50 protein-coding genes and 1 riboswitch (2 of these 51 cut by a window edge) are annotated in these 55,867 nt (G+C 71.2%); of the genes, 17 read left to right on the top strand and 33 right to left on the bottom strand.

Annotation, left to right across the window (positions count from 1 at the left end; all coding sequences use genetic code 11):
• Positions 1–559, bottom strand: the beginning of a protein-coding gene (locus KFLA_RS14930; protein ID WP_012920635.1) for a M50 family metallopeptidase. 752 nt of this gene lie to the left of the window's left edge; the window shows 559 of its 1,311 coding nt (coding positions 1–559); it begins with the start codon at positions 557–559; the stop codon falls past the left edge of the window.
• Positions 556–1,782, bottom strand: a complete 1,227-nt coding sequence (dxr, locus tag KFLA_RS14925) for a 1-deoxy-D-xylulose-5-phosphate reductoisomerase (RefSeq protein ID WP_012920634.1) — start codon at positions 1,780–1,782, stop codon at positions 556–558. The genes KFLA_RS14930 and dxr overlap by 4 nt, the downstream gene beginning before the upstream one ends.
• 124 nt (positions 1,783–1,906) lie before the next feature.
• Here dxr and KFLA_RS14920 point away from each other — a divergent pair, with 124 nt between their 5' ends.
• The 5 genes from KFLA_RS14920 (at position 1,907) to KFLA_RS14900 (ending at position 5,379) form a co-directional block, all read left to right on the top strand.
• Positions 1,907–2,677 (top strand): type 1 glutamine amidotransferase, encoded by a 771-nt coding sequence (locus KFLA_RS14920; protein WP_012920633.1) that lies wholly within the window; start codon positions 1,907–1,909, stop codon positions 2,675–2,677.
• Positions 2,674–3,249, top strand: a complete 576-nt coding sequence (locus tag KFLA_RS14915) for a DUF1707 SHOCT-like domain-containing protein (protein WP_012920632.1) — start codon at positions 2,674–2,676, stop codon at positions 3,247–3,249. The genes KFLA_RS14920 and KFLA_RS14915 overlap by 4 nt, the downstream gene beginning before the upstream one ends.
• 54 nt (positions 3,250–3,303) lie before the next feature.
• Positions 3,304–4,467, top strand: coding sequence for an acyl-CoA dehydrogenase family protein (locus KFLA_RS14910; RefSeq protein WP_012920631.1), 1,164 nt, complete (start codon positions 3,304–3,306; stop codon positions 4,465–4,467).
• Positions 4,468–4,624: 157 nt separating this feature from the next.
• On the top strand, positions 4,625–4,909 hold the full coding sequence (locus KFLA_RS14905; RefSeq protein WP_012920630.1) for a DUF6458 family protein: 285 nt from the start codon (positions 4,625–4,627) through the stop codon (positions 4,907–4,909).
• A 95-nt stretch (positions 4,910–5,004) separates the two neighbouring features.
• On the top strand, positions 5,005–5,379 hold the full coding sequence (locus KFLA_RS14900; RefSeq protein ID WP_012920629.1) for a nuclear transport factor 2 family protein: 375 nt from the start codon (positions 5,005–5,007) through the stop codon (positions 5,377–5,379).
• A gap of 160 nt (positions 5,380–5,539) precedes the next feature.
• On the opposite strand, the gene rny is transcribed toward KFLA_RS14900, so the two are convergent.
• The 5 genes from rny to recA form a co-directional block, all read right to left on the bottom strand.
• Complete coding sequence (rny, locus tag KFLA_RS14895; RefSeq protein WP_012920628.1) at positions 5,540–7,312, bottom strand: ribonuclease Y; 1,773 nt, start codon at positions 7,310–7,312, stop codon at positions 5,540–5,542.
• A 740-nt stretch (positions 7,313–8,052) separates the two neighbouring features.
• The gene (locus tag KFLA_RS38335; RefSeq protein ID WP_012920627.1) at positions 8,053–8,703 is read right to left on the bottom strand and encodes an antitoxin; all 651 of its coding nucleotides are present in this window, start codon (positions 8,701–8,703) and stop codon (positions 8,053–8,055) included.
• Between the two features lie 157 nt (positions 8,704–8,860).
• Complete coding sequence (locus KFLA_RS14885; protein WP_012920626.1) at positions 8,861–9,355, bottom strand: NUDIX domain-containing protein; 495 nt, start codon at positions 9,353–9,355, stop codon at positions 8,861–8,863.
• A gap of 558 nt (positions 9,356–9,913) precedes the next feature.
• Complete coding sequence (locus KFLA_RS38840; RefSeq protein WP_237706810.1) at positions 9,914–10,963, bottom strand: regulatory protein RecX; 1,050 nt, start codon at positions 10,961–10,963, stop codon at positions 9,914–9,916.
• A gap of 1,294 nt (positions 10,964–12,257) precedes the next feature.
• Positions 12,258–13,325 carry a recombinase RecA gene (gene recA / locus KFLA_RS14875; protein ID WP_012920624.1) on the bottom strand — a complete coding sequence of 356 codons (1,068 nt, stop codon included), beginning with the start codon at positions 13,323–13,325 and terminating at the stop codon, positions 12,258–12,260.
• A 251-nt stretch (positions 13,326–13,576) separates the two neighbouring features.
• Here recA and KFLA_RS14870 point away from each other — a divergent pair, with 251 nt between their 5' ends.
• Both KFLA_RS14870 and KFLA_RS14865 read left to right on the top strand, forming a co-directional pair.
• Positions 13,577–14,368 carry a hypothetical protein gene (locus KFLA_RS14870; RefSeq protein ID WP_012920623.1) on the top strand — a complete coding sequence of 264 codons (792 nt, stop codon included), beginning with the start codon at positions 13,577–13,579 and terminating at the stop codon, positions 14,366–14,368.
• A gap of 110 nt (positions 14,369–14,478) precedes the next feature.
• Positions 14,479–15,045: a GrpB family protein gene (locus KFLA_RS14865; protein WP_012920622.1), complete on the top strand. Its 567-nt coding sequence runs from the start codon at positions 14,479–14,481 to the stop codon at positions 15,043–15,045.
• Positions 15,046–15,084: 39 nt separating this feature from the next.
• Here the strand turns inward: KFLA_RS14865 and KFLA_RS14860 are convergent, their stop codons facing one another.
• Both KFLA_RS14860 and KFLA_RS14855 read right to left on the bottom strand, forming a co-directional pair.
• Positions 15,085–15,279, bottom strand: coding sequence for a DUF3046 domain-containing protein (locus KFLA_RS14860; RefSeq protein WP_012920621.1), 195 nt, complete (start codon positions 15,277–15,279; stop codon positions 15,085–15,087).
• Positions 15,276–16,385: an LppM family (lipo)protein gene (locus tag KFLA_RS14855; protein ID WP_012920620.1), complete on the bottom strand. Its 1,110-nt coding sequence runs from the start codon at positions 16,383–16,385 to the stop codon at positions 15,276–15,278. The genes KFLA_RS14860 and KFLA_RS14855 overlap by 4 nt, the downstream gene beginning before the upstream one ends.
• Positions 16,386–16,474: 89 nt before the next feature.
• On the opposite strand from KFLA_RS14855, the gene KFLA_RS14850 reads away from it, so the two are divergent.
• Both KFLA_RS14850 and KFLA_RS14845 read left to right on the top strand, forming a co-directional pair.
• On the top strand, positions 16,475–21,052 hold the full coding sequence (locus tag KFLA_RS14850) for an ATP-dependent helicase (RefSeq protein WP_012920619.1): 4,578 nt from the start codon (positions 16,475–16,477) through the stop codon (positions 21,050–21,052).
• A gap of 9 nt (positions 21,053–21,061) precedes the next feature.
• On the top strand, positions 21,062–21,847 hold the full coding sequence (locus KFLA_RS14845) for an Fpg/Nei family DNA glycosylase (protein ID WP_012920618.1): 786 nt from the start codon (positions 21,062–21,064) through the stop codon (positions 21,845–21,847).
• 396 nt (positions 21,848–22,243) lie between these two features.
• On the opposite strand, the gene KFLA_RS14840 is transcribed toward KFLA_RS14845, so the two are convergent.
• The 7 genes from KFLA_RS14840 to KFLA_RS14810 form a co-directional block, all read right to left on the bottom strand.
• Positions 22,244–22,528: a helix-turn-helix domain-containing protein gene (locus KFLA_RS14840; RefSeq protein ID WP_012920617.1), complete on the bottom strand. Its 285-nt coding sequence runs from the start codon at positions 22,526–22,528 to the stop codon at positions 22,244–22,246.
• Positions 22,529–22,679: 151 nt separating this feature from the next.
• Positions 22,680–23,198: a CinA family protein gene (locus KFLA_RS14835; protein ID WP_012920616.1), complete on the bottom strand. Its 519-nt coding sequence runs from the start codon at positions 23,196–23,198 to the stop codon at positions 22,680–22,682.
• On the bottom strand, positions 23,195–23,818 hold the full coding sequence (gene pgsA, locus KFLA_RS14830) for a CDP-diacylglycerol--glycerol-3-phosphate 3-phosphatidyltransferase (RefSeq protein ID WP_012920615.1): 624 nt from the start codon (positions 23,816–23,818) through the stop codon (positions 23,195–23,197). The genes KFLA_RS14835 and pgsA overlap by 4 nt, the downstream gene beginning before the upstream one ends.
• Positions 23,815–25,413: a 30S ribosomal protein S12 methylthiotransferase RimO gene (gene rimO, locus KFLA_RS14825; RefSeq protein ID WP_041290120.1), complete on the bottom strand. Its 1,599-nt coding sequence runs from the start codon at positions 25,411–25,413 to the stop codon at positions 23,815–23,817. The genes pgsA and rimO overlap by 4 nt, the downstream gene beginning before the upstream one ends.
• A gap of 84 nt (positions 25,414–25,497) precedes the next feature.
• Positions 25,498–26,253, bottom strand: a complete 756-nt coding sequence (locus KFLA_RS14820) for a helix-turn-helix domain-containing protein (RefSeq protein WP_012920613.1) — start codon at positions 26,251–26,253, stop codon at positions 25,498–25,500.
• Between the two features lie 90 nt (positions 26,254–26,343).
• The gene (locus KFLA_RS14815; RefSeq protein WP_012920612.1) at positions 26,344–27,024 is read right to left on the bottom strand and encodes a hypothetical protein; all 681 of its coding nucleotides are present in this window, start codon (positions 27,022–27,024) and stop codon (positions 26,344–26,346) included.
• 3 nt (positions 27,025–27,027) lie between these two features.
• Positions 27,028–29,652 carry an FtsK/SpoIIIE family DNA translocase gene (locus KFLA_RS14810; RefSeq protein WP_202797126.1) on the bottom strand — a complete coding sequence of 875 codons (2,625 nt, stop codon included), beginning with the start codon at positions 29,650–29,652 and terminating at the stop codon, positions 27,028–27,030.
• A 515-nt stretch (positions 29,653–30,167) separates the two neighbouring features.
• On the opposite strand from KFLA_RS14810, the gene KFLA_RS14805 reads away from it, so the two are divergent.
• On the top strand, positions 30,168–30,902 hold the full coding sequence (locus tag KFLA_RS14805; protein ID WP_012920610.1) for a hypothetical protein: 735 nt from the start codon (positions 30,168–30,170) through the stop codon (positions 30,900–30,902).
• Positions 30,902–31,069, top strand: a complete 168-nt coding sequence (locus KFLA_RS37945) for a hypothetical protein (RefSeq protein WP_012920609.1) — start codon at positions 30,902–30,904, stop codon at positions 31,067–31,069. The genes KFLA_RS14805 and KFLA_RS37945 overlap by 1 nt, the downstream gene beginning before the upstream one ends.
• Here the strand turns inward: KFLA_RS37945 and KFLA_RS14800 are convergent, their stop codons facing one another.
• Both KFLA_RS14800 and KFLA_RS14795 read right to left on the bottom strand, forming a co-directional pair.
• Entirely contained in the window at positions 31,070–31,870 is an 801-nt protein-coding gene (locus KFLA_RS14800; RefSeq protein ID WP_012920608.1) for a DUF4184 family protein, read from the bottom strand.
• A gap of 54 nt (positions 31,871–31,924) precedes the next feature.
• Positions 31,925–32,443, bottom strand: coding sequence for a DinB family protein (locus KFLA_RS14795; RefSeq protein ID WP_012920607.1), 519 nt, complete (start codon positions 32,441–32,443; stop codon positions 31,925–31,927).
• Positions 32,444–32,583: 140 nt separating this feature from the next.
• Positions 32,584–32,697, top strand: a riboswitch (SAM riboswitch).
• 16 nt (positions 32,698–32,713) lie between these two features.
• On the opposite strand from KFLA_RS14795, the gene KFLA_RS14790 reads away from it, so the two are divergent.
• Positions 32,714–34,078 carry an aminotransferase class V-fold PLP-dependent enzyme gene (locus KFLA_RS14790; RefSeq protein ID WP_012920606.1) on the top strand — a complete coding sequence of 455 codons (1,365 nt, stop codon included), beginning with the start codon at positions 32,714–32,716 and terminating at the stop codon, positions 34,076–34,078.
• 85 nt (positions 34,079–34,163) lie between these two features.
• On the opposite strand, the gene KFLA_RS14785 is transcribed toward KFLA_RS14790, so the two are convergent.
• Both KFLA_RS14785 and KFLA_RS14780 read right to left on the bottom strand, forming a co-directional pair.
• Positions 34,164–36,224 (bottom strand): prolyl oligopeptidase family serine peptidase, encoded by a 2,061-nt coding sequence (locus KFLA_RS14785; RefSeq protein ID WP_012920605.1) that lies wholly within the window; start codon positions 36,222–36,224, stop codon positions 34,164–34,166.
• Positions 36,225–36,474: 250 nt separating this feature from the next.
• Positions 36,475–37,995, bottom strand: coding sequence for an alkaline phosphatase D family protein (locus KFLA_RS14780; protein ID WP_012920604.1), 1,521 nt, complete (start codon positions 37,993–37,995; stop codon positions 36,475–36,477).
• 283 nt (positions 37,996–38,278) lie between these two features.
• On the opposite strand from KFLA_RS14780, the gene KFLA_RS14775 reads away from it, so the two are divergent.
• Positions 38,279–39,358, top strand: coding sequence for a fatty acid desaturase family protein (locus KFLA_RS14775; RefSeq protein ID WP_012920603.1), 1,080 nt, complete (start codon positions 38,279–38,281; stop codon positions 39,356–39,358).
• Positions 39,359–39,380: 22 nt separating this feature from the next.
• Here KFLA_RS14775 and KFLA_RS14770 read toward each other — a convergent pair whose 3' ends face one another.
• From KFLA_RS14770 to dapA, 3 genes are read right to left on the bottom strand one after another with little or no spacing between them, the layout of a single operon-like run.
• A complete protein-coding gene (locus tag KFLA_RS14770) occupies positions 39,381–40,409 on the bottom strand; it encodes a LacI family DNA-binding transcriptional regulator (protein ID WP_012920602.1) in 1,029 nt (342 codons plus the stop codon).
• A 22-nt stretch (positions 40,410–40,431) separates the two neighbouring features.
• The gene (locus tag KFLA_RS14765) at positions 40,432–42,126 is read right to left on the bottom strand and encodes a ribonuclease J (RefSeq protein WP_012920601.1); all 1,695 of its coding nucleotides are present in this window, start codon (positions 42,124–42,126) and stop codon (positions 40,432–40,434) included.
• Positions 42,123–43,037, bottom strand: coding sequence for a 4-hydroxy-tetrahydrodipicolinate synthase (dapA, locus tag KFLA_RS14760; RefSeq protein ID WP_012920600.1), 915 nt, complete (start codon positions 43,035–43,037; stop codon positions 42,123–42,125). The genes KFLA_RS14765 and dapA overlap by 4 nt, the downstream gene beginning before the upstream one ends.
• A gap of 238 nt (positions 43,038–43,275) precedes the next feature.
• On the opposite strand from dapA, the gene KFLA_RS14755 reads away from it, so the two are divergent.
• Positions 43,276–43,788 carry a hypothetical protein gene (locus KFLA_RS14755; protein WP_148256640.1) on the top strand — a complete coding sequence of 171 codons (513 nt, stop codon included), beginning with the start codon at positions 43,276–43,278 and terminating at the stop codon, positions 43,786–43,788.
• 12 nt (positions 43,789–43,800) lie between these two features.
• Here KFLA_RS14755 and KFLA_RS14750 read toward each other — a convergent pair whose 3' ends face one another.
• The 8 genes from KFLA_RS14750 to paaA all read right to left on the bottom strand — a co-directional run bounded on the left by KFLA_RS14750 (position 43,801) and on the right by paaA (position 50,751).
• Entirely contained in the window at positions 43,801–44,535 is a 735-nt protein-coding gene (locus KFLA_RS14750) for a leucine-rich repeat domain-containing protein (RefSeq protein ID WP_012920598.1), read from the bottom strand.
• Positions 44,532–45,338: a metal-dependent hydrolase gene (locus KFLA_RS14745; protein ID WP_012920597.1), complete on the bottom strand. Its 807-nt coding sequence runs from the start codon at positions 45,336–45,338 to the stop codon at positions 44,532–44,534. The genes KFLA_RS14750 and KFLA_RS14745 overlap by 4 nt, the downstream gene beginning before the upstream one ends.
• A gap of 106 nt (positions 45,339–45,444) precedes the next feature.
• Positions 45,445–47,070: an alpha/beta hydrolase gene (locus tag KFLA_RS14740; protein ID WP_012920596.1), complete on the bottom strand. Its 1,626-nt coding sequence runs from the start codon at positions 47,068–47,070 to the stop codon at positions 45,445–45,447.
• 105 nt (positions 47,071–47,175) lie between these two features.
• Positions 47,176–48,264: a 1,2-phenylacetyl-CoA epoxidase subunit PaaE gene (paaE, locus tag KFLA_RS14735; RefSeq protein ID WP_012920595.1), complete on the bottom strand. Its 1,089-nt coding sequence runs from the start codon at positions 48,262–48,264 to the stop codon at positions 47,176–47,178.
• 9 nt (positions 48,265–48,273) lie between these two features.
• Positions 48,274–48,786: a 1,2-phenylacetyl-CoA epoxidase subunit PaaD gene (paaD, locus tag KFLA_RS14730; RefSeq protein ID WP_041290115.1), complete on the bottom strand. Its 513-nt coding sequence runs from the start codon at positions 48,784–48,786 to the stop codon at positions 48,274–48,276.
• A gap of 11 nt (positions 48,787–48,797) precedes the next feature.
• Positions 48,798–49,541: a 1,2-phenylacetyl-CoA epoxidase subunit PaaC gene (gene paaC, locus KFLA_RS14725; protein WP_012920593.1), complete on the bottom strand. Its 744-nt coding sequence runs from the start codon at positions 49,539–49,541 to the stop codon at positions 48,798–48,800.
• Positions 49,538–49,816 (bottom strand): 1,2-phenylacetyl-CoA epoxidase subunit PaaB, encoded by a 279-nt coding sequence (gene paaB, locus KFLA_RS14720; RefSeq protein WP_012920592.1) that lies wholly within the window; start codon positions 49,814–49,816, stop codon positions 49,538–49,540. Before paaB ends, paaC begins: the two co-directional genes overlap by 4 nt.
• Entirely contained in the window at positions 49,813–50,751 is a 939-nt protein-coding gene (gene paaA, locus KFLA_RS14715) for a 1,2-phenylacetyl-CoA epoxidase subunit PaaA (RefSeq protein ID WP_237706809.1), read from the bottom strand. Before paaA ends, paaB begins: the two co-directional genes overlap by 4 nt.
• A gap of 136 nt (positions 50,752–50,887) precedes the next feature.
• Here paaA and KFLA_RS14710 point away from each other — a divergent pair, with 136 nt between their 5' ends.
• Positions 50,888–51,493, top strand: coding sequence for a GNAT family N-acetyltransferase (locus KFLA_RS14710; protein WP_012920590.1), 606 nt, complete (start codon positions 50,888–50,890; stop codon positions 51,491–51,493).
• 29 nt (positions 51,494–51,522) lie between these two features.
• On the opposite strand, the gene KFLA_RS14705 is transcribed toward KFLA_RS14710, so the two are convergent.
• Positions 51,523–52,554, bottom strand: coding sequence for a GlxA family transcriptional regulator (locus KFLA_RS14705; protein ID WP_012920589.1), 1,032 nt, complete (start codon positions 52,552–52,554; stop codon positions 51,523–51,525).
• A 71-nt stretch (positions 52,555–52,625) separates the two neighbouring features.
• On the opposite strand from KFLA_RS14705, the gene KFLA_RS14700 reads away from it, so the two are divergent.
• Entirely contained in the window at positions 52,626–53,585 is a 960-nt protein-coding gene (locus tag KFLA_RS14700) for an NADP-dependent oxidoreductase (RefSeq protein ID WP_012920588.1), read from the top strand.
• A 7-nt stretch (positions 53,586–53,592) separates the two neighbouring features.
• On the opposite strand, the gene KFLA_RS14695 is transcribed toward KFLA_RS14700, so the two are convergent.
• A complete protein-coding gene (locus tag KFLA_RS14695; protein ID WP_012920587.1) occupies positions 53,593–54,135 on the bottom strand; it encodes a DinB family protein in 543 nt (180 codons plus the stop codon).
• Positions 54,136–54,366: 231 nt separating this feature from the next.
• On the opposite strand from KFLA_RS14695, the gene KFLA_RS14690 reads away from it, so the two are divergent.
• A protein-coding gene (locus KFLA_RS14690) for an alpha/beta hydrolase (RefSeq protein WP_012920586.1) crosses the window boundary here: on the top strand, positions 54,367–55,867 show its 5' portion. Its footprint extends 206 nt past the window's final position; the window shows 1,501 of its 1,707 coding nt (coding positions 1–1,501); it begins with the start codon at positions 54,367–54,369; the stop codon falls past the right edge of the window.

Here is a 55,867-nt window from a genome sequence, read left to right as displayed (position 1 = left end):
GGTCGCCGGCCTGGCACTTGCGGTCGGCGGAGGCCTGGGAGGCGGGGATCACGCAGTCGGTGACGGTGGCGACCGTGGTCTGCGCCACGTTCGCGCCGTACAGCATGAACAGGCCGCCGAACAGCACGAACGCGATGGCGATGTTGACCAGCGGGCCGGACGCCATCACGATCAGCTTCTTCCACCACACCTTCTGGTAGAACAACCGGCCGTGGTCGGCGGCGTCGATCGTCTCGTACTCCGCGGAGCGGGCGTTTTCCACCATCGACTGGATCGGCCCGGTGTTGGCCTTGCGGACCTTGGTCGGGTCCTGGCCCTTGGCGGGCGGGATCATGCCGATGATGCGCACGAAGCCGCCGGCCGGGATCAGCTTGATCCCGTACTCGGTCTCACCGCGCTTGGTGGACCAGACCGTCCGGCCGAAACCGACGAAGAACTGGGTCACCTTCATCCCGAACGCCTTGGCGGGCAGCATGTGACCCAGCTCATGCAGGCCGACCGAGACGAGAATGCCCAGAACGAACAGGACCACGCCGATGAGAGTCAGAAGTGCGGTCATGCCTGTGTGGTCTCCTGGCCGTTGTCGTTGCCGCCGGCGGTGAGCTCACGGGCCCGGGACCGTGCCCAGGCGTCCGCGGCGAGCACGTCGTCGATGGACAGTTCCTCGTACGAGGGTACGTCGTGATCGGTCACCACCCGGGCGACGGTGTCGACGATCGCCAGGAACGGCAGCCGGCCGTCCCGGAACGCCTGCACGCAGACCTCGTTCGCCGCGTTGAACACCGCCGGGGCGGTGCCGCCGCGGGCGCCGGCCTCGCGGGCCAGCTGGACCGAGGGAAAGGCCTCGTCGTCGAGCGGCAGGAACTGCCAGGTGCTCGCCTCGGCCCAGTTCCACGGCGGCGAGGCGTCCGGTATCCGGTCGGGCCAGCCCAGGCCGAGCGCGATCGGCACCGTCATCGTCGGCAGGCCGACCTGGGCCAGCGTGGACCCGTCGTAGAACTCGACCATCGAGTGCACCGCCTGCTGCGGGTGCACCACGACGTCGATCCGGTCCATCGGGAGGCCGAACAGCAGGTGCGCCTCGATCAGCTCGAGCCCCTTGTTCACCAGGGTGGCGGAGTTGATCGTGACGACCGGGCCCATCGCGAAGTTGGGGTGCTCCAGCGCCTGCTCGACGGTCACCTCGGCCAGCTCGCTGCGGGCGCGGCCGAGGAACGGGCCGCCGCTGGCGGTCAGCAGCAGTTTGCGGACCTCGTCGCCGCTGCCGCCGCGCAGGCACTGGGCGATCGCGCTGTGCTCGGAGTCGACCGGCACGATCTGCCCCGGCTTGACCCGGCGGGTGACCAGCGGCCCGCCGATGACGAGGGACTCCTTGTTGGCCAGCGCGAGGGTGTTGCCGGCGTCCAGGGCGGCCAGCGTCGGGCGCAGGCCGAGCGACCCGGTGATGCCGTTGAGCACCACGTCGCACGGCATCGCCGCGAGCTCGCTGGAGGCGTCCGGGCCGGTCAGGATCTTCGGGATCCGGAACTCGCCCTGCGCGTAGCCGCGGCGCTGCGCCTCGGCGTAGAACGCGAGCTGCAGGTCCTGGGCGACGGTGGCCCTGGCGACCGCGACCACCTCGACCTCGAACTCCAGCGCCTGCCGGGCCAGCAGGCCGACGTTGTCGCCGCCCGCCGAGATCGCGTGGACCCGGAACCGGTCGCGGTTGCGGGCGATCAGCTCCAGCGCCTGGGTGCCGACGGAGCCGGTCGAGCCGAGGATGACGACGGTACGCGGATTCACCGAGTCATTGTCCCAGGTGGACGGCCGAGACGACGATCCGGTCGGCCCCGCACGGAACGGCGTACGGTCGGCCGCGGTACGGCGTACCGCGGCGGCGGCCGGCGCGTGCCCTAACTTGGTGGCCATGACGACGACCGTGCTGATCATCGAGAACGATCCCGGCAGCGGACCGGGCCGCCTGCTCGACTGGATCGCGCAGCGCGATCTCGCCCCGGTCATCGTGCGCGCCCACGCGGGCGAACCGCTGCCCGCGACCAGCGACGGGCATGCCGCCCTGATCCTGCTCGGTGGCGGGATGCTGCCGGACGCGGACGCGGCTTCTCCCTGGCTGCCGGCCGAGCGCGAGCTGCTGCGCACCACGGTCGAGCGCGACCAGGTGCCGGTGCTCGGGATCTGTCTGGGCGCGCAGCTGCTCGCCCACACGTTCGGCGGCGAGGTACGAGGTCAGTACGGTCTCCCGGAGAAGGGGGTCACCGAGCTGAACGTCCTGCCGGCCGCGCAGGACGACCCACTGCTCGCCGGGCTGCCGTCGACCGTCCGGGCGGTCGAGAGCCACCAGGACCAGATCACCCGGCTGCCCGCTGACGCCGTCCTCCTGATGTCCAGCCAGCGGTGTGCCCATCAGATGCTGCGGATCGGCCGCAGCTGGGGTGTCCAGTTCCACCCGGAGGTCTCGGCCGCCCGGGTCACAGCGTGGAAGCCCGAGTCGCTGCGGGCCTGGGGCTTCGACCCTGCGGCCGTCGTCGCCGAGGCCGACCGCCGTGCGGCCGAGCTGGAACAGACCTGGTCCGCGGTGGTCGGTCGATTTCTCGACCTCGCCCGCTCCGGTACGCCGGACCTGCCCGGCTCCGGGCGTACTGGACGGACGGTCTCCGGCGCTACGGTTGGTCCATGAGTCTGGAGCAGCCGCCGCCCGCCCGTCGCGCCTCCGACAACGACCGTGAGCGTGCCGCCTCGCTGGTCCAGGAAGCCCACGGCGACGGCCGGCTCGACTTCCAGGAGCTGGACGAGCGGCTGACCCAGGTCTACGCCGCGAAGACCGAGGTCGAGCTGCGCGCCGCCACCGCCGACCTGGTGCCTGCCGAGCCCGCCGGAGCGGCCGAGGCGGTCATCCGGGTGAAGCACAGTTCGCAGGTCCGGCAAGGAGCCTGGCGGGTGCCTGAGCGGGTCGTCGCACTGGCTGAGCATTCCAGCGTCAAGCTCGACTTCACCGACGCCCTGGTCCGCCGGCCGGAGGTGCGGGTCGACGCCTCGCTCAAGCACAGCTCGATCACCATCGTCGTGCCGGCGGGCTGGGTGGTGAACCTCGACGAGGTCGACCTGGTGGGCAGTTCGAGCGCCAACAAGACCGGTGCGGGCGCCCCGGACGGCGTCCGGCTGGTCGTGTCCGGACAGGCGAAGTACAGCTCGGTCGTCGTACGGCACCCGCGCAAGCGGCGCTGGTGGTGGCCCTGGTACAGCAAGTAGGTCGTGAGCTTCGCCTCAGGGACGCGGCCGACGGGTTGCCGCTAGCGTGATGGCATGACCGTTTCGCTGGATCTCGTCGACGTGGACTCGCTGCTGACCGAGGAAGAGGTCGCCATCCGCGCGACCGCCCGCCGGTTCGCGGACGAGCGGTTGCGGCCGTCGCTGCCGGAGTGGTTCGAGTCGGCGAGCATCCCGGCGCGGGACCTGGCGAAGGAGCTCGGCGCGCTGGGGCTGCTGGGTATGCACCTGACCGGGTACGGCTGCGCCGGGCTGGGGCCGGTGGCGTACGGGCTGGCCTGCTTGGAGATCGAGGCGGCCGACTCGGGCATGCGGTCGCTGGTCTCGGTGCAGGGGTCGCTGGCGATGTACGCGCTGTGGAAGTACGGCAGCGAGGAGCAGAAGACCGAATGGCTGCCCCGGATGGCCGCCGGCGAGGCGATCGGCTGCTTCGGCCTGACCGAGCCCGACTTCGGGTCCAATCCCGGCGGCATGCGCACCAACGCCCGGCGCGACGGCGACGACTGGATCCTGAACGGCTCGAAGATGTGGATCACCAACGGCTCGGTGGCCGACGTCGCGGTGGTCTGGGCCCGGACCGACGAGGGCGTGCGCGGGTTCGCCGTACCGACGGACACGCCGGGCTTCTCGGCGCCGGAGATCACCCGGAAGCTCTCGCTGCGGGCGTCGGTCACGTCCGAGCTGATCTTCGACGACGTGCGGCTGCCGTCCTCGGCGTTGTTGCCGCAGGCCCGTGGTTTGTCCGGTCCGCTCGGCTGCCTGAACGAGGCGCGCTTCGGCATCGTCTTCGGGGCGATGGGCGCGGCCCGCGACTGCCTGGAGACGGCGGTGACGTACGCGGCGCAGCGGCAGGTGTTCGACAAGCCGCTGTCGGCGTACCAGCTGACCCAGGCCAAGCTCGCCGACATGGCCGTCGAGCTGAACAAGGGCATTTTGCTCGCCGTGCACCTGGGCCGGCTCAAGGAGAAGGGCACGCTGCGGCCGGAACAGGTCAGCGTCGGCAAGCTCAACAACGTGCGGGAGGCGATCGCCATCGCCCGCGAGTGCCGCACGATCCTGGCCGCGAACGGGATCAGCGGCGAGTACCCGGTGATGCGGCACGCCAACAACCTGGAGTCGGTGCTCACCTACGAGGGCACCTCCGAGGTCCACCAGCTGGTGATCGGGCAGGCGCTGACCGGCGAGTCCGCGTTCCGCTGACCGCTGGTTCCTGCCGAGCTGCCCTCTTCCCGGCGTAGCCGTTGTGCATGGCAACGGATCGGGGTGGGTACCGAGGGTGAGCAACGGTCAACGTTACGTCACCCTCTCCCGCCCGAAGGGATCGACCGCGTTCCGATCCGCACCAGGGAGGAACAGGATGCGTATCAGCGTCGGGATCTTTCTGATCGCCGTGGGCGGCATCGTCGCCTTCGGCATTCGCGACACCTCCGGGCCGGTGGACTTCACCGTCGTCGGCGTCGTGATCATGCTGGCCGGAGTCGCCGGGACGTGGCTCTCGTACGCCGTCGCGAACAAGGGCCGGACCGACGAGTCACTCGTCATCCGGCCCGACGTCGAGCAGCAGTACCGCACGGACCCGCAGTCGTCCCCGCTGAGCCACCAGATCGACGTCACGCCCACGGAGTACCGGGAACGTCACTGATCCGGGCGCCGGGACGTCGCTTCGGCAGCTGGCTCCGGCGCTTCAAGGCTGCCTGAACGTCCCCGGTCCACACTGGGGTGAGAGGGGTGGTCAGGATGACGGACCGGAACCGGGAGCTGCTGGAGCGGCTGTGGCCGACCGACGGGCAACTGGCGCTGTCGGCTCAGGCCGAGCACGAGTTGCGCACCGAGGACTACACGATGGAGATGCCGCAGTCCGGCGAGCGGGTGGTCGGGCGGGACCGGATGCGGGCGATGCAGGAGCAGTACCCGAACCCGCCGTCGATCGAGATCCAGCGGATCGTCGGGGCCGGGGACCACTTCGTCGTGCTCGGCCGGTCGGACTACGGCGGCGACGTGTACTACGTGGCGAACGTGGTGGAGTTCCGCGACGGGCGGATCGCGCGGGAGACCCGGATCTACGGCACACCGTTCGAACCGCCCGCCTGGCGGGCGCCGTACGTGGAGTAGCTGCGTCGGCGCCCGCGTGGCGGACGCGGTACGTGGAGTAGCTGCTTCGGCGCCCGCGTGGCGGACGCGGTACGTGAGTAGCTGCGTCGGCGCCCGCGGTCCCCGGCGAGCGACCGGACGTCGGCGTTCGCGGAGCTCCACCGATGACGGACGCGGCCTGCTACTTGGCGACCTCGGTGGCGCGGGACTCACGCACGACGGTGACCCGGATCTGGCCGGGGTAGGTCAGCTCTTCCTCGACCTGCTTGGCGATGTCGCGAGCCATCACCTGCGCCGCGATGTCGTCGACCGCGTCCGGCAGCACCATCACCCGGATCTCCCGGCCGGCCTGCATCGCGAACACCTTCTCGACGCCGTCGTGGTGCATCGCGATCTCCTCGAGCCGAACGAGTCGCTGCACGTAGGCCTCCAGCGACTCCCGCCGGGCTCCCGGGCGACCGCCGCTGACCGCGTCCGCCGCCTGGGTCAGCACCGCCTCGACCGTGCGGACCTCGACCTCGTTGTGGTGCGCCTCGATGCAGTGCACGACGTCGTCGTTCTCGCCGTACTTGCGGGCCAGGTCCGCGCCGACGATCGCGTGGCTGCCCTCGGACTCGTGGGTGAGCGCCTTGCCCACGTCGTGCAGGAACGCGCCGCGCTTGCACAGCTGCGGGTCGAGCCCCAGCTCGGCCGCCATCATGCCGGCCAGGTGCGCCGACTCGACCAGGTGCTTGAGCACGTTCTGCCCGTACGACGTGCGGTAGCGCAGCAGGCCCATCGTCCGGACCAGCTCCGGGTGCAGGTCGGTGATGCCGACCTCGGCCATCGCGTCCTCGGCCGCCCGCAGGCACAGCTCGGCGACCTCGCCCTTGCTGCGCTCGTAGATCTCCTCGATCCGGCTCGGGTGGATCCGGCCGTCCAGCACCAGCGAGTCCAGGGTCAGCCGCGCGGTCTCCCGGCGTACCGGGTCGAAGCAGGACAGCAGCACCGCCTCGGGGGTGTCGTCGATGATCAGGTTGACGCCGGTGGTCTGCTCGAAGGACCGGATGTTGCGGCCCTCCCGGCCGATGATCCGGCCCTTCATGTCGTCGCTGGGCAGGTGCACGACCGAGACGACCGACTCGCTGGTCTGCTCGGAGGCGAGCCGCTGGACCGCCCCGGTGATGATCTTGCGCGCCTTGGTCTCGCCCTCGTCGAGGGCCTGCCGCTCGAGGTCGCGCACGATCGTGTGCGCGTGCCGCTTCGCCTCGGTCTCGATCGCCGCGATCAGCTCGGCCTTCGCCTGCTCACTGGTCAGGTTGGCGACACCCTCCAGGATCCGCCGGCGCTCGTCCTCGAGGTCCTTGATCTCGGCCTTGCGCTGGTCCAGCTCGGCCAGCTGCGCGGCGATCTCCTGCTGCCGCTGCTCGATCGCCCGGTGCTGCTCGTCGAGCCGTTCCTCGCGCTCGGTCAGCCGGTGCTCGCGCCGCTCCATCTCCAGGCGCTGCTCACGCAGGTCGTCGCGGATCGACTGCGCCTCGGACTCGGCCTCACGGCGTACGGCGGTGGCGCGCTGCTCGGCGTCCCGGCGGACCTCGGACGCCCGGTCCTCCGCCTGCCGCCGGACCTCGTCGGCGCGCCGGTCGGCCTCCTGGGCCCGCTCCTCGGCCTGCCGGCGCAGCTCGTCGGTGCGCTGCTCGGACTCCTTCGCCCGCGCTCGCAGCACGGCCGCTTCTTCCTCGGCCTCGCGGCGCAGCCGGTCCCCCACCGACTTCGCCTCGGCGACCGCGGTGGCCGCCTCCAGCTTCGCGTTCGCCTCCGCGGCGGCCATCTCGGCGCCCTTGCGCCGGGTCAGCGTCAGCCCGATCCAGGCGAGCAGACCGACGACGAGAAGACCGATCACGACCAGCCCCACGGACGTCGCCGTCGGCATCGCCGCGAACGAAACCAGCGGCCGGCCCGCAAGCTGCTGCATCGGCGCGTCTCCCCTCGTCGAGTCACGCCCGGGCGTGACCAGCTCTTGGTCGGAAGGGATTTCCCACACAGCGGTCGAGAAAACGGTACGCCGAAACGCGCCGACCGGGATGCGGCGCGTCCCACCGGCGAGTGATCGCCTGCGGTCCGCCGATCGCCCGGTGGGCGCCGGGTCCGTTCCTATGCGACGGCAAGCGTTCGCCGCCGTCGGTCCAGCTCGGTCGAGCTCTGATCTCGGGTCTCCGGTGCGCGCTCGCGCGAGCCCCGGCGAAAATCGGTCGGCCGGTGGTCGACCGGCCGGCCGTTGCTATGTCATCAACCGTCCGGGTGGACAGCTCCCTTACTGATTCCGAGGCTAGGCGCGCCCAACCACCCGGTCAAGGCGGACACACACCCACGCCACCCGGAGGAAGGTCAAACCTTCGCGGCGCTCGGGACGGGTGGCGGCGAGGAGCCGGCGCACCTGGGCAGGATCACGGGGGCGTAGCGCGACAGGCGAGCCGATGCCTTCTCGGCGCCCAACCGCTGTCCGGCCGACACCAGGCGTCTTGACCTCGACGTCCGGAAACCCGAGGTTGTGATCGAAGGTCCTCCGGACGTTGCACGAGGGGACGTACTGCGGCGGCCGTGCCGCCTCACGCCGCCTCACGCAGGCCTGGCTGGTCGTCCTGGCAGGTGCTTCAGTCCGGCGGGCGCCGTGGCACCGCGCCGGACTTCCGCTTGGCCGCAGCGGGTCAGCAACTACCTCGGACCGGGGAGGCCGCCCTCGGTGCCGGTGGTGGTGCCGCCGGTCTGGGCGCCTTCGGTGCGGGAGCCGGCGGAGCGGCTGTCGTTCGCGCTCACGTCCGGCGCAGGGCCGCCGACGACGCCGCCGGTCGACCTGCCGTCAGTTGTTGACTCGTCGGCGTCCGTAGCGCTGGAGTCCTCTTCACCGTTCTCGACGGTGCTGACCTCCGGCCCGTCGGCACCCGCCGGGGTGGCGCCGCCCGCCCCGCCCTGCGACTGGGTCGGGGCGTCGGCCGCGCCGTCGTCCGGCCCGGTCGTCGGCTGGATGCTGTCGCCGGAATCGGCCTGACCGGTCGCTGACTTGCCACCAGCCTGGTCGTCCGACGTGCCGCTGGACTGGTCGGCAGGCGTGCCCGGCGGCTGATCGCTCGCGGAGGGGCTCGTGGGCTGCTCGGTGGAGGAGGCCGAGGGGCCGGCCGCGGGAGATTGGGAGTCGACGTACTGGCCGACCTTGCCCTGGGCGGCGTCGACCTTGTCGGCGTACTTGCCGCCGGTCTGCTTGTCGATCAGGTCGCCCGCCTTCTCCACGCCTGCCTTGATCTTGTCCGGGTTCTGCTTGACGACGTTCCGGAGCCAGTTCTTAGCCTGTTCCTGGAAATCGTTCATTGCACCCTCCAAGAGGTGTCAGGGGCGGATCTCGACGAAAATCCCAGCCTACGGACCGACGGCAAGTCGGCCTTACTTCGGATGAGACACCCGCAGCCGATCCCCGTCAACGCCCCTCGCCGTCCCCCGCGTCATTGCAAACCGCCGGACCGGCACGTCAGCGCGCCTGGAACACCCCGCTCGCCCGGTACGCGAGGTACAGCTCCAGCACCACCCGCGTCTGCGCCTGCAGCGGTTCCGGCGCGTCATCGGGCCGCCGAAAGGTGACCTCGGCAACCTCCTCCGGCTCCACCCGCACCTGTCCGTCCCAGCACCGAGCCTCGAAGCACAACGCAAAACAGTGCATCCGGTCACCGTTCGGATACGTGATCACGTGCACGTCCGGCTCCGACAACGACGCGAACGGAACCAAGTCGTGGTCCCGGACCCGCAGCCCGGCCTCCTCGAACAACTCCTGCACCGCGGTGCTGCGAAAACTCGACCCCGGCTCCGCCGCCCCACCCGGAAACTCCCACTCCCCCGAATCCCGCCGCCGCTGGAACAGCATCCGCTCCTCCGCGTCGACCACCACCACCTGAGCCCCCGGCATCACCAGCAACTCATGCCCCACGTGCTGCCGCAGCCGCCAGGTGTACGACCCCTCGTATCCCATCGCCCGAGTATCCCGTCACTTCCTCGCCTCCGCGGCCATCCCGACGCCTCTCCGCGTCCGCGCCGCCGCTCAGTCCGGCGACTGGTTGCCGAGTGCTACGGACTCTGCTTCGTGCGGGAATGATCGGCTTTCCGACCAAGGTCGCCCGGCCCAACCGGAACAACCGGTACTGCGGCGCGGGGGCAACGATCGGGTCTAGGCGTGTCTCCCGAATCCGCGCCGTAGCGAGCAGGTGCTCGGTGCGGTAGCTCGGTGTACGGGAGACGAGGTGGCAATGCGAAGCATCGTGGCCTTGGCTCCCGTGCATGAGGCGCCGTGCAGGAGGCGGGGAGTTGGGAGACACCCCTAGCCGGCCAGTACGTCGGCGATGTCGTCCCCACTCGGATGACGACTCCGGGATTCGCGGCCGCCTGGATGTCGGCGGCGTCGGGTTCAGCTCAGTTACTCGGCCTTCACCGCGTTGTGCACGGCGGCCGCCGGTCGCCGCGATGCCGGCGATCAGCACGGACTGCTGGCCGCGTTCGCGCGCTCGGCGCGACCCCACTGCAGGCCTCCGGGTCAGTCTGCTTCTAGTCCGGAGTCGTTGAGCAGAGGGAGCTCTTCGTCGGAGGCGGCCAGTTCTTGTTTGACGACGGTCATGGCCAGGCCGCCGGGGTAGCCCTTGCGGGCGAGCATGCCGAGCAGGCGGCGCATGGCGACCTGGCGGTCCAGGGAGCGCAGGGACCGCAGCTTTTTCTGGACCAAGGCTCTGGCGGTGGCTTCTTCCTGGCTGGGGTCGAGCTCTTCCAGGGCGTCGCGGGCCAGTTCGTCGTCGACGCCGCGGCGGCGGAGCTCTTGGGCGAGGGCACGTTTGCCCAGGCCGCGGCCGCGGTGGCGGGATTCGACCCAGGCGGTGGCGAACGCGGCGTCGTTGATCAGGCCGACCTCGGTGAAGCGGTCGAGTACTTCGTCCGCCACCTCGTCGGGAATCTCCCGCTCGGCCAGCACGTCGGTCAGCTCGGCGCGGGTGCGGGGTTGGCCGCTGAGCTTGTCGAGCAGGATCGTGCGCGCGACCTGATGGGGGTCGGCCTCGCGATCGACCTTGGGATCAGCCGGAGCGTCCGGCTCGTCCGTACGGGAGCCGCGACGAGACTGACCGGAACCGAAGCGCCGGGTACGGCGCTGAGCGGGCCGACTGCTCTTCGCGCCCCATCCGGTTGATGAAGGGGTACTGGCCTGTGCTTCGTCCGGCGCATTGTCGGCCGTCGAGAAAGCGGAGGCAACGTCGGCCGCCGCACTCTGGCGACGAGCACGCCGGACAGGCGCGTCATCGGTGGGCGCTCCGGCCGGGGTGTTGATGATGCTCTTGCCGACGTTGTGGCCGGCTGACGAGTCGACCGCCGCTGGCCGCTCACGTACGTCGAAGGCTTCGGCTGACCCCGGGGTCTCTGGTGCAGACGTGCCAGCGTCGGGGCTCGCATCCAGCTGGGCGGTTCTTGCCTTTCGAGCGGCGCGCGGCTTGCCTGGCTGGGCAGGCGGTGCGGCGTCCGACCACGGGCCGGAGAGGTCTGGCTGAGACGACGTCGTCGTCGGCCGCCCACCGGTCGGCGCGGATGAGGCCTCCGGCAACGAATCGCTCGGAGCAGGTGATGCGCCCGACCGCGACTCGGCGAAGGCATCATCGGCCTGCCGATCGGTTGCATCGCGTGAAGCAGCCGACTGGGGATCGGCAGAGCCGACGCGCGGCTGCTCATCGCTTGAAGCGGGTGACGCGCTGGACCGGGGCTCAGAGGTGGCAGGGCTCGGCTGCTCTCGCACAGTTGGCGAGTCGTCCCACCACGGGTCGTCGGGTAGCAGGGCCGCGCCCGACCGTGTGGCGGGAGCGGAGGCGGAGTTCGGCTCGGCATCGTCGGGAGCGTCCGCCCATGGGTCGGTGGGAGTGGACGAAGATGCTCGCCCTCGCGGACCGCGGTCGGAGGTTGGTGCTTCCGCGCACGGATCGGCCGGGTGGGTGTCCGGTCGCGCCGCGCTCGGAGTCGGTGAGTCGTCCCACCAGGGGTCGTCCGGAGCGAGCGAGGTCCCTGATCCGCTAGCTGGAGCCGAGGTGGAGGCGCCGCGCCGGTCTGCGGTGCTTGAGGCAACATCAGACCAAGGGTCCTCGGGTGTCGACGCTCGCGCACTGGCCGGATCGTTAGCCCTCTGTGCCGAGCTCGAAGCCGAGGGAACGTCTGACCAAAAGTCGCTGACCGCGGGCAAGGGCGGCTTTGCCGACGAGCTGCCTGCACCGAACGATGGCGGGTTCGCTGACGAGCTGCCTGCACCGGGCGACGGCCGGGTCGTTGACGAGCTGCCTGCACCGGGCGACGGCGGGTTCGCCGACGCGCTGTCCGCGACGGGCGACGACGTGTTCGCCGACGCGCTGTGTGCAGTGGTCGCCGCCCCCGCCGAAGCGTCGGCGGCGCGTTGCCGTGTCGGGGCTGGGGCGGCCGGGCCGCGCTTGCGGCTGCTTGCAGCCGAGGCGGCAGAGTGGGCCTCAGCGGCAGAGGGTGCGGGTTCGGTCCACCAGGCGTCGGCGGGGGCTGGGGAGTCCAACCATGCTTCGCCGGGAGTGGATGAGGTCTTGCGGGGTGCACGGCGCTTGCGGGGAGTGGGGGAAGCGTCCGGCGGGGTGGCGTCGGAGGGAGCCGGGCGCTGGGTGACGCGGGGCGTGTTCTCCTCGGGGGCGCCAGGCTCGACCGCGTCGGCCGCCTCAGAGAGCGAGGCCGGTCGGCGGGCTACCCGGCCGGGACGGACCGTCTTGCGAGGGCGATCCGCGCCGGCGGTGGGCTCCGGCTTCCAGAGCGTGGAGTCTGTCGGACCGGCGGCCAGCAGCCGACGGGCCAGAGCCAGGCGCTCGGCCTGGCTCTGGCCGTCGGCCGGTTGATCAGAAGTCGACATCGACCTCGACCGGCGGGGTCGCGTCCGCCGCCTTGTCGGTCCCGATGCCCATCTTCTCCTTGATCTTCTTCTCCAGCTCGTTGGCCAGATCGGGGTTGTCGCGCAGGAAGTTGCGCGCGTTCTCCCGGCCCTGACCGAGCTGGTCGCTCTCGTAGGTGAACCAGGCACCGGCCTTGCGGACGAAGCCCTGCTCCACGCCGAGGTCCAGCAGGCTGCCCTCACGGCTGATGCCCTGGCCGTAGATGATGTCGAACTCGGCCTGCTTGAACGGCGGGGCCACCTTGTTCTTCACGACCTTGACCCGGGTCCGGTTGCCGACGAAGTCGGTGCCGTCCTTCAGCGACTCGATCCGGCGGACGTCCAGCCGGACCGAGGCGTAGAACTTCAGCGCCTTACCACCGGTCGTCGTCTCCGGGGAGCCGAACATCACGCCGATCTTCTCGCGCAGCTGGTTGATGAAGATCGCGGTGGTGTTGGTCCCACTGACCGCACCGGTCATCTTGCGCAGCGCCTGGCTCATCAGCCGGGCCTGCAGACCGACGTGGCTGTCACCCATCTCGCCCTCGATCTCGGCCCGGGGCACCAGCGCGGCCACCGAGTCGATCACGACGATGTCGATCGCGCCGGAGCGGATCAGCATGTCGGCGATCTCCAGCGCCTGCTCACCGGAGTCCGGCTGGGAGACCAGCAGGGCGTCGGTGTCCACCCCGAGCTTGCGGGCGTAGTCGGGGTCGAGCGCGTGCTCGGCGTCGATGAAGGCGGCGATGCCGCCGGCCCGCTGGGCGTTGGCGACCGCGTGCAGGGCGACGGTCGTCTTACCCGAGGACTCCGGGCCGTAGATCTCCACCACCCGGCCGCGCGGCAGCCCGCCGATCCCGAGCGCGACGTCCAGCGCGATCGACCCGGTCGGGATGACCTCGATCGGCGCCTTGCCCTGCTCGCCCAGCCGCATCACGGAGCCCTTGCCACACTGCCGCTCGATCTGCGTCAGCGCGGTCGCCAGCGCCTTCTCGCGATCCGCCGCGATTCGCTCCGCACTCGCTGCACCAGCCATCTGACTGCCACCTAACCCATCTAGTCGTTCGGACCGCTGTCCCAGCCGCCCGGAGGAAATTCGTTGTCGCCAGAGACGGTATGGGTTACGTCGGACATTTTTCGGAGCAGTCCTGGATCTGTGGACAACTCCGGCCGGTCCGACGAACTCGTACGAGACAAAATAGCCCGAACACGTGTTCGAATCACAACTGACACGCCGGGAGACCCCGGGCGACCGCGCTGCCCCCGCGATTCCCTACCCTGGCCACCGTGACCGACCGTCCGGACATCCCCGACTCCGCCGTCGTCCTCGCGCTCAGCCGGGTCGAGTTCGGCCTCGACTCCGTGCTCGACGCACTCCGCACCCAGGACCCGTTCGGCATCCGCAGCATCCTGACGGAGTACTCCGCCCAGGAGCAACCCAACCTGGCCGAGAAGGCGCTGATCGTGGCCATCGACCGGCTGCTGAAGATGAAGGTGCCCGGCCACGCCGAGTGGCCGACGCTGCCGCTGGCCGAGCGCTGCGACTGGTGGGTCGACCGGCTCGGCGGGTTCGCGGCCGTGGTCGCTGGCCTCCCCAGGCTCAGTGGCGCGGCGGCGGACGCACTGCCGATCAAGGACACCCTCGGCGCCACCGTCCAGGCGATGGTGATCGGCGCAGTCTGCCGCGAGTACGGCGTCGAGGCGCACGCGGACCGCACGGCGGTCATCGCCCGGGTGCTGACCGAACGGCCGATCACACCCGACGACGTACTCCGGTACGACGACCCGACCGCGGCCGGTCGGGACGTGGCCAAGCAGCTGGGACTGGGAGACGAGTCGGAGGAGGCAGGACTGCGCAAGGGCATCCGGCTGGTCTGGCGGATCTCCAAGCTCTTCGGCGGGCTCGGTGAGGTCTTCGAGGACCGCCCGCGCGGCAGCATCGCCGCCCGCGCCATCGGCAAGCTGCCCGCGGTCGGAGTGGTCGGTGGGTTCTTCGACGAGCGGAAGGGCATCCGCAAGGCCGCGTACGCCGCCGGCGAGCTGCTCAGCACCGGCTCCTTCCGGGTCAAGCCGCTCTGACACACCCGCGGGGCACGGACCCGGCCGCGGACAACCCGCCGTTCGGAGCCCACGTGCGCTTCGTGCCCGCGGGCGGTGACGTTCGGCAGAAGCACTGAGATGATCCCGGCATGAGCTCGTCGATCACCATCGTCCGCCCGGACCCCACCTGGGCCGCGCAGTTCGACAAGACCGCACAGACCATCCGCGCGATCGTCGGCGACACCGTCACCCGGGTGGACCACATCGGTTCCACCGCGGTGCCCGGTCTGGTGTCCAAGGACGTCCTGGACATCCAGGCGACGGTGTCCAGCGAGCTGCAGCTCGACGAGGTCGCGCAGCTGCTGGTCGACGCCAACTGGGAGCTCCGCCCGCCGCGCTCCGACCACCCGGTGCCCGGTCTGCCCTCCGAAGCGCTTCAGTGGGTCAAAAGACTCGTCATCGAGCCCATGTACCGCCGCAGGGTGAACCTGCACATCCGCATCGCCGGGCGGGCGAACCAGCGGTACGCCCTGCTCTTCCGCGACTACCTGCGGGCTCACCCGACGACCGCTGCGGCGTACGGCGCGTTCAAGGAGCGTGCGGCGAGGTTGCCGCTGGAGAACGTCGGCGACTACGCCGATCTCAAGGATCCCGTCTGCGACCTCATCTACCTCCCCGCCGAGGAGTGGGCAGCACGCACCGGCTGGACGCCCTGACCCCCCGGCTGACGCCCTAACTGAGCAGCGGCGAAAAGGTCAGCGCTCGCTCGGCGGGAGCTGCAGATGAGCCCAGACCGCACGCCACACCGTCTTGGCGTGCTCGCCCTCGGCCAGCGCCTCGGCGACCGTCCGACCGCCGAGCCCGCTGATGACCTGCGTCTCGGCCCAGGTACGTGAGTACGCCGGGCCGAGCGCCTGGTCCATCCGATCCCAGAACTCGGTGAGCCTCATGCCCGCCCGTCGTTCTGCGGCGGTGGGCCCCACCCGGACCCGCCCTGCGGCGGCTGCCCGTGCTGCGGGGGCTGTCCTTGCTGCGGAGGCTGGCCCTGGTGCGGAGGCTGTCCCTGCTGGGGCGGCTGACCCCAGCCACCTTGCTGCGGGGGCTGTCCCTGCTGCGGCGGCTGACCCCATCCACCCTGCTGCGGAGGCTGCTGCTGCCCGCCACCCCACGGACCAGGCTGTCCCTGCTGCGGCTGCCCCGGGTACTGCGGCTGGCCGGGGTACTGGCCGGGGCCAGGCTGCCCCTGGCCGGGACCACCAGGCCCGTACTGCGGACCGGGCTGGCCATACGGACCAGGCTGACCGTACGGGCCACCTGGGCCCTGCGGACCGCCGTACTGCTGCCCCTGCGGACCCCACTGGCCGGGCTGGGGCTGACCGGGGTACTGGCCGTACTGGCCGCCGCCCGGGAACTGCTGCTGCTTCTTGCGGTTCCGCAGGAGGAAGAACGCCACCGCGCCGGCCGCCAGGAGCAGCAGCACGACGATGAGGATGATCGCCCAGACCGGGAACGAGCTGCCCGCCTCGGAGACCAGGGAGACCTTGCTCAGCTTGTCCAGGCTGTCGTACGTCGCGGTGCGGCCGTCGATCTGCGCGCCGTCGTCGTGCTCGATGATCTTGCCCGGCATGGTGACCTTGAAGTTGATCACCGGCTGCGCGCCGGACGGCGTCTGCGAGCCGATGTCCGCGTCCTTCACGCTGACCACGAACCGGTCGCCGTCCTTGCGGAACGTCACCCCCTCGCCGGTCGACCCGCCCATCTTGCTGAACGGCACGTTGTCGAACTCGCAGGTCGAACCGAGGTACTTGTCGTCGTCGTACGGCTTGCAGGTGACGCCGTCGGTCGTGGTCTGCTTCATCTGCTTCTCGACCTGCTGGCGGATGGCGTCGAGCGACTGGCCGCTCGACTGCACCAGCTGCTTGTCGACACCGATCTGCATACTGCCTGAGACGGTCTCGTTCGAGTTCACCTTCAGGTCGGCATCGAGCTTCACGCAGCCGGTCAGGCCGACCAGGCACGCCACGATGACGAGCGCCATGCGCACGCGGTTCTTCATGGCGCAGATCATTCCAGACGAGGGGGGACAGCCCGGGCCCGGAGCCCGCTCGACGCGGCGACCGGAAACTGTCGGAGCGACCCGGCAAGATGGTGGACGTGCCGAAATCGACTGCGCTGAGCCGCTTCTCGCCCGCCACCCGGGCGTGGTTCGGCGACGTCTTCGAGGCGGCCACCCCGGCCCAGCTCGAGGCGTGGGACGCGATCACCGCGGGCCGGGACGCGCTGGTCGTCGCGCCCACCGGCTCCGGCAAGACGCTGGCCGCCTTCCTCTGGGCCCTGGACCGGCTGGCCACCACTCCCCCGCCCGACGACCCGAAGCTGCGCTGCCGGGTGCTCTACGTCTCGCCGCTGAAGGCGCTGGCCGTCGACGTCGAGCGCAACCTGCGGGCCCCGCTGATCGGCATCCGGGAGACTGCCCGCCGGCTCGGCGAGGCGCCGATCGACGTCGAGGTCGCGGTGCGCTCGGGTGACACGCCGGCCAACGAGCGGCGCCGGTTCGCGACCAAGCCGTCCGACGTCCTGATCACGACGCCGGAGTCGCTGTTCCTGCTGCTGACGTCGCAGGGCCGCGAGTCGCTGCGTGGCGTGGAGACGGTGATCGTCGACGAGGTGCACGCGGTCGCCGGCACGAAGCGGGGCGCCCATCTCGCGCTGACCCTGGAGCGGCTCGACGCGCTGCTGCCGAAGCCCGCGCAGCGGATCGGGCTGTCGGCCACCGTCCGGCCGGTCGAGGAGGTCGCCCGGTTCCTCGGCGGCGAGCGGCCGGTGACGGTGGTCCAGCCGAAGTTCACCAAGCAGTGGGACCTCAGCGTCGTCGTCCCGGTCGAGGACATGGCCGAGCTGGCGAACACCGAGGTCGAGACCTCGGGATCGGCCGCCGGCGCGCCCCGCCACGCGTCGATCTGGCCGCACGTCGAGGAGCACGTCTTCGACCTGATCTCCGAGCACAGCTCCACCATCGTCTTCTCCAACTCGCGCCGCCTGGCCGAGCGGCTGACCGCCCGGCTGAACGAGATCGCCGCCGAGCGCGCCGAGCTGGAGCTGCCCGACGCCGGTACGCCGGCGCAGGTGATGGCGCAGTCGGGAGCGGCGCTGGCCGCGCCGCCGCTCATCGCCCGGGCGCACCACGGCTCGGTCAGCAAGGAGCAGCGGGCCCTGATCGAGGCCGACCTGAAGTCCGGCCGGCTGCCGTGCGTGGTGGCGACGAGCAGCCTCGAGCTGGGCATCGACATGGGCGCCGTCGACCTGGTCATCCAGGTCGAGGCGCCCCCGTCGGTCGCGAGCGGCCTGCAGCGGGTCGGCCGGGCCGGGCACCAGGTCGGCGCGATCTCGCGCGGCGTGCTGTTCCCCAAGTTCCGCGGCGACCTGGTCGACACCGCGGTCGTGGTCCAGCGGATGCGCGACGGCCTGATCGAGAGCCTGCACATCCCGGCGAACCCGCTGGACGTCCTGGCTCAGCAGATCGTCTCGATCGTCGCGCTCGACACCGTCGACGTGGACGAGCTGTACACCCTGGTCCGCCGGAGCGCGCCGTTCGCGACGTTGCCGCGCTCGGCGTACGACGGGGTGCTGGACATGTTGTCGGGCCGCTATCCGTCGGACGAGTTCGCCGAGCTGCGGCCGCGGATCGTGTTCGACCGGGTCAGCGGGGAGATCTCCGGCCGGCCCGGAGCCCAGCGGCTGGCGGTGACCAGCGGCGGCACGATCCCGGACCGGGGCTTGTTCGGGGTGTTCCTGGTCGGTGAGTCCACCAACCACCGGGTCGGGGAGCTGGACGAGGAGATGGTCTACGAGTCCCGGGTGGGCGACGTGTTCACCCTCGGGGCGTCCAGCTGGCGGATCGAGGACATCACCCACGACCGCGTGCTCGTCTCCCCCGCACCGGGCCAACCGGGGCGGCTTCCGTTCTGGAAGGGCGACGCGGTCGGACGGCCGGCTGAACTGGGCGCGGCGACCGGTGCGTTCGTGCGGACGATGGCGTCACTGCCGCCGGCCAAGGCGGTCAAGCGTGCCCGCGACGCCGGCCTCGACGAGTACGCCGCCAACAACCTGATCGCTTACCTCGGCGAGCAGCGCGAGGCGACCAGCCGGGTGCCGGACGACGTGACGATCGTGGTCGAGCGGTTCCGGGACGAGCTGGGCGACTGGCGGGTCTGCATCCACTCGCCGTACGGCGGTCAAGTGCACGGTCCGTGGGCGCTGGCGATCGCGGCGCGGCTGCGCGAGCGGTACGGGATGGACGCGCAGTCGGTGTCCGGCGACGACGGGATCGTGCTCCGGCTGCCGGAGACCGACGAGCCGCCGCCAGGGGCCGAGCTCGTGCTGTTCGACCCGGCCGAGATCGAGGACCTGGTCACCGCGGAGGTCGGCGGCTCCGCGTTGTTCGCCGCTCGCTTCCGGGAGTGCGCGGCGCGAGCTCTGCTGCTCCCCCGGCGCAACCCGGGCCGCCGCTCGCCGTTGTGGCAGCAGCGACAGCGTTCCGCGCAGCTGCTGAGTGTGGCCAGCAAGTACGGGTCGTTCCCGATCGTGCTGGAGACGCTGCGTGAGGTGCTGCAGGACGTCTACGACCTGAACTCGCTGAAGGATCTGCTGACCGGAATCGGCGAGCGCCGCGTGTCCGTGGTCGAGGTGGAGACTTCGGAGGCGTCGCCGTTTGCCAAGTCACTGCTGTTCGGCTACGTCGGCGCGTTCATGTACGAGGGCGACGCGCCGCTGGCCGAGAAGCGTGCGGCTGCGCTGGCGCTCGACCAGGGCTTGTTGGCCGAGCTGCTGGGGCGGACCGAGCTGCGGGAGCTGCTCGACGCCGAGGTCGTCATGCGGACCGAGGCCGAGCTCCAGCGGCTGGCGGAGGATCGCCGGGCGCGCGACGCGGAGGGCCTGTTCGACGTACTGCGTCTGGTCGGGCCGCTGTCGGTCCACGCGGCCGCGCAGCGCAGCGTCGACGGCGCGGACGCGGAGACCTGGCTGACCGAACTGGCCGCGGCTCGGCGCGTCGTCCGGGTGCGGATCGCCGGCGAGCATCGGTGGGCCGTGGTCGAGGACGTCGCCCGCTTGCGTGACGCGCTCGGGGTGCCGCTGCCGCCCGGTGTCGCCGAGGCGCACGCGGAGCCGGTCGCCGATCCGATGGGCGACCTGGTGTCCCGCTACGCCCGGACGCATGGTCCGTTCCGCGCGATCGACCTGGCCACGCAGCTCGGGATCGGCGTCGCCGTGGTGACGGACGCGCTGCGCCGGCTCTCGGCGGCCGGGCGAGTGGTCGAGGGCGAGTTCCTGCCCGGCGGCATCGCGATGGAGTGGTGTGACAGCGAGATCCTCCGGCTGCTGCGGCGCCGGTCACTTGCCGCGCTGCGCAAGGAGGTCGAGCCGGTCGAGCCGGCCGCGCTGGCCCGGTTCCTGCCGGCCTGGCAGGGCATCACCAGCAGCCGCGGCCGCGGGTACGACGTACTGCTCGGGGCAGTCGAGCAGTTGGCCGGGTGTGCGGTGCCTGCGTCGGCGCTGGAGTCGATTGTGCTGCCGGCGCGTGTTCCTGGGTACCAGCCGTCCATGCTGGATGAGCTGACCGCGACCGGTGAAGTCGTGTGGGCCGGTTCTGGTTCGCTGCCGGGGACGGACGGATGGGTGTCGCTGCACCTGGCGGACAACTGCGACCTGACCCTGCCGGACGCCGATCCCTCCTTCGAGCTCGGTGAGACTCACCAGGCCGTGCTGGACGCGTTGGCCGGCGGCGGGGCGTTCTTCTTCCGTCAGCTCAGCGATGTCGTCGGGGCGGCCAGTGGCGTCGTGGACGACGAAACGCTGGTCGGCGTGCTCTGGGATCTGGTCTGGGCCGGCCACCTGACGAACGACACGCTCACCCCCGTGCGCTCGCTGGTCTCCGGCGGCCGCGGCAGTCACCGGACCAAGCGGGCGACGCCACGCGCTCGTCCGGGCCGCGCGCTGAGGTCCGGGCGGCCCTCGATGCCGTCGCGCAGCGGTCCTCCGACGGCCGGTGGCCGCTGGTCACTGCTGCCCCCACGGAACGAGGACGCCACCCGGCGGGCTCACGCAGCGGCCGAGACGCTGCTCGACCGCTACGGCATCGTCACCCGCGGATCCGTCATGACCGAGCGCACTCCGGGCGGATTCGCTGCGGTCTACAAGGTCTTGAGCGCCTTCGAGGAGTCAGGCCGGTGCCGGCGTGGCTACTTCGTGGCGGGGCTCGGGGCGGCGCAGTTCGCCTTGCCCGGAGCCGTCGACCGGTTGCGCGCGCTTGCCGACGGCGCGACTGGTGGAGGGCGGAAGCAGGAGGAGCCGGCGGCTCGTGCCGTCGTACTGGCGGCCTCCGACCCGGCGAACCCGTACGGCGCCGCGCTGCCGTGGCCCGAGCGGGGGAACGCCGGCGGTCACCGGCCGGGGCGAAAGGCCGGCGCGCTGGTGGTGCTCGTCGACGGCAAGCTGATCGTGTACGTCGAGCGCGGCGGGCGGACGGTTCTGAGCTTCACCGAGGAGCCGGACATGCTGCAGCCGGCGGTGGACGCGCTGGCGCTGGCGATCAGGGACGGGCATCTCGGCAAGTTGAGCGTCGAGACGGCGGACGGCGAGCAGGTGCGGCACACGGCGTTCGGGGACGCGCTGGCGAAGGCCGGGTTCCATGCGACGCCGCGTGGTCTGCGGCTGCGCGCCTGAGGTGACGGGATGCCTGAGGGAGACACCGTCTGGCGGGCGACCAAGCGGCTTCACCAGGCGCTGGCCGGCAAGGTGCTGGTCAAGAGCGACTTCCGCGTGCCGGCGTTGGCAACGACCGACCTGAGCGGCGAGACGGTCGTCGAGGTGGTTCCCCGCGGCAAGCATCTGCTGATGCGGATCTCCAACGGGGTAACGATTCACAGCCACCTGCGGATGGAGGGCAGCTGGCACCTCTACCGCCCGGGTGAACGGTGGAAGGGCGGGCCTGACTACCAAGTGCGCGCCGTCCTGGGAACCGACGCCTGGACTGCCGTCGGGTACCGGCTGCCCGTCCTGGAGTTGGTTGCCACCGACGCCGAGAACACCGTCGTGGGGCATCTCGGGCCGGACATTTTGTCGCCGACCTTCGACCGGACGCAGGCGATCGCGAACCTCGCCGCCGATCCGGATCGCACGATCAGCGAAGCCTTGCTGGACCAGCGCAACCTGGCCGGCATCGGCAACTTCTACCGTGTCGAAGTGTGCTTCCTGCTCGGCCTGCACCCGTGGAAGCCGGTCTCTCAGGTCGATCTCGGCGCTGCCGTCGATCTGAGCCGGCGGCTGATGAAGGCCAACCTGCAGAACGCCGCCCAGGTCACCACCGGGGTGAACCGGCCGGGTCAACGCTCCTGGGTGTTCGAGCGCGCCGGCAAGCCCTGCCGACGCTGCCGCACCACCATCCTGACCGCCCACCTCGGTCAGCCCCCGCAGGACCGCGTCACCTTCTGGTGCCCCCACTGCCAGCCCGAGAACTGACGCGAGCAACGGGCGACAGACAACCGTCGCAACGGCGCCGCCGCAACCGCGTTGCCGCTACGGCGCCAGCAAGGATTCCGTCGAGTCGACGGCTGCCCAGGTTTGCGCATCAGCCGCCGATGTCGATCCCCGGACGGCGAGCCGGGCAGCGCTGACGGCGCAACGCCCGCGCCGGGTCGCACGCGATCGCGCTGACGGCGCAACGCCCGCGCCGGGTTGCACGCGATCGCGCTGACCGCGCAACGCCCGCGCCGGGTTGCACGCGATCGCGCTGACCGACCACGACGGGTACGGCGGCCTAGGCGGCCGAGGCATGCGGCGTCGACGGTGAACCAAACCGCACACACCCGCCGCGCCGGCCGATCGCCGCCGGCCGTGCGGGCAAGGGACGGCTGGTCAGGCGGCGACGACCTCGGGCTCGATGGCTCGGTGGGCGAGAACGAGCGCTTCTTCGCGGGCCAAATCTTCACTGACCTCGGCGAAGACCGTGGACAGCGGGACGTCGAGGGCCGTGCAGATGGCGGCGAGCAGCTCGCTCGAGGCTTCCTTCTGGCCGCGCTCCACCTCGGAGAGGTAGCCCAGGCTCACCCGGGCCTCGGCGGACACCTCGCGCAGAGTGCGCCCCTGGCGCAGCCGCTTACGCCGCAGTACGTCGCCCAGCAGGCCACGAACCAGCACCATGAGGTTTCTCCCTTCCGCCTGGCGGACCGAATCTACTCGCACCGTAGATCGACCGTGGGGACCAACGGTACCCGTTGCCGGGTCAGTACTCGTCGCAACGTCCAGCTTCGGTGCGCCGTGCCAGTCTGCCCTACCTGTGCCCATGGTGGTCTCAACACTCCGGGTGGTCGGGATCTTCCGCCATCAACTCGACGGCGAGACGCAACACGGCCTCGACACTGGCTCGCCGGACAGCGGCCCGGTCCCCGCTCAGCGCCAGCTTGCGGACCCGGACGGCGTCCGGTCCGGCGGCGGCCACGTACACCGTGCCGGCCGCGATGCCCGCCTGCGGGTCCGGCCCCGCCACACCGGTCGTCGCGAGGCCGTAGGTGGCCCCCAGACGCTCCCGGACGCCCGTGGCCAAGGCCTTGGCCGTGTCGGCGTGCACGGGGCCGACAGCGGCCAGGACATCGTCGGGTACGCCGGCCAGCGTCGCCTTCAGGTCAGTCGCGTAAACGACGACCCCTCCGCGGTAGACAGCCGAGACACCGGCCACGTCCGTGAGCGTCGCGCCGACCAGTCCACCCGTCAGCGACTCGGCGGTCGCCACGGTGGCTCCCTGCGTCTTCAGCTGGGCCACGAAGGCCGACAGCGTTTCGCCCAGGCTCGCCGACACCCCGTCCACGCTCATGGCAGCGGCCGCTTCGCCGCGGCGCGGAGGCGGACCGCGCGGCCGACGTAGTCGAGGCCGGTCACGAGCGTCACGATCACGGCCGCCGCCATGAAGGCCACGGCGGTCCAGTGCAGGATCGCCACCGCGTGCCACGGAAGCAGGTAGAGCCCCAGAGCGATCGCCTGCAGCACCGTCTTCAGCTTGCCGCCGCGGCTGGCCGGCATCACCCCGTGCCGGATGACCCAGAACCGCAGCGCGGTGACGCCCCACTCGCGGACCAGCACCACCACGGTGACCCACCACGGCAGGTCGCCGAGCACCGACAGCCCGATGAACGCGGCGCCGGTGAGCGCCTTGTCCGCGATCGGGTCCGCGATCTTGCCGAAGTTCGTGACCAGGTTCCACCGGCGGGCGATGTCCCCGTCGAACCGGTCGGTGACGATCGCCACCACGAAGGCAGCGGTGGCCAGCAGCCGGTTGCCGTCGTCGCTGCCTGCGTCGCGCAGCAGCAGCCAGACGAACAACGGCACCAGGACGAGCCGCAGCACCGTCAGCGCGTTCGCCACGTTCCAGGCGCTCGGCGCGCTGATCGGGCCGGCGGCCGCACGCGGCACCGGATTCGTCGGCGGGATCGTCACGCGGTCAGGTTAACGGCCCGGACGACTTCCTGGGGCCGGACGTGCGCGGCGTACTGGGCGACCAGATCGACGCCTTCGCTGCCGACCACCTCGGCGGTGACCAGGTCCCCGACGGCCAGACCGGCCGGCAGGCCGGTGAGCGTCGTGGAGCCGTCGACCTCCGGGCCCTGGTGGGCGGCGCGCCCCTCGGCGGTGTCGCCGTCGATCGACTCGACCAGGACCTCGACCGTCTCGCCGATCCGGGCCTCGGCCCGCGCCGACGTCAGGTCCTCGGCCAGCCGGGTGACCCGGTCCAGCCGGGCCGCGATGGTGTCCTCGTCCAGCTTGCCGTCGTAGGTCTCGGCCTCGGTGCCGTCCTCGTCGGAGTACCCGAAGACGCCGATGGCGTCGAGCCCGGCGCGGGACAGGAAGTCGCACAGGATGTCCACGTCCTGCTCGGTCTCGCCGGGGAAGCCGACGATCACGTTGCTGCGGATCCCGGCCGTCGGCGCCTGCCCGCGGACCTGCTCGATCAGCTCGAGGAACCGCTCCGCGTCGCCGAAGCGCCGCATCCGCCGCAGCAACGGGCCGGACGCGTGCTGGAAGGACAGGTCGAAGTACGGCACGACGCCCGGGGTGGAGGTCATCGCGGTGATCAGCGTCGGCCGCATCTCGGCCGGCTGCAGGTACGACACCCGGACCCGGGTCAGACCCGGCACCGCGGCGATCTCGCCGACGAGGGTCTCGAGCAGCCGCAGGTCGCCGAGGTCCTTGCCGTACGACGTGGAGTTCTCGGAGACCAGGAAGACCTCGCGGACCCCGTGCTCGGCGAGCCACTGCGCCTCGCCCAGCACCTCGGTCGGGCGGCGGGAGACGAACGCGCCGCGGAACGCGGGAATCGCGCAGAAGGCACAGCGACGGTCGCAGCCCGACGCCAGCTTCAGCGGGGCCATCGGTCCACCGTCCAGGCGGCGCCGGACGACGCGCGGTCCGCTGGCCGGCGCGCTGGCCAGGTCAGGCGCGTCGATGGTGAGCTCGGTCGCCTTGACCGCCCGTCCCTTCAGCTCGGCCTTCGCGCCGGCCGCGAGCTCACCGGCTTCGGCGGAGGGCTGGTCGGCCGGCGAGGTGGTGCCATGAGCCGTGTCGCCGTGGCCCGGCAGAGCCACCCCGTGTGCGGCGGCGCGGTCGGCCGGGGCCAGCGGCAGCAGCTTGCGGCGGTCCCGCGGGACGTGCGCCTGGTGCTTGGTCCCGGACAGGATCGACCGCAGCTTGTCGGAGATGTCCGCGTAGTCGTCGAATCCCAGGACGGCGTCGGTCTCCGGCAACGCCTCGGCGAGCTGCTCGCCGTACCGCTCGGCCAGGCAGCCGACGGCGACGACGGCCTGGGTGCGGCCGGAGTCCTTGTAGTCGGAGGCGGCGAGCAGCGTGTCGACCGAGTCCTTCTTGGCGGCCTCGACGAATCCGCAGGTGTTCACCACCACGGTGTCCGCGTCGGCGGCGTCCTCGACCAGCCGGAATCCACCGGCTTCCAGACGGCCGGCCAGCTCCTCGGAGTCGACATCGTTGCGAGCACAGCCCAGCGTGACCAGGGCGACAGTCGTGGCGTTCGTAGTCATCACCCCGAGTATGACTGCTGCCCCCGCCGCGCCCATAACCAGCCGCTGCACGTCACAGCCGCGCAGCCGTTCTCGGCCAGGGCGTCAGGAGATCTGCTGGATGGTGCCGGTGGGAGTGATCAGGAAGCGCTCGGCGGTGAGGTCGGTCTGCTGGCCGTTGATGAACAGGACCAGGTTGTCCGTCGAGCCCACACTGACCCGGATCGTGCCGGGGTAGGTGACGGTCTGGGTGGAGCCGGTGCCGAGCAGGCCCTGGAAGAGCTTCTCGCCGAAGAAGTTCCGCAACGTCACGTACGTGCCGCCGTTCGCCGCTTTCAGCGTCACGACGAGCCTGCTGGGCGTGGACGGCCCGGCAGGGGTGGCGGCCGGCTTCACCGGTGGCTTCGCCCCGACCGGCTTGGGAGCCGGCGTGGTGACCACCGGCGTCGCCGTGGTCGCGGTGGCGCTGGCCTCGACGTCATTCGGCACGGTGAACAGGCGCACCATGCCCCAGCCCATCAGTCCGACCAGGACCGCGCCGACGACGACCGCCCAGCGCGGGCGCACCGCGTACAGCCGGCTTTTGTGCAACTCGGGCAGGTCCTCGCGGTGGCGGTGGCCCTCCTCCACCGGTGGCTGCGTCTCGTCGAACTGTGCCAGCAGCGGCGCCGGATCGACCTTGACCGCCCGCGCGATCGCCCGGAGGTGGCCGCGGGCGTAGAAGGCACCGCCGCACCGGGTGAAGTCGTCGGCCTCCATCGCGAGCAGCAGGCCCGACCTGATCCGGGTCGCGGCACTCAACTGCTCGATCGACAGGCCCGCGCGTTCGCGGGCCGCGGTGAGCTCGCTGCCGATGCTCACGTCCCCACCGCCTCTCCACCGTCCCGGTTGCGTGTGCAGAGCCGTCGACTTCACAGTCAACGGTTCTGGCTCGACGGGGTCACGGCAAGGTCAGAGCTGTTCCCTGACCGGACATCTGGCGTCGGCCAGCATGTGCAGTGTCTGTACCACTTCCCCGTTCGACGGCCGTGCCGTCAATCCGAACGGTACCGCGAGTGAGGTCCCGGTGAGCCGACGATTGGCGTCAGTCGTCCTGCGCGTCGCGGCGGGCAGGTCGGCCAGCACCGGTCCGGGGTCGAGCAGGTGCAGCGCGATCCGGCCGTCGTCCAGCGGGTGCCGGCGGCGCAGCACGGTGACTTGCTCGATCTCCTCCCAGCGGGTGCCGATCCACTCGTCGCCGATCCGCAGCCGGATCCCGACCCGGTCGGCGACCAGCATGTCCCCGACCGTGAGGGCCCGGGCGCAGACCACGGCGAGCGCGCCGAAGCCGAGCGCCGCGACCCAGCGCAGGACGCCGGTCGAGCTGGTCGATCCGGTCACCGCGAACCCGATCGCGACCAGCGCGGCGCCGACGGCCAGGCCGCCGTGCACCTTCTGCGAGGCGCGGACGGTGAACTCGCTCGTCCCCGGGCCGGGGTCGCCCTCGTACTCCGCCGGGTCGAACTGCGCCGCCTCGTACGAACCGGCGGGGTGCTGCCCGGCGCCGGTGCCGCGCCGGGTGGCGTCGTGCTGGGTCGTCTCGAAGCGTCCGGGCTCGAACTGGCCGCGGGGCATGGTCGTATGGGCCGTCACGGCTCACTCTCCTCGCAGGGTGGCGACGAAGTCCTCTAGGTCGTCCGGTTTGACCAGGACGTCGCGGGCCTTGGAGCCCTCGCTCGGCCCGACCACTCCCCGGCTCTCCAGGATGTCCATCAGCCGGCCCGCCTTGGCGAAGCCGACCCGGAGCTTGCGTTGCAGCATCGACGTGGAACCGAACTGGGTGGACACGATCAGCTCGGCGGCCTGCACGACCAGGTCGAGGTCGTCGCCGATCTCGTCGTCCAGGTCCTTGCTCGGACCGGCCACAGCGGTGACGTCCTCGCGGTACGTCGGCTGCAGCTGCTCCTTGCAGTGCTCGACCACCGCGCGGATCTCGCTCTCGGTGACCCAGGAGCCCTGGATCCGCATCGGCTTGCTCGCGCCCATCGGCAGGAAGAGGCCGTCGCCCTGACCGACCAGCTTCTCCGCGCCGGGCTGGTCCAGGATGACCCGGCTGTCGGCCAGCGAGGAGGTGGCGAAGGCGAGGCGGGACGGCACGTTCGCCTTGATCAGACCGGTGACCACGTCCACCGACGGCCGCTGGGTCGCCAGCACCAGGTGGATGCCCGCCGCCCGGGCCAGCTGGGTGATCCGGACGATCGAGTCCTCGACGTCGCGCGGGGCGACCATCATCAGGTCGGCCAGCTCGTCGACGATCACCAGCAGGTACGGGTACGGCGTGAGCACCCGCTCGCTGCCCGGCGGTGGCTTCACCTTGCCGCCCCGGACGGCCTTGTTGAAGTCGTCGACGTGCCGGAAGCCGAACGCCGCCAGGTCGTCGTAGCGCATGTCCATCTCGCGCACGACCCACTGCAGCGCCTCGGCGGCCTTCTTCGCGTTGGTGATGATCGGGGTGATCAGGTGCGGGATGCCCTCGTAGTTGTTCAGCTCGACCCGCTTGGGGTCGACGAGGATCATCCGGACCTCGTCCGGGGTGGCCCGCATCAGCACCGAGGTGATCAGCGAGTTCACGAACGACGACTTGCCGGAGCCGGTCGCGCCGGCGACCAGCAGGTGCGGCATCTTCGCCATGTTCGCGACCACGAAGCCGCCCTCGACGTCCTTGCCGAGCCCGGCCACCATCGGGTGGTGGTCGTTGCGGGCGGTCGCCGACCGGATCACGTCGCCGAGGCTGACGATCTCCTTGTCGACGTTCGGGATCTCGATGCCGATCGCGGACTTGCCCGGGATCGGCGACAGGATCCGGACGTCGGCCGACGCCACCGCGTAGGCGATGTTCTTGCTGAGCGCGGTGACCTTCTCGACCTTCACCGCCGAGCCGAGCTCGACCTCGTACCGCGTCACCGTCGGGCCGCGGGTGTAGCCGGTGACCTGGGCGTCGATGCCGAACTGGTCGAACACCTCGGTCAGCCGGTCGACAACCGCGTCGGAGGCCTTGGTCCGGGCCTTGTGCACCGAACCCGGCTTCAGGATCTGGCCGTCGGGCAGCGTGTAGGTGATGTCGCCGGACAGGCTGAGCTGCTCGACCCGCTGCGGCAGCGGCGTGTGCGGCGGCGGTTCGGGAGCGGACTCCGGCTTGCTCGGCTTGACCACCGGGCTGGCGGCACCGGCCACCGCGGCGGCCGCGTTGCTCTCCGCGTCGGCGTCGAGGTCGTACGGCTCCTCGTCGACCGGCGGCTTGGCCTTGCGCCCGCGTTTGCCGAGCTCCCGGCCTTCCAGCACCGGCGAGTCGTACGGCTTGACGGTCGGCTCGCCGTCCTCGTCGAGCGCGGCCTTGGCCCGGCGCTCCTTGCGGGTCAGCCGGACGGTGTCGTCCGAGGCGGCCGCGACCGACGGGGCGTCCGCGGGGAGCTCGGTCCGCCCGAGCAGTACGTCGAACGCGGCGCGCACCCGCAGCGGGATCGCGTAGATCGGGGTGCCGGTGACGACCAGCGCACCGAAGACCGCGAGCAGCACCAGCAGCGGCGCGGCGACGTACTGGGTGAGCAGGTCCGACATCAGCGAGGAGACGACGTACCCGACCGCACCGCCGGCGTCCTGCAGCGGGGCGTCGGCCGGGTCGTTGGGCCGCGGGATGCCGTGCGCGATGTGGACCAGGCCGAGAATGCCGAGCGAGATCGACGTCCAGCCGATCACCTGGCGCCCGGCCGGGCCGTTGCGGTCCGGGTGGCGCAGGGTGCGCAGGGCGATGAAGAGCAGCATCAGCGGCACGGCCCAGCCGAGCATGCCGACGCTGCCGCTGACCACCGTGCGGAGGCCGTTGCCGACCGCGCCCGGCAGGTCCCACCAGATCGCGGCCGCGACGATCACGGCCAGCCCGATCAGGGACAGTCCGGCGCCGTCGCGGCGGTGCGCGGGATCGAGGTCGCGGGCGCCGTTGCCGACGCCGCGCACGATGCCGCCGAGCAGGTGGGCGAACCCGAGCCACAGTTTGATCAGGCCGCGCCCGAGGGCGAGCATGGCGGCCGCGAAGGGACCCGCTCCCCCGCCGGTTTTGGGCGTGCTGGTCCGCGCAGCGGTGCTGCCACCGCGCTTCGCGCTCTGCCCACGCTTCTGGGCGCCAGACGGACGGGAGCGTCCACCGGCGGCCGATCGCGCCGAGCTCGGGCGATTGGCTGCCGACTTCTGCGCCCGCGCCGGGGAAGACGTGCGGGTCGCCATGATCAGCAGGCTACCCCGAGGACCACTGCAGTCACACGTGTCACACGCCGGTCACGCCGCCCCTTCCGTCCCGTCACAGCAGCAGCCGCCGGATCTCCGGACCCGTCCGCAGGCGAAGATCGGTCCGGACGGCGAACCAGTCGGCGGCGCCGAGCATCCGAGTACAGGACTGCGCCGACGTGACGGAGAGGACCGCCGAGTGTGGGGAACACACGGGGCCGGCTGGGCCGCGGTGGAGGGTGGAACCGCCGGACCGCCGCACCCATCGTCGGCGTCACGGTGGCCGCGGTGATCACCGGAGCGGTGCTGGCCGCTCGGCAGGTGCCGCAGCAAGGCGGGTTCTCAGCGGCGCCGCTGACCGGTTCGGCCTCGCCGGGACCATCCTCGGCGAAGACTCAGATCGGCACGCCGGTCCCGACGAGTGGCACGCCGTCCCGACGACCGCTGCCGCGACACGTCCGAGCAGTCCGGCCTCCCTGCCGACCACGGTCGAGCTCGAGCCGGCCCGGCTCCCCATGGGCCGCGCGCCCCAGCTGGCCTATCTCGCCGGCCGGACCGTTCGCGGCGGCACCGGGCCCGACGTGACCATCCCCGGCCGGCAGCGGATCGAGAACGCCGTCCGCTTCGGCGGCGGCCTGCTGGTCGTGCTGTCGAAGGGCGAAACGGCAACCGAGCTCGCGCAGCTCGACCCGCACTCGGCAGCCTTCCGCCCCGAGCGCGTCGCCGGGGTCACCAGTCTGGTCACCTCCCCCGAGGACGACCTCGCCGCGTACGCCGTCGCCGCGGACAGCGCCATCTCCTGGATCGAGTCGACCGGCACCGAGCCACGACGGACCTTGCGGCGCGCGGAGTACGGCCACACGACCGTGCTCGGCGTCCGCGGCGACCGGGTCCATTTCCGTGCTGAGGGCAACGATTATCCGGCTTCGCAGACCGCCTACGTCTGGAACTCGAAGACCGGCGAGGTCACGGCGCTGAAGACGGTGCGCAGCCTTCAAGCTGAACACGGCCGGGACCGCGGCCGTCGACAGCATCAGCGGTGCGGCGCAGACCTTCTGCAGTGCGCTGACGGACCTTGCCACCGGCAAGCGTCGCTTCCGCACCTGCGAGTACTCGCTCGACGGCTTCACCCGACCGGACCGTCGTCGCGAGCGAGGACTTCCGCGCCGGTGGAGCCGAGCCGCGCACCGCCGCCCTCGACGCGACCGGCGGAGCCGTACGCCGTCAGTGGGTCGGGGCCGAGTTCGTGATGGCGATGGCCGAGGACGACGACCATCTGCTGATGGTGGCCGACACGGGCGAGAACACCAGGGCCGCGATCATCCGCTGCACGATCTCCACCGGGGCGTGCGAACTGGCCACGCCGCTCGCCGAGCACCGCCGGTTCGACGTCCGACTGCTCGGCGCCAGGGTGTGATCAGACGGCGGTGACCGGTTGTCGGCGGCGCCGGAACACGTGCCAGCCGACGACGTACATCGCGAGTGCCGCGGCGGCGCCCGTGCCGAGGCCGGTCAGGCTCAACCGAAGGACCGCTTCGCCGACGCGCGCATCGTCTTCCTGGGCCGTACGGACCACGGTGACGATCGCGCCGGCCAGGCCGGCGACAGCCGCCGCGGCCAGCACGGCGTACCGGGCGGGTGGTGAAAGGTAGCGCTCAGGGTCCACGGGCTCCGGCGTTGTGCGCTGCCACCAGCGGTAGAGCCAGAGGACGATGAGCAGGATCCCGCCGATGCTGCTCAGGTACTGCAGCACCCGGTTGACGTCCCAGGTCGGGGTGAGGTTTGCGGTGAGGAAGCCCCACTGGCGAACGAAGTAGCCGTCGTAGTGCGTGAACGAGTCCCACAGGACGTGCGTGAATCCGCCGATGACGAGGGAGATCGCTGCCCAGAGCAAGTAGTTCGCGGTGGGTCGCCGGCCGGATGGCTTCAGCCGGCCGGCGAGAGACGGCGGCGCCAGGGCCACGAGCGGGCGCTTCAGGACCCAGTGGAAGACGACCAGGGCCAGCAAGGCGAGCAGCGGGTTCAGCCACAGCGCCGAAGTGAACTGGTGGGTGAGGGTCAGGGTGAAGCTGCCGTGAATCTGCCGGGTCGCCAGGTCGTACAGCGGATCCAGGTAGAGCAGGTCCGGGGCGAGCGCCCCGGCGACCAGCGCCGAGGCCACGAAGGGCCGCCGTACGAAGGGCAGGACGGCGGCCGGATGGGCCAGCGGGAAGGGCACAGGCGCAGACTAGGCGATGTCCCGACCGACCGGCGAGGTCGGCCGCAGCGCGCGTCAGGCGCCGGTGACGCCGTCCAGTTGCTCGCGGACCAGGTCGGCGTGTCCGCAATGCCTGGCGTACTCGCCGATCAGGTGCACGTAGATCATCCGCAGCGTCGACTCCTGGCCCTTGAACGTGAAGCGGTCGTCGAGCGACCGGCCCGCGGCGGCTGCGTCGGACAGCTTCCACTCCTCGACCAGCGCCTCGTACTCCGCCTGCGCGCTCGCCGCGTCGATCAGCTCGAAGTCCGCGTCCTTGCCGAGCTCGGGCGCGAAGACCGGCTCGGCCGGTGGGCCGGCGGCGAAGTGGATCCGGAACCAGATCCGCTCGACCTTGCGCGCGTGCCGGATCAGGCCGAGCAGGGACAGGTTCGACGGCGGGGACGGACGCTCGGCGAGCTGCTCGGCGGTCAAGCCGGCGCACTTGTGCAGCAGCGTCGTCCGGTAGAAGTCCAGGTAGCCGGCCAGTAGCTCGCGTTCGGGTGCCACCAGCGAGCCGGCCGGCCGCTCGACGGCGGGTGCGGTCCAAGTCATCGCAGCATCGTGCACCACCACCGCCCAGGCGTCATCCGAGTTCTGCCGCCGCGCTCGTTATCTCAACATATAGCCGCTTATCTCATAATACGAGATGGCTGCTGGCGCACCCAGCAGTCCGTTGGCTACCGTCTCCGGCAGGTCATGAGAGCCAGCGACAAGCCCCGGCTAGCTGGACGGCAACCCTCCTCCGCGGTGGGGTGCCCCGGGTGAGGACCAGGCCGTGCGGACACCCCGTTCGGCAAGTGCGGACTTCCCGGGAGCAGCAGCATGTCGATCCTCTCCATCCTCGAGCCGGCCACCACGACCGCCGCGCGACCGACCGTCGCACGGCTCACCACCGGCAGCATCCCTGCCACCGTCGGCGCGGACCTGCTGGTCCCGCTGGCCGACGGCCGGGTCACCGACTACGCCAACTTCGACCACGGCGCGAGTGCCCCGTGCCTGGAGTCGGTGCGGCGCGCCGTCGAGGTCGCCCTGCCGTCGTACGCGTCGGTGCACCGCGGCAACGGCTACGCGTCCCGGATCACCACCCAGTGGTACGAGCGGGCCCGCCGCGAGGTGCACGGCTTCGTCGGCGCCCGGGAGGACGACCAGGTGATCTTCACCCGGCAGACCACCGACGCCCTCAACCTGCTCGCCCGCGCGGTCCCGGCCGACGCGACAGTGATCGTGTTCGAGTCCGAGCACCACGCGGCGCTGCTGCCCTGGCCGGCCGAGCGCACCATCCGGCTCGCGGCCCCGACCTCCGGCACCGGCGCGGTGACCGCTGTCGCCGACGCGTTGCGCCAGGCACCGGAAGGCCCGCGGCTCGTTGTCGTCGCCGGTGCGTCGAACGTGACCGGCGAAATCTTCCCGATCGCCGAGCTCGCCGCCGTCGCCCGGGCCCACGGCGCCCGCACCTGTCTGGACGCCGCCCAGCTCGCTCCGCACCGGCCGGTCGACATCGCGGCCCTGGACGTCGACTGGGTGGCGCTGTCCGGCCACAAGCTCTACGCCCCGTACGGTGCGGGCGCGCTGATCGGCCGGGCGGACTGGCTCGACGCGGCCGACCCCTACCTGTACGGCGGCGGCGCGACCGCGGCGGTCGGGGCCGGCACCACGGTCTGGAACGAAGGCCCGGCCCGGCACGAGGGCGGCTCCCCCAACGTCATCGGCGCGATCGCCCTGGCCGCCGCCTGCGCCGCGGTGAGCCGGCACCGTGACGCGATCGAGCAGCACGAGCGCAGTCTGCTCGCCCGGCTTCGGACCGGTCTGGCGCAGATCCCCGAGGTGACCACCTACTCGCTCTTCGGCGCCGAGGCCGACCGCGTGGGCACGGTCTGCTTCACGGTCCGGGGCATCAGCTCGACACTGGTCTCGGCGGCGCTGTCGGCGGAGTACGGGATCGGGGTGCGGGACGGGAAGTTCTGCGCGCACCCGCTGGTCGGCCACCTGCTGCAGGACTCCCCCGAGCACGGCACCGCGGTCCGCGCGAGCCTGGGACTCGGGACCACCCGCGAGCACGTCGACCGCCTGGTCGGTGCGATCCGCACGCTGGCCACGCAGGGCCCGCGTTCGCAGTACGAGGAGTCGGCGCACGGTTGTCAGCCGAGCGACGACCCGCGCGACCTGGACGCTCCCGAGATCTGGTGAACGTCCAGCACTCGTCAACCGGCTGAGACCGGCCGACCCACCGCTCGGCAAGGCCGTCGGCACCACGGGTTGGTGAGTGCTGCAGCTACAACTCCGGATCCAGACCTGTGTGGTGAGCGGCGAACGCCAGCAGGTCGGCCCATTCCGAGGCGACCATGGCGGCGGGTTTGCCGAAGCCGTGGCCGGTGTCGACCTCGACCCGGGTCAGAACCGGACGATCGCCCGCCTGCGCGTGCTGCAGCGCGGCGATGAACTTGTGGCTGTGCAACGGCACCACCCGGTCGTCGTGGTCCCCGGTGACCACCAGCGTCGCCGGGTACGCCGTACCGTCGCGCAGGTTGTGCAGCGGTGAGTAGGCCAGCAGGTCCTCGAACTGGTCCGGGTCGTCGGGCAGCCCGTAGTCCGAGGCCCAGCCGGCGCCGATGGTGAACAGGTGGAAGCGCAGCATGTCCAGCACGCCCACTCCGGGCAGAGCCACCGCGAACAGCTCGGGCCGCTGCGCCATCACCGCACCGACGAGCAGACCGCCGTTGCTGCGGCCGTGGATCGCCAGCTGCTCGGGTGTCGTCACGCCGGTGTCGCGCAGGTGCTCAGCGACGGCGATGAAGTCGTCGAAGACGTTCTGCTTGTTCTTCAGCCGGCCCTCGTCGTGCCAGTCGCTGCCGTACTCGCCGCCGCCGCGCAGGTTGGTGATCACCAGCACTCCCCCGGCAGCCAGCCAACCGGGCCAGCCCGGCTTGTAGTCGGCGAAGATCGGGACGCGGAAGCCGCCGTACCCGTACTGCAGCGTCGGTCGCGGTTCGTCGATCGGCAGGTCGGCCCGGCTGACCACGTAGTACGGCACCTTGCGGCTCGGTTCGAGCCGGCGGGTCACGGTCACCTCAGGAGCCGTGTACGCCGCACCGGCCGGCACCAGCTCCGGCAGCGCCCGGACGGACCCGGTCGACGCGGACACGGCGTACGACGTGGTCGGGTCGGTCGTGGCGGACAGCCCGACAAAGACCTCGTCCTGGTGAGGGCTCGCGTTCAGCCCGACAAGTCCGCCGCCGCCCACGTCCACGGTGCGGGTGTTGCCGCCGTCGACGTCGTACAGGGTGAGCACCGGCTGGGCGTCGACCAGACAGACCGTGACCAGGCCGGACGCCGTGCCGCTGACCGCGAGCAGCGTCGCCTCGCGCTGCGGGACGACGTCGGTGAAGGTGGCGTCCAGGTCGCTGCTGACGATCCGGCCGCGCGGCGCGTCCCGGTCGGTGCGCAGGATCAGCCGGTCCCCGGCCATCCGCACGAACTCGGCGGCGTAGGCGAACTCGTCGATGACCTTGACCGGCTCGCCGAGACCGCCGTCCTGGAGCGGGTAGACCCACAGCCGGGTCCGCGGGTCGGTGCCCTGGAAGATGTGCAGCACGACGTACCGGTCGTCCTCGGTGACCTCGACGTCGAAGTGCAGCCGGTCGTTGCCGGCCAGCCGCAGCACCAGCTCGTCCTCGGTCTGCGGCGTGCCGACCCGGTGCAGCTTGAGCTCGCCGGCGCCGAGCGCCTTCGTCTCCGTGCCGTCGCTGCGCCCGCCGGACGGGTAGTGCACGTACAGGAACGACGACGAGTCCGGCAGCCAGGTCGCCTCGCAGAACTTGGCCTCGGCAACGACATCGTGCACCGCGGCCCCGGTCGCGACCTCGAGCAGCCGGAACGTCAACCAGTCGCTGCCGCTCTCGTTGATCGCGTAGGCGAAGTACTTGCCGTCCGGGCTGACCGTGAAGCCGCCGAGCGAGTCGGTGCCGCTCTCGGACAGCTGGTTCGGGTCGATCAGCACCCGGCCGCCGTCGAGCAGGGCCGGCAACGACTCCGCGACGTACACGACGTCCTGGGCCTGGGTGCCGTCGTTGCGGCCGACGAAGTACCAACCCGACTTGCGCACCGGTACGCCGGCCCGCGGCCGGGCCAGGATCGCGCTCATCGTCGCCCGGAACCAGGCCCGCTCCGGGTACGACGCCAGCTCGGCCTCGGTGAACGCGTTCTGCCGGGTCACCCAGTCGATGGTCTCCGGCGCATCCGGATCCTCCAGCCAGCGGTACGGATCGGCGATCTCGCGTCCGTGCAGCGTCTCGACGACATCACCACGACGGCTGTGCGGGTACTCGACGGTCATGGGGCCTCCCGGCCTGCACTGAGGAATGGAGGGAGCGCAGCGACCGGAGTGACGAGGGAAGGGCGGGAGTTCCAGCCCCTTGACCCGCCGTGCCGCAGGCGCGGCATCAGTACAGTCATGGGGCCAACCTAACCGTGGCGGGGGATCAGACCGCCTTCGCGCGCGCCCGTCCCGTCCGATCCGGATCGCCGGTGGGCGGCATCCCGCGCAGGCGCCGGGATCCGGGTCGGACGGGCCGTCCTGAGGTGGTTCAGCGCGGCGGCAGGTCCTTGCGCCACAGCACCGTGCCGTGCAGGTCGCGCAGCGAGACGCTGAAGACCTCGGTGCGCGGGTCGATCGCGACGTGGCCGAAGAACTGGTTGCCACCGCTCGGAGGCTGGTTCGGGAAGTCCGCGGCCTTGACGAACTCCAGCTTCGGGCCGAACGTCGGGTCCAGCGCGTTCGGGCCGAAGGTGCCGGCGTTGATCGGGCCGGCCACGATCTCCCAGAACGGCTCGAAGTCGGTGAAGGCCGCCCGGGCCGGGTCGTAGTGGTGCGCGGCGCAGTAGTGCACGTCCGCGGTGAGCCAGATCGTGTTCTTGACCTTGCGGCGCTTGAACTGGCTGAGCACCCAGGCGATCTCGTGCTCCCGTCCACCGGGCGCGCCGGCCAGACCGTTGGCCACCGCCTCGATCTCGCTGCCGTCGGGCACCAGCACGCCGATCGGCATGTCGCTGGCGATCACCTTCCAGGCGGCCTTGGAGGCGGCCACCTCGCGGACCAGCCAGGCGGCCTGCTCGGCGCCGAGAATCGCGACCGGTCCGGCCACCCCGGGCGCCGGGTTGGCGTCGCGGTAGGTGCGCATGTCGAGGCAGAAGACGTCCAGCAGCGGACCGTGGCTGACCTTGCGGTAGAGCCGGTCCCGGCCGCCCGGGCGCTGCATCGGGAGGTACTCGACGAACGCCTGCCGGGCCCGGGCCGCGAGCACGTCGACCCACTTCTCGGTGTAGCGGGGGTCGGTGAGGATCTCGCCCGGGTACCAGTTGTTCACCGTCTCGTGGTCGTCCCACTGGCTGACGATCGGCACCTCGGCGTACAGGTCGCGCACGTTGTGGTCGAGCAGGTTGTACTTGTACCGGCCGCGGTACTCCGCCAGCGTCTCGGCGACCTTCGCGACCTCCTCGGTCACCACGTTCTTCCAGACGGTGCCGTCGGCCACCAACACCGTGGCCTCGATCGGGCCGTCGGCGTAGATGTTGTCGCCGGAGTGCAGGAAGAAGTCGGGGTTGGTCCGGTGCATCGCGCGGTAGGCGATCATGCCGCCGAGGTCGGGATTGATGCCCCAGCCCTGGCCGGCCGTGTCGCCGGTCCAGACGAAGCTGACCCCGCGGTTGCGGCCGGGCGTGTTGAACGACCCGGTCCGGCTCTCGCCGCGCCGGCCGTACGCGTCCTCGAAAGACACCCGGTAGTCGTAGCGCTGCCCGGGCCGCAGCCCCTTCAGCGGCAGCTGCGCGGTGAAGTCGTTCTCCGGCCCGGTGACCGGGCCGCGCAGCCGGATCGCCCGGTCGAACCGGCCGTGGCTGGTCAGCTCGACGACCAGCCGGGAGCGGCGGTCGGTCCGGGACCAGAGCACGGCGGAGTTGGCGGTCACGTCGCCGCTGGCCAGCCCGGACGGAAGCCCCGGGCGGTCACGGCGGACGACGGAAGGCACCGCGGCGGCGACGCCGGGCACCGCGAGCGAGGCGCCCGCGACGGTGGATGCGGCCAAGAGCTGGCGGCGGCTCAAGTTCATGCTGCCGAAGGTGCTCCTCGGGAATGACGCCCGCGTGACGTCGAGGCGAACTGCCTGACAACTCAGCCCGAGCTGGTCGCTGCTGGTGGCGGACCGACGATGGCAACGTCCGAAGGGGATCCACCACGTCCCGGACGGATACGCAAACTTCTGCACAGCCGAGCCATGAGTTGCGTGTGCTCGGTGCCCGTGGTTCCGTTGAAGAAGAAGGCCACTCCTCGTGGCGCTGCCCTGGACCCGGTAGCGCATCGACCGATGCACTACCCGGAATGGGGTTTCACCAGTGTCCCAAGTCGTTGCCGACGACGTCGGCCCGCTGCGGCCGCAGCAGCAGTTCGCCAGCCTCTACACGGACCTGTCGCACACCGTGCGCGACCTGGGTCTGCTGCGCCGCCGGTACGCCTACTACTGGACGCGGATCGGTCTGGTGCTCGCCTCGCTCGGCGGCATCGTCACCGGATTCGTCCTGCTCGGCAACTCCTGGTTCCAGCTGTTCATGGCGGCCGCGCTGGCGCTCGTGCTGACCCAGGTCGCCTTCCTGAGCCACGACAGCGCGCACCGGCAGATCTTCGACTCCGCAGCCTGGAACGACTGGACCGCGCGGGTGCTGGCCGGCGGCATCGCCGGCATGAGCATCACCTGGTGGCGCTCGAAGCACAGCAAGCACCACAACGCGCCGAACCAGGTCGGCAAGGACCCGGACATCGGCCCCGGCGTGCTCGCGTTCACCCCCGACAACGCCGTACGGCGCAGCAGCGCGGCGCAGTGGTTGACCGACCGGCAGGGCTGGTTGTTCTTCCCGCTGCTGACGCTGGAAGGCATCAGCCTGCACGTGTCGAGCCTGCAGCACCAGTTCCGGCGCGGCGCCACCCGGATGGAGCGGATCGAGGCCGCGGTGGTCATCTCGCGGCTCGGCGGTTACGTGGCCGCGCTGTTCCTGCTGCTGCCGCCCGGCAAGGCCGCGGCCTTCCTCGGCCTCCAGCTGGCGCTGTTCGGCGTCTTCCTCGGCGCGTCGTTCGCCCCGAACCACAAGGGCATGCCGCTCGTCCCGGCCACGATGAAGCTCGACTTCCTACGCCGCCAGGTGCTGATGTCGCGCAACATCCGCGGCGGTCTGCTGGTCGACTTCGCGCTCGGCGGCCTGAACTACCAGATCGAGCACCACCTGTTCCCGAGCATGCCCCGCCCGAACCTGCGGCGGGTCCAGCCGATCGTCCGCGAGTACTGCGCCAAGCACGGCGTGAAGTACACCGAGGTCGGCCTGTTCGAGTCGTACCGGATCGTCACCGACTACCTGAACAACGTCGGCCTGCGCGCCCGGGACCCCTTCCAGTGCCCGCTGACCGCGCAGTACCGGGCCTGAGGGCACGCCCACCGGCAGCGGCTCAGGCAGGCGGGATCTCGCCTGAGCCGCGAATGGTGAGCTTGACCGGGACGCGAACGGTCCGGCCCGGCCGGTGCGGTTCGGGCAGGCGCTCGGTCATCAGCTGGATCGCGGTCCGGGCCATCACGTCGGCCGACTGAGCAACCGCGGTCAGGCCCGGGCTGAGCAGGTCGCCGAGGGCCAGGTCGTCGAAGGAGACCAGCGCGACCCGGTCACGACGGCCGGCCATGCCCCTCAGTACCTCGGCGGTGGTCATGTTGTTGGCCGACAGCAGAGCGGTCGCCGGCTCCGGGCGGTCCAGTACGGCGGACAGCGTGATCCCGATGCCCTCGGTGGTCGGCTCGGACAGGTGGACCAGGTCCTCGTCGACCTCGATCCGGTGCCGGGCCATCGCCGCGCGGTAGGCGACCACGCGTTCGCGGGCGGTGAAGATCCGCTCGTCGTCGCCGAGGTAGGCGATCCGGCGGTGTCCCTGGCGGACCAGGTGGTCGATCGCCTGGTCGATGCCACCGGCGTTGTCGGCCAGCACCGCGTCCGCCTCGATCCCGTGCGCCGGGCGGTCGATCGTGACGACCGCCATCCCGGCGTCGACGTGCGGGGCGAGGTAGTCCTGGGTCTCCCCGATCGGCGCCATGATCAGCGCGTCCGGCCGCCGGGCGACGAACTCCAGGCAGACGTCCCGCTCGCGCTCGGGGTCCTCGTCGGTCAGCCCGATCATCACCACCGAGCCGCTGGACCGGGCCCACAGCTCGACCGCGCGGCCGAGCGAGGCGAAGAACGGGTCACCGATGTCGCGGATCACCACGGCGATCGTGCCGGTCTTGCCGCGGCGCAGCATCCGGGCGCTCTCGTTCGGGGTGTAGTTGAGCTCCTTGATCGCGGCCTGGACCTTGGCGGTCAGCTCCGGGCTGACGTTCGGCTCCTCGTTGACCACCCGGGACACCGTCTTCAGCGCGACGCCAGCCCGGGCGGCGACCTCTTTCATGGTGGGCCGGCGCTGCCCGGCTCCGTTGACACCAGTGATACTCACAGGCCCACCCCTTTCGACTGTGTCAGCTCTCCACGACGACCGGGATGATCATCGGGCGTCTGCGGTGAGTATCGCTCACCCACTTGCCGACCACCCGGCGAATCACCTGCTGCAGCTGGTACATGTCGTCCACACCGCTGCCGATCGCCTTCTCGATCTCCGCCTCGATCTTCGGCCTCAGGTCGTCGAAGACGGTGTCGTCCTCGGCGAACCCGCGGGCCTGGATCTCGGGTCCGGCGGTCAGTTTGCCGGTGACCGAGTCCATCACGGCGATCACCGAGATGAAACCCTCGTCCCCGAGAATCCGCCGGTCCTTCAGCGAGGTCTCGGTGATGTCGCCGACCGTCGAGCCGTCCACGAACACGTAGCCGCAGTCCACCTTGCCGGCCACCACGGCCAAGCGGTCGACCAGGTCGACCACCACACCGTCCTCCACCACCACCACGTTCTCGGCCGGTACGCCGGTCTGGCGGGCCAGCGCCGCGTTCGCGTGCAGGTGCCGGATCTCGCCGTGCACCGGCATCACGTTGCGCGGCTTGACGATGTTGTAGCAGTACAGCAGCTCACCGGCCGACGCGTGGCCGGACACGTGCACCAGCGCGTTGCCCTTGTGGATGACGTTTGCGCCGTGCCGGGTCAGGCCGTTGATCACCCGGTAGACCGAGTTCTCGTTGCCGGGGATCAGCGAGGACGCGAGCACGACGGTGTCGCCGGGCTGCAGCTGCACGCTGTTGTGGTCGTTGGCCGCGATCCGCGACAGCGCCGACATCGGCTCGCCCTGCGAACCGGTGGAGACCAGCACCACCTGCTCCGGCGGGTAGTTCTCCAGCTCGCGCATGTCGATCAGCGTCTCGCCGGGCACGGTCAAGAAGCCCAGGTCCCGGGCGACGGCCATGTTGCGGACCATCGAGCGGCCGACGTACGCGACCTTGCGGCGGTGCTTCACCGCGGCGTCCATCACCTGCTGGACCCGGTGCACGTGGCTGGCGAAGCAGGCGACGATGATGCGCTGGTTGCGGGCGTTGGTGAAGACCCGGTCCAGCACCGGCGCGATGTCGCGCTCATGGGTGGTGAAGCCGGGCACCTCGGAGTTGGTGGAGTCGACGCAGAACAGGTCGACCCCCTCCTCGCCGAGCCGGGCGAACGCGCGCAGGTCGGTGATCCGGTCGTCCAGCGGCAGCTGGTCCATCTTGAAGTCGCCGGTGTGCAGCACCAGGCCGGCCGGGGTCCGGATCGCGACCGCGAGCGCGTCCGGGATCGAGTGGTTGACCGCGACGAACTCGCACTCGAACGGGCCGAGCCGAACCTTCTCCCCCTCGACGACGACCTGCTGCGGCACGTTGCGGTGCCGGTGCTCGCGGAGCTTGCCCTCGAGCAGGGCCAGCGTGAGCCGGGACCCGAGCACCGGGATGTCGCCGCGCTCGCGCAGCAGGTAGGGCAGGCCGCCGATGTGGTCCTCGTGGCCGTGGGTCAGCACCACCGCCACGATGTCGTGCAACCGCTCCCGGATCGGCTGGAAGTCGGGCAGGATCAGATCGACACCGGGCTGGTTCTCGTCCGGGAACAGCACGCCGCAGTCGACGACCAGCAACTTGCCGTCGTACTCGAAGACGGTCATGTTGCGACCGACCTCGCCGAGCCCACCGAGCGGGATCACCCGGAGCGCACCCGGCGCCAGTGGTGCCGGGGCGGCGAGATCGGGGTGGGGATGACTCATGCAACCAGTCCTGACGTCTTGAGATCGGTGGTGAGCCCGTCGACCTGCGCAGTGGTCGCCTCGACCAGCGGCAGCCGGACGGTCGCGTGCTCGGTCACGCCGAGCAGCTTGAGCGCGGCCTTGACCATGATCGCGCCCTGGGTCCGGGTCATGATCGCCTCGACGGCCGGGATCAGCCGTCGGTCGAGCTCCCGGGCGGTGGCCAGGTCGCCGGCGACGGCGGCGTCGATCAGCTGCCGGTACTGCGGGCTCGCGACGTGCGCGACGACGCTGGCGATACCGGCGGCGCCGATCGCCAGCCAGGCGAGGTTGAGCTCGTCGGCACCGCAGTAGTAGGCCAGGTCGGTGTTCGCCAGCACCTTGGCGGCGGCGACGACGTCGCCCTTGGCGTCCTTCACCGCGACGATGCGCGGGTGATCGGCGAGCGCGATCAGGGTCTCGGTGCGGATCTCGACGCCGGAGCGGCCGGGGATGTCGTACAGCAGGTTCGGCAGGCCGGTCGCGTCGGCGACCGCGGTGAAGTGCGCCTTCAGGCCTTCCTGCGGCGGCTTGTTGTAGTACGGCGTGACGACGAGCAGTCCGTGCGCGCCGGCGGCCTCAGCGGCCTGGGCCAGCGCGATCGTGTGCGCGGTGTCGTTGGTGCCGACGCCGGCGACCACCTGGGCGCGGTCGCCGACGGCCTCCAGCACGGCGCGGACCAGCTGGTCCTTCTCCTGGTCCGACGTGGTCGGGGCCTCGCCGGTGGTGCCGTTGACGATCAGCGCGTCGTTGCCCTGGTCGACCAGGTGGCCGGCGACCTTCTGCGCGGCCTCGAGATCGAGCGAGCCATCCGTGCGGAACGGGGTGATCATCGCCGTGGTCAGCCGGCCGAAAGGCGGGGCTGTCGGGGCGGAGGACGCAGCTGAGGACATGGGGGTCAGATTACCGCTCCGAACACCTCGGGACATGAGTAGGCCTGGTGGCTGTCCGCTCGGGGGTCCGGGCAGCCACCAGGCTCACTCGTCCTATCGGGCAGGCGCCAGGAGTCGTTACAGCTTTCATCGAAAAAGTCGGAAAAAGTTTCTGTGAACACGGTTAGTGAGCATCCGGTGGCGGTACGTGCAGATCTGGGCGCAGCGGACGGACCTCTCAGCCGCTACCGTCGGTGCCGTGTCCACCCCTGTGAACGCTCCCCGCCCGCCGGCGGCCGAATCGGTTTCGATCACGATGATCACGCTGGTCCTGCCCGTGCCGGCGATCGCCGGTGCTCTGTGGTTCGCTTTTGCCGACATCGGGCTGGGCCACCGGCCGGAGACCTGGTCGCTCCTGGTCCCCGTGGTGCTGGCCGCGGCCGCCTACGCGTACTGCGAGGTGGCCGGCTTCCGCGCGCAGCCGCTGCCCTACGGCGGCGATCCGGCCGAGGTGGAGAACCGGTCGTGGCAGGCCTTCAACCGTGCGGGGTTCGTCCGCTTCGTGCTGTGCGAGGCGGTGTTCATGGTGACGATCCCGATCGCGTTCGTCGTCGACAGCTACTGGCCGATCCTGGTCGGCGCGCTGCTGGCCGTTCCCCTGATCGCCTGGGAGTGCTGGCCGAGCCTGCGCAACCGCCGGCGCTTCGCCGCCTCGCTCGAAGCCGGCGGGGCGCCGTCGTACCTGCTCGGCCGGACGCAGGACCGGCTCTGACCTTGGACCGGGCTATCCGGCGGCGGTCCGGTAGACCAGGCAGCCCCGGCGTTCCAGGTCGTGGACCCACTCGGGCACGACCGGGAGATCGAGCCAGCGCAGGTCGAGCTTTTCCAGCGCCGGGAACGCGTCGGAGCCGAGGTCCGGCAGCCGGGTGATGCGGTTGGCGCGCAGGTCCAGCTGACGCAGCTGCGGCAGTCTGCTCAGCGCGACCGGGAACTCCGTCAACGCCGCACCGCGCAGACTGACCACCCGCAGCTCCGTCAGTTGGTCGAAGGTGCCGGGCAGACCGGTCAACGGATTGCGGTCGAGGTGGAGTTCGCGGAGCGCCGAGAGGCCGCCGTACTCGGTGGGCAGCGTGGTGAACTGGTTGCCGTACACGCGGAGCTCGACCAGGTTCCGGAGGCCGCCCAGGGACGCGGGCACCTCGCTGAGGCCGTTGTCAGTGGCCCCGAGGTAGAGCAGCGAGGTCAGTCCCCCCAGGGAGTCCGGCAATGAGGTCACTGCCAGATCGCTGACATAGAGGAACTCCAGGCTCGCCAGCTGCCCCAGCGTCGACGGCAGCAAGGCCAGCGGCTGGTGACTCAGGTCGAGAATCCGCAGCTCCGCGAAGTCGCCGAGCCAGTCGGGCAAGGAGGCGAGCCGGTTGCCGTGCAGGTAGAGCTCGCGGAGCCCGGTGTGCTCCCGGAGAGCCGGGTCGAGCTCCGTCAGGCCGGTCTCGCCGAGGTTGACCGTCCGGCGGCTCATCGGCCCGCCAGCCAGACCGACGTGGTGGACCAGATCGTGGTGGCGAGGTCCTGCGCGATGGCGAGACCGCCCGGGAGCAGCAGAACGCTGCCGACGACCAGGGCCGGAGCGATCAGCAGGTTCTCGACCGGGCCGTTGGTGCGGAAGCGCAGCGGCTTGGGCAGGCGGATCTCGTACCAGGTCTCGCCGCGGATCGGCAGCGGCCAGAGCCAGGGACAGCCCGAGCGGGTCAGGCTGTCACCGAGACAGTGCACGAACATGCCGACGGCAACGGCCGCACCGATCCAGCTGCCGATCTCGTCCAGCCCGCCGCGCAACGCCTCGACCGCCGACGTGCCGGGCAGCCAACTGCCCGCCAGCGTCCAGCCGCCCGCCGCGACGACCACGAGCAGCACCCAGTCCCCCAGCACGTCGGCGGCCAGGATCAAGCCGAGCAGCGCGATCGCCAGCACCGCACGCCAGCCACCCACCGCACCGGCGCTCGACGTCGCGAACCCGAGCAGCACCGCCGCGACCACCGTGTGGGTGGCATGCCGGTGCTGCCCCGTGCTGTCCTCGTCGCGTGGCCCCTTGGTCAGCGAGTACAGCAGGGCGGAGAACGCCCGGAGCACGCTGGACACGAAGCCCGTCAGCGGACCGAGCAGCCGGGACGCGCTCGCGCCCGGGTGGTCGAGGTCGGGCAGCAGCGCGTAGCCCGCCGTCGCCGCCGCGAACGGCACCACCTCGGCCACCGTGGTCAACCCGATCACCGGCGCGACCACCAGGCCCGCGCACCAGCCGGACAACGCATGCGAACGCCCCATCACGGCGCCCCACCCCCATCAGTCGTGAGGTGCCGATTCTGTCAACGCCCACCGACAGTTCGGCGGAGGCGCACAGAGGGCGGCCGACGAGTTCCGGCCGCCGGGCTCAGCGGTGCGGCGGACGCCACTGGTACGGCGGCGCCGGCTTCTTCACCCGGGTGGTCGCCGCGAACGGCACCGCGTCGGGGCGGCACACCGTCCCGGCCGCCGGCAGCGCCCCGGTCAGCAGGTAAGCGCTCGCGTAGCCGTCCGCACAGGCCGACGTGAACAACGAGGTGTGGCCCCAGCCGCTGACGGTCAGCAGCCGCGCCCGACCGAGAATCCGGGACGTGCTGACCGCGTCCTCGTACCGGGTGGCGGGATCCCAGCGGTTGCCCACGACAAGGACCGGGTGCGCCGTCGGCTTGCTGAACGGGCCGAGGTAGCGGTCGGCGTCCCTCCCCGGCCAGTTGGCGCAGATGCTGGATCCCCAGATCCAGCGTCGCCCGAAGTACGGCCACTGGCGGTCGGCAGCCCGGGCGGCGCGGGCCCAGGCGGAGGCCGAGCTCGGGTTCAGCGAGTCCGTGCACCAGACGCCGTAGAAGCCCTCCGCGCCTTGGGTGTACGGCGGGTCCGCGAGTGCGGCGCGTGCGGCCCGTACCGCCCCGGCAGACGCGATGTCCAGACCCTGCAGGTACTTCGCGAACTCGGGCCAGTCCACCGGCGAGTACATCGCGACGAGCGAGGTGGTGACCAGGTCCGCATAGGTGACGACCACGCTGCCACCCTCGCCGTCCGGCATCGTGATCGGCTGCTTGCGCAGGCGGGCCGCCAGCGCGTCGTACCGAGCCGTGGGATTACCGCCGCTGAAGGCGCACGTCGCACCGCCGGCGTCGCACAGCCGCAGGAACTCGCGCAGGGTCTGGTAGGCGCCCTGCTCGCTCTTCAGCCGCGCGTCGACCGGTTGCCGGCGCCACTCGCCGTTGCGGCCGGTCGCGTCCGAGACCGGGTCGATCACGCCGTCGATGAGCACCGCGCGCACCCGGTGCGGGAACAGGTTCGCGTACACCGAGCCGATGTAGGTGCCGTAGGAGTACCCGGCGTACGTCAGCTTCTGGTCGCCGACCGCGGCCCGCAGCAGGTCGAGGTCGCGGGCGACGTTGGCGGTGGACATGTGGTCGATCACCGGTCCGGCCCGCCGGGCGCAGGCCGCGGCGTACGCGCGGTCGTACTTCACCCACTCGCGTTCCTCGGCCACGGTGACCGGGAACGCGAACGGCGCGGTCGCCGCGGCCGCCTGCTCGGCGGTGTCGAAGCAGGTGAGCGGCGTACTCGCCGCCACGCCGCGCGGGTCGAAGCCGACGAGGTCGAACCGGGCCCGCACCTCGGCGGAGTACAGCGTCTTGCCGACCGACTGGGCGAAGTCGACGCCCGAGCTGCCGGGGCCGCCTGGATTCAGGAAGAGGGAGCCGATGCGCCGGGACGGGTCGGTGGCGCGGATCCTGGTCAGCGCGAGGCTGATCGCCGGTCCGTGCGGCTGGTCGTGGTCCAGCGGGACCTTCGCCGTCGCGCACTCGAACTCAGGGGCGGACTGACCGCACGGCTTCCAGGACAGAACTGGCACGGCTGGTGCTTTTCCCGGCCCGGCAGCGCCGACCGCTGCCGAGCCGGCATCGGCCGCAGCGTGGCCGGCCGTGCCCTGGGCGGCTCCGAGCAGACCGGCGACGAGCGCACCCGCCACACCGAGCGACATCCAGCGTCCTGACATCCGAACCCCCAGGAAAAAGGAAGCAGAGCGCTCCGCATCTTTCCCGCTCGGCCGGCTCGGCGACGCCGGTGGCAGCTACCGGCCACCGGGTCAGGCGTCGAAGTCGAGGGTGACCTTGGGGGTGGTCGGGTGGGACTGGCAGGTGAGCACGTAGCCGGCGGCGATCTCGTCGGGTTCGAGGGCCCAGTTGGTGTCCATCCGGACGGTGCCCTCGACAACCTTCGCGCGGCAGGTGCCGCACACGCCGCCCTTGCAGGCGAACGGCGCGTCGGACCGGACCGCGAGCGTCGCGTCCAGCACCGGTCTGCCGTGCTCGGTGAGACCGAACGTCGAGCGGCGGCCGTCCAGGATCACCGTCACCTCGGCGGCGTCCTCGTCGACCACGGTCTGCTCGACCCGGGTCACCGGCGCCTCGTCGCCGACGTGGAACAACTCGGCGTGCACCTGCTCCCGCGCGACGCCCTGCTCGAGCAGCAGGTCCTGCGCGCCGACGACCATCGCGTATGGGCCGCACAGGAACCACTCGTCGACGGTCTTCACCGGCAGGATCGTGTCCAGCATGCGGCGCAGCCGGCCGCGGTCGATCCGGCCGCTGAACAGCTCGACCTCGGTGCTCTCGCGGGACAGCACGTGCACCAGGTGCAGGCGTTCGGCGTACCGGTCCTTGAGGTCGGCCAGCTCGTCGGCGAACATCACCGAGCCGGCGGTCCGGTTGCCGTAGACCAGCGTCACCCGGCTGAGTGGCTCCTCGCGCAGGATGGTGGCGACCAGCGACAGCACCGGCGTGATCCCGCTGCCGGCGGCGACGAACGCGTAGTGCCGGTCGTGCTGCGGGTCGAGCGTGGTGCCGAACCGGCCGAGCGGCGTCATCACCTCGATCGTGTCGCCGGGTTTGAGCTCGCTCGCGGCGTACGACGAGAACTCGCCGCCGGGGATGCGCTTGACGCCGATTCGCAGGACGCCGGAGCCGGCCGGCGAGCAGATCGAGTAGCTGCGCCGGAGGTCCTCCCCTACCCGCCGCACAGTCAGGTGCTGCCCGGCCTGGAACTCGTACTCCGCGGCCAGCTCGGCCGGAACGTCGAACGTGATCGCCACCGAGTCCTCGGTGATCGCGTCGACCGCCTTGACCGTCAGGGGGTGGAAGGTGGCCCGGCGGCGCGGCGTCGTCGTGGTCGTCATCCCGGCCTCTCAGATGGTCTTGAAGTGGTCGAACGGCTCACGGCACGCGGTGCAGCGCCAGAGCGACTTGCACGCCGTGGACCCGAAGCGGCTGAGCTCGGTCGTGTCCGGAGAGCCGCACAACGGGCAGCGGATCGTCAGAGACACCGCGACCGGACCGCCCATCGCCCGTGTCCCGGTCGGTGGGGCGATCCCGTACTCCGTCAGCTTCGCCTTGCCCGCCTCGCTCATCCAGTCGGTGGTCCAGGCCGGCGACAGCACGGTCTCCACCCGGCCGTCGACGCCCAGGTGGTTCAGCGTCAGCTCGACCTCGTGCCGGATCAGGTCCATCGCCGGACAGCCCGAGTACGTCGGAGTGATCGTCACGACGACCTGGTCGCCCTCGTGCCGCACCTCGCGCAGCACGCCGAGATCGGCGATCGTCAGCACCGGCACCTCCGGGTCCGCCACCTCGCCGACCGCTGCCCAGATCGCCGCGTCCGAGAGGTCCTGCGCTGTAGCGCCAGTCTCCTCGGACGTCACCGGCCGACGGGTCACCAGGTCGCCCCGGGGTGCGAGCGCGCGACATGCTGGAGCTCGGCGAGCAGGTACCCGAGATGCTCGGTGTGCCGGCCTTCCCGTCCCCCGCTGTGCTGGTACGCCGCGGTCGGCCGCGTACAGGTGGAGTCGTCGATCACCTGGGTGACCCGGCGCAGCCACTCCTCCTCCAGCGTCGACGGATCCACCGCCACCCCCGCCAGCCGGCGTACGACGTCGTCGGCGGCGAACAGCTCCGCGGTGTACGGCCAGAGGGAGTCCAGTCCGGCCTGCATCCGCCGGTGGCTCTCCTCGGTGCCGTCGCCGAGGCGCAGCACCCACTGGGTCGCGTGGTCGACGTGGTACGCGACCTCCTTGACCGCTTTGCCGGCGACGCCCGCGAGCGTCTCGTCGGCCGACGCGCGCAGCTCCTCGTACAGCAGGTGCTGGTAGGTCGCGAAGTACAGCAGCCGGGCCATCGCGTGGCCGAAGTCGCCGTTCGGCAGCTCGCACAGCTGGAGGTTGAGGAAGTCGCGCTCGTCGCGGAAGTAGGCCAGGTCGTCCTCGGTCCGGCCGGCGCCCTCGAGCTCGGCGGCGTACTGCAGCAGCGACCGGGCCTGGCCCAGCTGGTCCAGCCCGATGTTGCCGAGAGCAACGTCTTCCTCGAGCTGCGGCGCGGCCGCGATCCACTCGGCGGTGCGCTGCGCGGCGATCAGCGCGTCGTCCCCGAGCCGGAGCGTGTAGACGAAAAGGTCGTTCACAGGTGGTCGACGCCTTCCGGGACCTGGTAAAAGGTCGGATGCCGGTAGACCTTGTCGCCGGCCGGGTCGAAGAACTCGTCCTTCTCGTCCGGGCTGGACGCGGTAATGTCGGCGGCCCGGACCACCCAGATCGACACGCCCTCCTGGCGGCGGGTGTAGACGTCGCGGGCGTTGCGCAGCGCCATCGTCGCGTCCGGTGCGTGCAGGCTACCGACGTGCGTGTGCGAGAGGCCGCGCCGCGACCGGACGAAAACCTCCCAGAGCGGCTCGATCATGCCGCACTCCCCTCGGCCGCGGCGGACCGCGCGGCCTGCTTCTCGGCGTACGCCGCGGCGGCCTCGCGGACCCAGGCGCCGTCCTCGTGCGCCTTGACCCGGTGAGCGAGGCGCTGCGCGTTGCACGGGCCGTTGCCCTTGACGACCTGGTAGAGCTCCTCGTAGTCGGGCTCGGTGAAGCTGTAGTGGCCGGTCTGCTCGTCGTACCGCAGGCCGTCGTCGGGAACCCGCAAGCCGAGCACGTCGGCCTGCGGCACGGTCATGTCGACGAAACGCTGGCGCAGCTCGTCGTTGCTGTGCCGCTTGATCCCCCAGGCCATCGACTGCTCCGAGTGGGTCGAGCTGGCGTCCGGCGGGCCGAACATCATCAGACTCGGCCACCACCAGCGGTTCAGCGCGTCCTGGGCCATCGCCTTCTGCGCCTCGGTCCCGTTGCACAGCGTGTGCAGGATTTCGAAGCCCTGCCGCTGGTGGAACGACTCCTCCTTGCAGACCCGGACCATCGCCCGCGCGTACGGGCCGTACGAGCAGCGGCACAGCGGGACCTGGTTGACGATCGCGGCGCCGTCCACCAGCCAGCCGATCGCGCCGATGTCGGCCCAGGTCAGCGTCGGGTAGTTGAAGATGCTGGAGTACTTCTGCCGGCCGCTGTGCAGCAGGTCGAGCAGCTCCGCGCGGTCGACGCCGAGCGTCTCGGCCGCGGCGTACAGGTACAGCCCGTGGCCGGCCTCGTCCTGCACCTTGGCCATCAGGATCGCCTTGCGGCGCAGCGACGGCGCGCGGCTGATCCAGTTGCCCTCCGGCTGCATGCCGATGATCTCGGAGTGCGCGTGCTGCGCGATCTGCCGGATCAGGGTCTTGCGGTACCCCTCCGGCATCGCGTCGCGCGGCTCGATCCGTCCGTCGGCGTCGATGGTGGCCTGGAAGCTGTCCATGCCGGTCAGCATAGCCCAGTTGTGACACTTTCTCGCCGTATCGGCAGGAAGTGTCACAAGAGCGGACGCGCGGCAGGCCGGCGCCCACGGGTGTCCTGCCGCTCGGCGGTGCGGCAGGCTTTGCGAGGATGGGCCCATGAGCAGCGAGTACGGCGTACCGGAGCCGGAGAGCCTGTCCGCGATGAACGAGTCGCCGATCGCGGAGACCAGCGTGCGGCTGGCCCTGCCCGCGGAGGCCAACGCCATCGGCGAGGTGCAGGTCGCGGCCTGGCGACGGGCCTACGAAGGGTTGCTGCCGGCCGACGTCCTGCTCGACCTGAACCCGGCCCAGTTCGCCGCCCAGTGGCGCGCCGCGCTGCTGTCGCCGGGCGAGGCGCGTAACCGGGTGATGGTCGCGCTGGCCGGGCGGGACCTGGTCGGCTTCGCCGCGATCACGCCGTCCGACGACCCGGACGCGGACCCGCGCACCGACGCCCTGGTCGCTGAGTTGGCAGTCAAACCGGACGCCACCCGCGCCGGGCATGGCTCGCGCCTGCTGAACGCCGTCGTCGACACGATCCGCGCGGACGGCTTCAGCCGGGTCACGGTCTGGGTCAACTCGACCGATGACGTGCTGCGCGCCTTCTACACCGAAGCCGGCTGGGCCCCCGACGGCGCCCACCGCGAGCTCGACCTGTACGGCGACGGCGCGGTCCGGATCAAGCAGATCCGCCTGCACACCGACCCCGGCCCCCAGGACTGACCTTCGACCGTCGAGCCGTGACTCCCCGCTCAGAGCTGACGCACCCCTGGTGTCGTCCGGACGCCCGGCTCGACTTCGGACCGGAACATCCGCCGATACGCGGACGGCGACACCCCGGCGGTCTCGCGGAGTTGTTGCCGAAGATTGGCACCCGTGCCCAACCCGGCCCGGTCGGCGACCTGGTCGACCGTCAGTTCGGTGTCCTCGAGTAGCTGGCGCGCGTAGTCGAGCCGCTGCATGGCCAGCCAGCTGCCAGGACTCACCCCGGTCTCGCCCCGGAATCTCCGCGTGAACGTGCGGACGCTCATCCCGGCGTGCGCGGCGAGTTCCCTGAGGCTGAGCGGCCGGCCGAGCCGCTCGGCCGCCCAGGCCCGGGTGGCCGCGGTACCGCCGTCTCGCGCCGGCGGGACCGGCCGGCGTACGTACTGCGCCTGGCCGCCGTCCCGTCGAGGCGGTACGACGCAGGCCCGCGCTACCGAGCTGGCCACTGCGCTCCCGTGGTCGCGACGCACCACATGCAGGCACAGGTCGATCCCGGCGGCCGCGCCGGCAGAGGTCAGGACGTCGCCGTCGTCGATGAACAGCACCATCGGATCGACCGCGACGGCAGGGAACACCCGCTGGAGCCGCTCGGCCTCGGCCCAGTGCGTCGCGGCGCGGCGGCCGTCGAGCAGTCCGGCCGCGGCCAGGACGAACGCGCCTGTGCAGATCGCCAGCATCCGGGCACCTGGTCGAATCTGCTCCAGCGCACGCAGTACGGCGTCGTCGAGCGCACCCGCGGCGTCGAGGATCTCCTGGAGTTGATGCGAAGGCGGAACCACGACTGTGTCGGCGGTGGCGAGCACCGAGGCGTCATACCGGACGGTGATGGCGTAGCCGTCCGACGTCTCGACCGGCGAACCGTCGACCGTGCACGCGACCACGTCGTACAGCGGCTGCTCCGGATCGTCCCCCGCGAAGGCGCCGCCGAAGATCCGCGCCGCGATGGCGAGCTCGAACGGGACGACACCCGGCAGCGCGAGGACGGCGACGCGGTGCTTGCGGGCGGGGCGGACGGACATGGCCCGATAGTTTCACATGATGTCCATCAGGCCAGTAGGCACGACCGCGCCGCCGGGCGAGACTTCGGGGCATGACAGCGAACGAGAAGACGATGCGGGCCGTGGTCGCCCGGGGCGCCGGCGGACCCGAGGTGCTGCACCTGGAGAACGTGCGGCGGCCGTCGCCCGGGCTGACCGAGATCCTGGTCCGGGTGCAGGCGGCCGGAGTCAACCCGACGGACTGGAAGCGCCGCGCGAAAGGCGGGGACGCGACCGACGCGGACGCTCCGGTGATCCTGGGGTACGACGTGGCCGGCGTGGTCGAGGAGGTCGGGCCCGGCGTGACCTGGCTGCAGGTGGGCGACGAGGTGCTGGGAATGCCGAAGTTCCCGGTGCTGCCCGGGGCGTACGCGGAGTACGTCGCCGCCCCGTCGCGGCAGTTCGTCCGCAAGCCCGCGTCACTGAGTGTCGAGCAGGCCGCGGGGTTGCCGCTCGCTGCGCTGACGGCGTGGCAAGGTCTGGTGGAGACCGGAGGGCTGCGCTCGGGGCAGCGCGTGCTGGTCCATGCGGCCGCGGGCGGAGTCGGTCACCTGGCCGTGCAGCTCGCGAAGAGCTTCGGCGCGGAGGTGATCGGGACCGCCAGCGCGGCCAAGCACGACTTCGTGCGGTCGCTCGGGGCCGACGAGGTGATCGACTACCGCACCGAGGACTTCGCCGCCGTCCTGCGCGAGCGGCCGGTCGATCTGGTCCTCGATCCGATCGCCGGCGACACCGGCCGGCGCTCGCTCGACGTGCTGAAGGACGGCGGTTCGTACGTCTGCATCCTGTCCGTCGACGAGGCGACCGTCCAGGAGGGCCGGCGGCGGGGCATCCGCGCGGAGTTCACCCTGGTGGAGCCCGACCGCCTCGGCCTGACCGCGATCACCGACCTCGTTGCTGAGGGCAAGCTCCGGGTGGAGCTCGACTCGGTCTTCCCACTGGCCGAGGCCGCCGCCGCCCACCGTCGGGGCGAGACCAACCAGGCGGCCGGGAAGATCGTGCTGCGGGTCTGACGAGCAGCTACCCGGCGCGGTAGAGGTCGCGGAGCAGACAGATCTCGGCGCCATGGTGGATGGTCTCGCGGTTGATGTGGGCGATCAGGCCGAGCATCGTGTCGTCGGCGTACGGGCCGGCCTTCGGACCCAGCGGTCGCGCCAGCGCCTTCTCGTCCATCGACCGGATCCCGTCGTGCCACCGGCGGTACCAGTGGTCGAGAAACGCCAGCCCACCCGCGGCGGTCAACGGCAGGTCGGCCGGACGGTGCCGGGCATCGAACATGTCGGCACCGTCCGGGTTGTCCTCGAAGAACGTGTTGACCCGGATCGCGAAGCACCCGACGCCGATGTGCACCAGCCGCCACGCGATCGTCGTCACCGGCGCCGGGGACGGCTCCGGCACTTCCTGGTCCATCACGATGCGGCCGGCGCCGTCGGGATGCACGGTCCAGCTGGGCTGCGCCGGCTCCCACAGGTACTCCGCGTCGGTCAGCCCGTCGAGCCGTGGCCGGAAATGCACGTCCCAGTAGAACTCCAGCTGCCCGATCAGCAGTTCCCCGGTTCCCATCAACTCCACCTCGCAGCCCTCGTCGGTTCCCCGACCCTAGAGGGCCCCGAGGACAGTTCCGCTGCCGCGAGGGCATTCGGGCGAGTACGCCTCTGATGTTCTGTACGACGTTCTGCGAGCGGCCCTAGCAGACGCGGATCCGGCGCCGGGCCGGGGGTGGTGTTCGACCGGCAGAGGCTGACGTGACAGATTGCGACGGTCTCGTCACGTTCGGACATCCCTGGAGGATGCATGAAGGTCCGTACCCTGGCCGCGCTCGGCCTCGGTATCAGTCTGCCCGCTCTGCTGGTCGTGCCCGGCTCCGGCGCCACCGCCGCCGTCGAGCCGGCGCCGATCCTGGACAGACCCGGGTACGTGGCGAGTCGCTACCTGGACCAGAAGGTCAGCTGGAAGCCGTGCGGCGAGCCCGAGCTGCGGGTGAGCTGCGCGAAGATCACCGCGCCGCGCGACTGGTGGAGCCCGGCCGGCCGCGACGACATCCAGATCGCCGTCAGCAAGGTGGCGCCGGCCAAGGGCACGCCGCGCCGGGTCGTGTTCGGCAACCCCGGCGGACCGGGGGGCGCCGGGCTCGGGATGGCACCGTTCCTGGCCGCGCGGCCTGCGCTGGCCAAGGACCACCTGGCCGTCGGCTTCGACCCGCGCGGCACCGGCGACAGCTCCAACGTCACCTGCCAGGGCGCGCCCGGCTACACGATGGACGCCCGGGACCGCGACGCCGGCAACCTCGACCTGATCGCCGAGGCCACCGAGCTGACCCACCCGTACTGCGCACGCCAGTCCCGCGGCCTGCTCCCGTACGTCGACACAGCGCAGACCGTGCACGACATGGACCTGATCCGCCACCTGCTCGGCTTCGAGCGCATCGACTACGTCGGCTACTCCGGCGGCACCTGGCTCGGCGCGTACTACCAGACCTTCTTCCCCGGGCACGTCGGCCGGTTCGTGCTGGACTCGAACACCGACTTCACCCGGCCGTGGGTCGACACCTTCAACGCCCAGCCGCAGGCCTTCGAACGCCGGTTCCGCCAGGACTTCGCGCCCTGGGCGGCGAAGTACCACCAGCAGCTGAAGCTCGGCCGCACGCCCCGGCAGGTGCTGCGCACGTACGAGCAGCTGCGCGCCGACCTCAAGAAGCAGCCCGCGGTCGAGGAGTACCTGGACGGATCGGTGAAGATCAGCTACGACCAGAACACTCTGGACAACATCGTCACCGGAGACCTCTACACCAAGCGCGACTTCTACTCGCTGGCCGTCGACCTCGCCTTCCTGCGCGACCTGTCCGCCGCCCAGACCACCGGCGGACCGCGCGCCGCGCAGCGCAAGGTGGACGCGCTGTCCGTCGACCGGCAGCGCCAGCTGGTTCAGCGCGCGACCCGCAGCACCGTGGGCCTGAGCCCGATCGGCCGGCCGTTCGCCGACGACGCGGAGCACGCCACCTTCACAGCCGTCACCTGCAACGACACCGAGTGGCCGCAGGGACGCGAGTACGGCGAGCGGCTGTCCGCGCAGCTCGGTCCGCAGTACCCGCTGCTCGGCTGGGGTATGAACGAGAACCCGTGCTTGTCCTGGGACCGCCCGCGCCGGACGCTGCCGACGCCGACCGGCGAAGGTCTGCCGACCACGCTGATGGTGCAGTCCGTGCACGACCCGGCGACCAACGTCTCGCTCGCCCTCGGAGCCCACAGCCGGTACGCCGGGTCGCGGCTGATCACCGTCACCGGCGAGGGCGACC

This window comes from Kribbella flavida DSM 17836 (assembly GCF_000024345.1).
In the GTDB taxonomy this organism is placed as follows: domain Bacteria; phylum Actinomycetota; class Actinomycetes; order Propionibacteriales; family Kribbellaceae; genus Kribbella; species Kribbella flavida.
Note: the sequence above shows the minus strand (reverse complement) of the source record. Positions and strands in the feature narration are given on the sequence as shown.

What these genes read in the sequence shown, in the direction of transcription:
- KFLA_RS14920 (WP_012920633.1), top strand. Translation starts at nt 1,907, where the DNA reads ATGACGACGACCGTGCTGATCATCGAGAACGATCCCGGCAGCGGACCG.
- KFLA_RS14915 (WP_012920632.1), top strand. Translation starts at nt 2,674, where the DNA reads ATGAGTCTGGAGCAGCCGCCGCCCGCCCGTCGCGCCTCCGACAACGAC.
- KFLA_RS14910 (WP_012920631.1), top strand. Translation starts at nt 3,304, where the DNA reads ATGACCGTTTCGCTGGATCTCGTCGACGTGGACTCGCTGCTGACCGAG.
- KFLA_RS14905 (WP_012920630.1), top strand. Translation starts at nt 4,625, where the DNA reads ATGCGTATCAGCGTCGGGATCTTTCTGATCGCCGTGGGCGGCATCGTC.
- KFLA_RS14900 (WP_012920629.1), top strand. Translation starts at nt 5,005, where the DNA reads ATGACGGACCGGAACCGGGAGCTGCTGGAGCGGCTGTGGCCGACCGAC.
- rny (WP_012920628.1), bottom strand. Translation starts at nt 7,312, where the DNA reads ATGCAGCAGCTTGCGGGCCGGCCGCTGGTTTCGTTCGCGGCGATGCCG.
- KFLA_RS38335 (WP_012920627.1), bottom strand. Translation starts at nt 8,703, where the DNA reads ATGAACGATTTCCAGGAACAGGCTAAGAACTGGCTCCGGAACGTCGTC.
- KFLA_RS14885 (WP_012920626.1), bottom strand. Translation starts at nt 9,355, where the DNA reads ATGGGATACGAGGGGTCGTACACCTGGCGGCTGCGGCAGCACGTGGGG.
- recA (WP_012920624.1), bottom strand. Translation starts at nt 13,325, where the DNA reads ATGGCTGGTGCAGCGAGTGCGGAGCGAATCGCGGCGGATCGCGAGAAG.
- KFLA_RS14865 (WP_012920622.1), top strand. Translation starts at nt 14,479, where the DNA reads ATGAGCTCGTCGATCACCATCGTCCGCCCGGACCCCACCTGGGCCGCG.
- KFLA_RS14860 (WP_012920621.1), bottom strand. Translation starts at nt 15,279, where the DNA reads ATGAGGCTCACCGAGTTCTGGGATCGGATGGACCAGGCGCTCGGCCCG.
- KFLA_RS14855 (WP_012920620.1), bottom strand. Translation starts at nt 16,385, where the DNA reads ATGAAGAACCGCGTGCGCATGGCGCTCGTCATCGTGGCGTGCCTGGTC.
- KFLA_RS14850 (WP_012920619.1), top strand. Translation starts at nt 16,475, where the DNA reads ATGGTGGACGTGCCGAAATCGACTGCGCTGAGCCGCTTCTCGCCCGCC.
- KFLA_RS14845 (WP_012920618.1), top strand. Translation starts at nt 21,062, where the DNA reads ATGCCTGAGGGAGACACCGTCTGGCGGGCGACCAAGCGGCTTCACCAG.
- KFLA_RS14840 (WP_012920617.1), bottom strand. Translation starts at nt 22,528, where the DNA reads ATGGTGCTGGTTCGTGGCCTGCTGGGCGACGTACTGCGGCGTAAGCGG.
- KFLA_RS14835 (WP_012920616.1), bottom strand. Translation starts at nt 23,198, where the DNA reads ATGAGCGTGGACGGGGTGTCGGCGAGCCTGGGCGAAACGCTGTCGGCC.
- rimO (WP_041290120.1), bottom strand. Translation starts at nt 25,413, where the DNA reads ATGACTACGAACGCCACGACTGTCGCCCTGGTCACGCTGGGCTGTGCT.
- KFLA_RS14810 (WP_202797126.1), bottom strand. Translation starts at nt 29,652, where the DNA reads ATGGCGACCCGCACGTCTTCCCCGGCGCGGGCGCAGAAGTCGGCAGCC.
- KFLA_RS14805 (WP_012920610.1), top strand. Translation starts at nt 30,168, where the DNA reads ATGGGCCGCGCGCCCCAGCTGGCCTATCTCGCCGGCCGGACCGTTCGC.
- KFLA_RS37945 (WP_012920609.1), top strand. Translation starts at nt 30,902, where the DNA reads ATGGCGATGGCCGAGGACGACGACCATCTGCTGATGGTGGCCGACACG.
- KFLA_RS14795 (WP_012920607.1), bottom strand. Translation starts at nt 32,443, where the DNA reads ATGACTTGGACCGCACCCGCCGTCGAGCGGCCGGCCGGCTCGCTGGTG.
- KFLA_RS14790 (WP_012920606.1), top strand. Translation starts at nt 32,714, where the DNA reads ATGTCGATCCTCTCCATCCTCGAGCCGGCCACCACGACCGCCGCGCGA.
- KFLA_RS14785 (WP_012920605.1), bottom strand. Translation starts at nt 36,224, where the DNA reads ATGACCGTCGAGTACCCGCACAGCCGTCGTGGTGATGTCGTCGAGACG.
- KFLA_RS14780 (WP_012920604.1), bottom strand. Translation starts at nt 37,995, where the DNA reads ATGAACTTGAGCCGCCGCCAGCTCTTGGCCGCATCCACCGTCGCGGGC.
- KFLA_RS14765 (WP_012920601.1), bottom strand. Translation starts at nt 42,126, where the DNA reads ATGAGTCATCCCCACCCCGATCTCGCCGCCCCGGCACCACTGGCGCCG.
- dapA (WP_012920600.1), bottom strand. Translation starts at nt 43,037, where the DNA reads ATGTCCTCAGCTGCGTCCTCCGCCCCGACAGCCCCGCCTTTCGGCCGG.
- KFLA_RS14750 (WP_012920598.1), bottom strand. Translation starts at nt 44,535, where the DNA reads ATGAGCCGCCGGACGGTCAACCTCGGCGAGACCGGCCTGACGGAGCTC.
- KFLA_RS14745 (WP_012920597.1), bottom strand. Translation starts at nt 45,338, where the DNA reads ATGGGGCGTTCGCATGCGTTGTCCGGCTGGTGCGCGGGCCTGGTGGTC.
- KFLA_RS14740 (WP_012920596.1), bottom strand. Translation starts at nt 47,070, where the DNA reads ATGTCGCTCGGTGTGGCGGGTGCGCTCGTCGCCGGTCTGCTCGGAGCC.
- paaE (WP_012920595.1), bottom strand. Translation starts at nt 48,264, where the DNA reads ATGACGACCACGACGACGCCGCGCCGCCGGGCCACCTTCCACCCCCTG.
- paaB (WP_012920592.1), bottom strand. Translation starts at nt 49,816, where the DNA reads ATGATCGAGCCGCTCTGGGAGGTTTTCGTCCGGTCGCGGCGCGGCCTC.
- paaA (WP_237706809.1), bottom strand. Translation starts at nt 50,751, where the DNA reads ATGGACAGCTTCCAGGCCACCATCGACGCCGACGGACGGATCGAGCCG.
- KFLA_RS14710 (WP_012920590.1), top strand. Translation starts at nt 50,888, where the DNA reads ATGAGCAGCGAGTACGGCGTACCGGAGCCGGAGAGCCTGTCCGCGATG.
- KFLA_RS14705 (WP_012920589.1), bottom strand. Translation starts at nt 52,554, where the DNA reads ATGTCCGTCCGCCCCGCCCGCAAGCACCGCGTCGCCGTCCTCGCGCTG.
- KFLA_RS14700 (WP_012920588.1), top strand. Translation starts at nt 52,626, where the DNA reads ATGACAGCGAACGAGAAGACGATGCGGGCCGTGGTCGCCCGGGGCGCC.
- KFLA_RS14695 (WP_012920587.1), bottom strand. Translation starts at nt 54,135, where the DNA reads ATGGGAACCGGGGAACTGCTGATCGGGCAGCTGGAGTTCTACTGGGAC.